Annotated in this window: 42 protein-coding genes and 1 pseudogene (2 of these 43 running past the window's edge); 16 read left to right on the top strand and 27 right to left on the bottom strand. The window is 67.3% G+C overall.

The features are described 5' to 3' along the window. The 5 genes from IB225_RS13710 to IB225_RS13690 form a co-directional block, all read right to left on the bottom strand. Positions 1 to 924 carry the 5' portion of a PAS domain-containing sensor histidine kinase gene (locus IB225_RS13710; protein ID WP_192311754.1) on the bottom strand. Its footprint begins 246 nt before the window's first position, so 924 of the gene's 1,170 nt are visible here — the first part of the coding sequence; the start codon lies at positions 922 to 924; its stop codon lies off the left edge, out of view. A gap of 150 nt (positions 925 to 1,074) precedes the next feature. Further along, positions 1,075 to 2,202, bottom strand: a complete 1,128-nt coding sequence (locus IB225_RS13705) for a PepSY-associated TM helix domain-containing protein (RefSeq protein ID WP_225583751.1) — start codon at positions 2,200 to 2,202, stop codon at positions 1,075 to 1,077. 8 nt (positions 2,203 to 2,210) lie between these two features. After that, a complete protein-coding gene (locus IB225_RS13700; protein WP_192311753.1) occupies positions 2,211 to 4,283 on the bottom strand; it encodes a TonB-dependent receptor in 2,073 nt (690 codons plus the stop codon). Positions 4,284 to 4,337: 54 nt separating this feature from the next. Further along, the gene (locus tag IB225_RS13695; RefSeq protein WP_345776618.1) at positions 4,338 to 6,494 is read right to left on the bottom strand and encodes a TonB-dependent siderophore receptor; all 2,157 of its coding nucleotides are present in this window, start codon (positions 6,492 to 6,494) and stop codon (positions 4,338 to 4,340) included. A 194-nt stretch (positions 6,495 to 6,688) separates the two neighbouring features. Further along, a complete protein-coding gene (locus IB225_RS13690) occupies positions 6,689 to 7,012 on the bottom strand; it encodes a hypothetical protein (RefSeq protein ID WP_192311752.1) in 324 nt (107 codons plus the stop codon). A 200-nt stretch (positions 7,013 to 7,212) separates the two neighbouring features. On the opposite strand from IB225_RS13690, the gene IB225_RS13685 reads away from it, so the two are divergent. Next, the gene (locus tag IB225_RS13685) at positions 7,213 to 9,444 is read left to right on the top strand and encodes a TonB-dependent receptor (RefSeq protein ID WP_192311751.1); all 2,232 of its coding nucleotides are present in this window, start codon (positions 7,213 to 7,215) and stop codon (positions 9,442 to 9,444) included. Positions 9,445 to 9,737: 293 nt separating this feature from the next. Here the strand turns inward: IB225_RS13685 and IB225_RS13680 are convergent, their stop codons facing one another. Then, positions 9,738 to 9,977 carry a hypothetical protein gene (locus tag IB225_RS13680; protein ID WP_192311750.1) on the bottom strand — a complete coding sequence of 80 codons (240 nt, stop codon included), beginning with the start codon at positions 9,975 to 9,977 and terminating at the stop codon, positions 9,738 to 9,740. A 188-nt stretch (positions 9,978 to 10,165) separates the two neighbouring features. Between IB225_RS13680 and IB225_RS13675 the strand changes: the two genes are divergently transcribed. The 4 genes from IB225_RS13675 (at position 10,166) to IB225_RS13660 (ending at position 12,732) form a co-directional block, all read left to right on the top strand. Continuing rightward, entirely contained in the window at positions 10,166 to 11,200 is a 1,035-nt protein-coding gene (locus IB225_RS13675) for a nitronate monooxygenase (protein WP_192311749.1), read from the top strand. Positions 11,201 to 11,331: 131 nt separating this feature from the next. Beyond that, complete coding sequence (locus tag IB225_RS13670) at positions 11,332 to 11,556, top strand: hypothetical protein (protein WP_192311748.1); 225 nt, start codon at positions 11,332 to 11,334, stop codon at positions 11,554 to 11,556. Next, positions 11,553 to 12,068, top strand: a complete 516-nt coding sequence (locus IB225_RS13665; protein ID WP_192311747.1) for a nuclear transport factor 2 family protein — start codon at positions 11,553 to 11,555, stop codon at positions 12,066 to 12,068. Before IB225_RS13670 ends, IB225_RS13665 begins: the two co-directional genes overlap by 4 nt. A 97-nt stretch (positions 12,069 to 12,165) precedes the next feature. Then, on the top strand, positions 12,166 to 12,732 hold the full coding sequence (locus tag IB225_RS13660; protein ID WP_192311746.1) for a hypothetical protein: 567 nt from the start codon (positions 12,166 to 12,168) through the stop codon (positions 12,730 to 12,732). Here IB225_RS13660 and IB225_RS13655 read toward each other — a convergent pair whose 3' ends face one another. The 3 genes from IB225_RS13655 to IB225_RS13645 all read right to left on the bottom strand — a co-directional run bounded on the left by IB225_RS13655 (position 12,733) and on the right by IB225_RS13645 (position 15,016). After that, positions 12,733 to 13,164 carry a nuclear transport factor 2 family protein gene (locus tag IB225_RS13655; RefSeq protein ID WP_192311745.1) on the bottom strand — a complete coding sequence of 144 codons (432 nt, stop codon included), beginning with the start codon at positions 13,162 to 13,164 and terminating at the stop codon, positions 12,733 to 12,735. It lies immediately after the preceding gene. Between the two features lie 122 nt (positions 13,165 to 13,286). Next, positions 13,287 to 13,712, bottom strand: a complete 426-nt coding sequence (locus IB225_RS13650) for a GFA family protein (RefSeq protein WP_192311744.1) — start codon at positions 13,710 to 13,712, stop codon at positions 13,287 to 13,289. A gap of 65 nt (positions 13,713 to 13,777) precedes the next feature. After that, positions 13,778 to 15,016 (bottom strand): HD-GYP domain-containing protein, encoded by a 1,239-nt coding sequence (locus IB225_RS13645; protein WP_192311743.1) that lies wholly within the window; start codon positions 15,014 to 15,016, stop codon positions 13,778 to 13,780. Between the two features lie 104 nt (positions 15,017 to 15,120). On the opposite strand from IB225_RS13645, the gene IB225_RS13640 reads away from it, so the two are divergent. From IB225_RS13640 to IB225_RS13625, 4 genes and pseudogenes are all read left to right on the top strand, one after another. Next, positions 15,121 to 15,525 carry a GFA family protein gene (locus tag IB225_RS13640; RefSeq protein WP_192311742.1) on the top strand — a complete coding sequence of 135 codons (405 nt, stop codon included), beginning with the start codon at positions 15,121 to 15,123 and terminating at the stop codon, positions 15,523 to 15,525. A 99-nt stretch (positions 15,526 to 15,624) separates the two neighbouring features. Beyond that, positions 15,625 to 16,317 (top strand): TetR/AcrR family transcriptional regulator, encoded by a 693-nt coding sequence (locus IB225_RS13635; RefSeq protein WP_192311741.1) that lies wholly within the window; start codon positions 15,625 to 15,627, stop codon positions 16,315 to 16,317. Between the two features lie 71 nt (positions 16,318 to 16,388). Further along, positions 16,389 to 17,603: an FAD-dependent oxidoreductase gene (locus tag IB225_RS13630; RefSeq protein WP_192311740.1), complete on the top strand. Its 1,215-nt coding sequence runs from the start codon at positions 16,389 to 16,391 to the stop codon at positions 17,601 to 17,603. A 70-nt stretch (positions 17,604 to 17,673) separates the two neighbouring features. Next, positions 17,674 to 17,883: pseudogene (locus IB225_RS13625) on the top strand (HupB); the annotation flags it as partial. A gap of 181 nt (positions 17,884 to 18,064) precedes the next feature. On the opposite strand, the gene IB225_RS13620 reads toward IB225_RS13625, so the two are convergent. From IB225_RS13620 to IB225_RS13590, 7 genes are all read right to left on the bottom strand, one after another. Continuing rightward, positions 18,065 to 18,505, bottom strand: coding sequence for a hypothetical protein (locus IB225_RS13620; RefSeq protein ID WP_192311738.1), 441 nt, complete (start codon positions 18,503 to 18,505; stop codon positions 18,065 to 18,067). A 3-nt stretch (positions 18,506 to 18,508) separates the two neighbouring features. Then, positions 18,509 to 18,715: a PspC domain-containing protein gene (locus tag IB225_RS13615; RefSeq protein WP_192311737.1), complete on the bottom strand. Its 207-nt coding sequence runs from the start codon at positions 18,713 to 18,715 to the stop codon at positions 18,509 to 18,511. A 42-nt stretch (positions 18,716 to 18,757) separates the two neighbouring features. Then, the gene (locus IB225_RS13610; protein WP_192311908.1) at positions 18,758 to 19,090 is read right to left on the bottom strand and encodes a DUF5329 domain-containing protein; all 333 of its coding nucleotides are present in this window, start codon (positions 19,088 to 19,090) and stop codon (positions 18,758 to 18,760) included. Between the two features lie 44 nt (positions 19,091 to 19,134). After that, complete coding sequence (locus IB225_RS13605; protein ID WP_192311736.1) at positions 19,135 to 20,205, bottom strand: class III poly(R)-hydroxyalkanoic acid synthase subunit PhaC; 1,071 nt, start codon at positions 20,203 to 20,205, stop codon at positions 19,135 to 19,137. Beyond that, the gene (gene phaE / locus IB225_RS13600) at positions 20,202 to 21,593 is read right to left on the bottom strand and encodes a class III poly(R)-hydroxyalkanoic acid synthase subunit PhaE (protein WP_192311735.1); all 1,392 of its coding nucleotides are present in this window, start codon (positions 21,591 to 21,593) and stop codon (positions 20,202 to 20,204) included. Before phaE ends, IB225_RS13605 begins: the two co-directional genes overlap by 4 nt. A gap of 68 nt (positions 21,594 to 21,661) precedes the next feature. Further along, positions 21,662 to 22,276, bottom strand: a complete 615-nt coding sequence (pssA, locus tag IB225_RS13595; RefSeq protein ID WP_192311734.1) for a CDP-diacylglycerol--serine O-phosphatidyltransferase — start codon at positions 22,274 to 22,276, stop codon at positions 21,662 to 21,664. A 196-nt stretch (positions 22,277 to 22,472) separates the two neighbouring features. Next, a complete protein-coding gene (locus tag IB225_RS13590; protein WP_225583750.1) occupies positions 22,473 to 24,308 on the bottom strand; it encodes a D-(-)-3-hydroxybutyrate oligomer hydrolase in 1,836 nt (611 codons plus the stop codon). A 134-nt stretch (positions 24,309 to 24,442) separates the two neighbouring features. Here IB225_RS13590 and IB225_RS13585 point away from each other — a divergent pair, with 134 nt between their 5' ends. The 3 genes from IB225_RS13585 to IB225_RS13575 all read left to right on the top strand — a co-directional run bounded on the left by IB225_RS13585 (position 24,443) and on the right by IB225_RS13575 (position 27,792). Next, positions 24,443 to 25,210 carry a 3-hydroxybutyrate dehydrogenase gene (locus tag IB225_RS13585; RefSeq protein ID WP_192311733.1) on the top strand — a complete coding sequence of 256 codons (768 nt, stop codon included), beginning with the start codon at positions 24,443 to 24,445 and terminating at the stop codon, positions 25,208 to 25,210. Positions 25,211 to 25,220: 10 nt separating this feature from the next. Beyond that, complete coding sequence (locus IB225_RS13580) at positions 25,221 to 25,886, top strand: response regulator transcription factor (RefSeq protein ID WP_192268965.1); 666 nt, start codon at positions 25,221 to 25,223, stop codon at positions 25,884 to 25,886. A gap of 496 nt (positions 25,887 to 26,382) precedes the next feature. After that, positions 26,383 to 27,792: a hypothetical protein gene (locus IB225_RS13575; RefSeq protein ID WP_192311732.1), complete on the top strand. Its 1,410-nt coding sequence runs from the start codon at positions 26,383 to 26,385 to the stop codon at positions 27,790 to 27,792. A 31-nt stretch (positions 27,793 to 27,823) separates the two neighbouring features. Here IB225_RS13575 and IB225_RS13570 read toward each other — a convergent pair whose 3' ends face one another. The 3 genes from IB225_RS13570 to IB225_RS13560 form a co-directional block, all read right to left on the bottom strand. Then, complete coding sequence (locus IB225_RS13570; protein ID WP_192311731.1) at positions 27,824 to 28,312, bottom strand: 8-oxo-dGTP diphosphatase; 489 nt, start codon at positions 28,310 to 28,312, stop codon at positions 27,824 to 27,826. Between the two features lie 95 nt (positions 28,313 to 28,407). Continuing rightward, the gene (locus tag IB225_RS13565; RefSeq protein WP_192311730.1) at positions 28,408 to 31,749 is read right to left on the bottom strand and encodes a PAS-domain containing protein; all 3,342 of its coding nucleotides are present in this window, start codon (positions 31,747 to 31,749) and stop codon (positions 28,408 to 28,410) included. A 111-nt stretch (positions 31,750 to 31,860) separates the two neighbouring features. Continuing rightward, positions 31,861 to 34,080, bottom strand: a complete 2,220-nt coding sequence (locus IB225_RS13560; protein WP_192311729.1) for a TonB-dependent receptor — start codon at positions 34,078 to 34,080, stop codon at positions 31,861 to 31,863. Between the two features lie 170 nt (positions 34,081 to 34,250). Between IB225_RS13560 and IB225_RS13555 the strand changes: the two genes are divergently transcribed. From IB225_RS13555 to IB225_RS13545, 3 genes are all read left to right on the top strand, one after another. Continuing rightward, positions 34,251 to 35,654: a GntP family permease gene (locus IB225_RS13555; protein ID WP_192311728.1), complete on the top strand. Its 1,404-nt coding sequence runs from the start codon at positions 34,251 to 34,253 to the stop codon at positions 35,652 to 35,654. A gap of 98 nt (positions 35,655 to 35,752) precedes the next feature. Next, on the top strand, positions 35,753 to 37,627 hold the full coding sequence (locus IB225_RS13550) for a DUF1800 domain-containing protein (protein WP_192311727.1): 1,875 nt from the start codon (positions 35,753 to 35,755) through the stop codon (positions 37,625 to 37,627). Positions 37,628 to 37,634: 7 nt separating this feature from the next. After that, entirely contained in the window at positions 37,635 to 39,122 is a 1,488-nt protein-coding gene (locus tag IB225_RS13545) for a DUF1501 domain-containing protein (protein WP_192311906.1), read from the top strand. Between the two features lie 30 nt (positions 39,123 to 39,152). On the opposite strand, the gene IB225_RS13540 is transcribed toward IB225_RS13545, so the two are convergent. Beyond that, the gene (locus IB225_RS13540; RefSeq protein ID WP_192311726.1) at positions 39,153 to 40,295 is read right to left on the bottom strand and encodes an NAD-dependent epimerase/dehydratase family protein; all 1,143 of its coding nucleotides are present in this window, start codon (positions 40,293 to 40,295) and stop codon (positions 39,153 to 39,155) included. 486 nt (positions 40,296 to 40,781) lie between these two features. Beyond that, a complete protein-coding gene (locus IB225_RS13535; RefSeq protein WP_192311725.1) occupies positions 40,782 to 41,147 on the bottom strand; it encodes a hypothetical protein in 366 nt (121 codons plus the stop codon). A 259-nt stretch (positions 41,148 to 41,406) separates the two neighbouring features. Here IB225_RS13535 and IB225_RS13530 point away from each other — a divergent pair, with 259 nt between their 5' ends. Then, on the top strand, positions 41,407 to 42,279 hold the full coding sequence (locus IB225_RS13530; protein ID WP_192311724.1) for an SGNH/GDSL hydrolase family protein: 873 nt from the start codon (positions 41,407 to 41,409) through the stop codon (positions 42,277 to 42,279). Positions 42,280 to 42,362: 83 nt separating this feature from the next. Here the strand turns inward: IB225_RS13530 and IB225_RS13525 are convergent, their stop codons facing one another. The 6 genes from IB225_RS13525 to IB225_RS13500 form a co-directional block, all read right to left on the bottom strand. Then, entirely contained in the window at positions 42,363 to 42,662 is a 300-nt protein-coding gene (locus tag IB225_RS13525) for a hydrolase (RefSeq protein ID WP_192311723.1), read from the bottom strand. A 121-nt stretch (positions 42,663 to 42,783) separates the two neighbouring features. Then, entirely contained in the window at positions 42,784 to 43,368 is a 585-nt protein-coding gene (locus IB225_RS13520; protein ID WP_192311722.1) for a hypothetical protein, read from the bottom strand. 86 nt (positions 43,369 to 43,454) lie between these two features. Then, on the bottom strand, positions 43,455 to 44,708 hold the full coding sequence (locus IB225_RS13515) for an MFS transporter (RefSeq protein ID WP_192311721.1): 1,254 nt from the start codon (positions 44,706 to 44,708) through the stop codon (positions 43,455 to 43,457). Positions 44,709 to 44,871: 163 nt separating this feature from the next. Then, positions 44,872 to 48,579, bottom strand: coding sequence for a hypothetical protein (locus tag IB225_RS13510; RefSeq protein WP_225583749.1), 3,708 nt, complete (start codon positions 48,577 to 48,579; stop codon positions 44,872 to 44,874). A 23-nt stretch (positions 48,580 to 48,602) separates the two neighbouring features. Further along, the gene (locus IB225_RS13505) at positions 48,603 to 57,047 is read right to left on the bottom strand and encodes an OmpA family protein (protein ID WP_192311720.1); all 8,445 of its coding nucleotides are present in this window, start codon (positions 57,045 to 57,047) and stop codon (positions 48,603 to 48,605) included. A gap of 152 nt (positions 57,048 to 57,199) precedes the next feature. Beyond that, on the bottom strand, positions 57,200 to 57,671 hold the 3' portion of the coding sequence (locus IB225_RS13500) for a DUF3617 family protein (protein ID WP_192311719.1). The gene runs 164 nt beyond the window's last position; the window shows 472 of its 636 coding nt (coding positions 165-636); its start codon lies beyond the right edge, outside the window — the gene reads right to left on this strand; it ends in the stop codon at positions 57,200 to 57,202.

The raw sequence follows: 57,671 nt of genomic DNA, 5'->3' as shown, positions 1-57,671 counted from the left end.
GCCCGGTGTGGAAGGATCCGCCACCCGCCGTGAACCCGTTGCGATGACGAGACGGCCGCCGCGCGGCATGGCGTCGCGACTGTTGACCACCATGTTCAGCACGGCGGCCTCCAGTTGCGTGCGATCGACGTCGATCGCCGGCAGGTCCTGCGACAAGGAGAATTCGATGGCGATGTTCTCGGGACAGCTGCGACGCATCAGCTCCGACAGGTCCAGCAGCACCCGGTTGACGTCGGTGGTCTGCGGCGTGAGGTTCTGGCCCCGGCCGAACGTCAGCAGTTGCCGCGTCAGCAGGGCGCCACGCTCGGCCGCCCTGAGCGCCGCTTCCACGTTGCGGGTAACGCGCGGATCGTCGGTCACGCGCATGGCGATCAGGTCCAGCGCGTTGATCACCACCGCGAGCAGGTTGTTGAAGTCGTGCGACAACCCGAGGGTGAGCTTGCCGATGGCTTCCATCTTCTGGGCCTGCAGCAGTGCCAGCTGGCCATCGTGGATCTGCCGTTGTGCATCGACACGCTCGGTGATGTCGCGCGTCACCTTGGCGTAGCCGATCAGTTCGCCCTCCGACCAGATGGGATCGATCACCACGCTGGCGAAGAAGCGGGTGCCGTCCTTGCGCAGTCGCCAGCCTTCCGCGGAAAAGCGCCCCTGCTCACGGGCCGTGTCCAGGCCGCGCTGCGGCGCGCCGGTGTCGATGTCCTCGGGGGTGTAGAACCGCGAGAAATGGCTGCCGACGATCTCGCTGGAGGCGTAGCCCTTGATGCGCTGGCCGCCCTCGTTCCAGGTCTTGATGTAGCCATCGCGATCCAGCATGTAGATCGCGTAGTCCGTAACGCCGTTCAACAGCAGCCGGAACTGGCGCACCTCGTCTTCGAGGGCCAGGTTCGGCGCGTCTGCATGGGGTTCGGGGGGCGGGGTCCGCATGGGCGGAGTCTAAAGCGTCGCCCCGTAAAACCGCATGTCCCTAGTGCGTCGCAACATGGACGGGTGAGGAAGAAGCTTCTTGCGGGGGCCACTCCACCACCGGCGTTGCGCCGCAGGCTGCATGTCCAGCCTCGGCCCCCATGAAAGCGCCTACCCCTGCCGTCGTGCTCTCCTCCGCCACCACAGCACGAAGCCGGTCACGCACGAGGCGATCGTCACCACGCCGCCGAGGAACACCAGCGTCTGCCCGGTCGCGCCGAACGCATGGCCGGAATGCAGCGCGTACTGCCAGGCGAAGAACGTGTCGCCCGCACTGTCGCCGACGTCGTGGCGCTCGCCAAGCAGGCGGCCGTCGTCCATCGCGACGTAGGTCCACAGGCGGCCCTGGTTGTCCACGTCGCGCGCATCGAAGGTGCGCACCGCGTACGCGTGCTTGTCGGGTAGCAGGCGCACGCTGTGCACGCGTGCGTCGCCGGCGGCCAGCACGATGGCGTGGTCCACGCTGATCCGTGCGGCAGCGGGTTCGCGATCCGGAAAGTCCTCATCCAGTCGTTCGCTGACTGGACTCACCAGCCGCACCGCATCGCGGCTCGCGTCGGGCCAGGCCAGCGTCACCCCGGTCAAGGCCAGCACCAGCGTGATCGGCAGCGCCCACATCGCCGGTGCCCGGTGCCAGTCGAAGCGTCGCCGCCCGCTGCCGGGCACACCGCCCAGCAGGAAGGCCTCGCGCCAGCGCGACAGGCGCGGCACCGCCAGCATCACCGCGAACAGGTGGTCGATCAGCCACAGCAGCGAGACGAAGCCGAGCAGCGCGGTCATCCATGCACCCAGCAGCAGGTCCACGTGCAGGCCGTACAGCACGTCCATCACGTGACGACGGTCCAGCGCGAGCTTGCCGCTCTCGCGCCAGCCCAGCACGCGGCCATCGCGTGGATCGGCGAACAGCTGCATCGACACATCGTTGGCACGGCCGAGCATCCACAGCGTGCCGCCGGCCTCCGGCAGATGCACCTGCCTTGGTTCGAAGCCCGGCAGCGCGCGCCGTGCCTGGTCCAGTGCGTGCGCCAGCGGGATCTCGCGTGCCGTCAGCACGCGGGTTTCCTCGATGCGTCGCAGGTCCGGGTTGAGCCAGGTGTCCAGCGCGTCGTAGTAGGCGATGGCGCAGCCGCTCAACGACAGCAGCACCAGCCACACCGTGGCCCCCAATCCGAACCAGCGATGCCACACGCGCAGCGCCGGGCGCCAGCGCGCCGCGCGTGTGTCGGTCGATCGCGGCAAGGGGGTGCTCAGAAGCGGTACGACGCGGTCAGGCGGACGTTGCGGCCCGGTTCGTTGAGACCGGACACGATCTCGTAGTCGGGAATGCCGCTGTAGTCGGCGACGCTGGCATGCGAGCGGTAGGTGCGGTCGAACAGGTTGTAGACGCCCGCCGCCAGTTCGAACCGCTGCGACGCGAACGGCTGCCAGTGCGCGAACACGTCGACCACCGTGTAGCCGGGCTTGTCCACGCGGCGCGTGCCGTCGATCCAGCCCAGTTCGGCTTCGCGGAACAGCACCTCGATATTGTCCAGGTCTTCCACGCGGGTCACGCTGGCCTGTACACCGAAGCGGGTGCTGGGGTCGTAACGCAGGGTGAGGTTCCAGTTGTCGCCCATCGAGTTGCCCAGTGCGATGTGCTCATAGCCTTCGATGCGATGGCCGTTGAGCTTCGAATCGTAGCGGTTGTAGTAACCGTCGATGCCGAACGCGCCACTGCGGTAGCCGGCACGCAGCTCGATGCCGTCGGAGCGGAAGCGGCCGACGTTCTCGTAGTAGGTGGCGCCCTGCGGTGCTGGCCCGCTGCCCAGCTGGTCGAGGATCACGTCGTCGATGGTCATCTGGTAGTACACCGCCGAGGCGCTGAAACCACCGCTGTCGTACTGCAGGCCGATCTCCGCGTTGTCCACGGTTTCCGGCTGCAGGCCCGGCGCCAGCGTCAGTCGGCCGGGGCGCTGTTCCAGCGTGAAGGCATCGCCGATCTCCTTGCCGCGGAAGGCCTCGGCATACGACAGGTTGAAGGTCCACGCATCGCTGATGCGGTAGCTGCCGCCGGCATTGAAGCTGACGTGGTCGCTGTCGGTGCCGCCGCCGTAGGTATCCAGGTCCAGGTCGTACGCGTCGTAGCGCGCACCGGCACTGAGCAGCAGCGCATCGGTGGCCTGCCACTGGTCCTGCACGTAGACACCCCACACCTGGCCGGACTCGACGAAACGGCCGATCGCCGGATCCCACGCCCACGGCTGCCACTGCGAGGCCGGCGCCAGATAACGGCTGACGACCTCATCGTCGCGGTGCTCGACACCGAACACCACGCGGTGCGCATCGGTGCGCCAGGTGCCGCGCAGATCGAAGCCCCAGGTGTCGATGTCCGCGCCGTACAGGCCCCAGCGGTCATAGCGGTCCTGGGTGAACTCGGTCTTCGTGGAGTACGCGGTGGCTTCCAGTTCCAGCGCATCGGACAGCACGTGGCCGTAGTTCAGCGCGCCGGTCCGGCGCTCGCCTTCCACCGGGAACAGGCGCTCACCCTCGCGGACCGGCCAGTTCGGACGCTGGCCGAACTCGCCGTCTTCGCGACGCACTTCATAGCTCGCCGTGAAGCGTTGGGTGTCGTTGATATCGCCGCCGACCTTGATGAAGCCCAGGCGCTGGCGCGCGCCGGTGCCGCGCAGCGTGTTGCCGTCGCCATCCTCGTAGTCGTCGTTGTCCACGTGCACGAACGAAGCCAGCAGGCCGATGTCGCCATGCAGGCGCGCGAAACCGGTGGTGCTGACGCGGTAGCCGTCGTTGCTGGCCCAGCCGGCCTTGATGATGGCGCCGGCGTTCTCACCCTCCTCCAGCAGGTCGGTCGCATCGCGCGTGCGGAAGCGGATCGCGCCGCCGATGGCACCGAAGCCGGACGTCGCTTCGCCGGCACCGGCCTGTACATCCACGCTTTCCAGCAACTCGGGTTCGATCGACACGCGGCCGACGTGGTGGAACAGCGTGCCTCGCTGCGGTGCGCCGTCGACGGTGACGTTGAGCATGGAGTCTTCAAGGCCGCGTACGTAGATTTTCTGCGCGATGCCGACACCGCCACCGACCGAAACCGACGGCACCGAGCGGAACAGGTCGGCGAGCGTCGCCGCCTGCGTGCGCTCGATGGCCTGGCGATCGAGTTCCATGTCCGTCATCGCGCCGACCACGACGACCTTGTCGAGTTCGGTGGCGGCGGCGGTGCTGTCCGCCTCCTGCGCCCACGCCATCGGGGTGACGAGCAGCAGGCCGACATGCAGTGCCAAGGCGGTGCGACGGGGGAACGGGGATCGGAGCGATGGGGTCATGGTGGGTTCCTGGGGAGAAATGGGATCGGGCAAGAGATGCGGTCGCCGCACGGACTACCAGTCGATACGCAGGTCGAGGGAGACGTTGCGCGCCTCACCGAGCATGTCGAGGTTCCAGTACTTGCGGTTGAACAGGTTGTTGACGTTGCCGGTGAGCGTGGCGCCGCGGCCGCCGATCGTCGTGGCGTACTGGAAGCCGGCATCGGCGACGGTGCGGCCGGGGATCAGCACCCGGTTGGCGTCTTCGTAGTACTGGTCGCCGGAGTAGCGCACGTTGCCGTGCAGGCTGAGGCCATGCAGCACGGCGGGGCGGTATTCGACGTTGGCGACGTACTGCCGGCGCGACGAACCGGCCGGCCGGTTGCCGACCAGGTCCGCACTCTCGGGCGACAGGTCTTCCAGGCTGGCATCCATCCACAACCCGCCGACGCCGACATCCAGACGGTCGGTGATGCCGATGCTGGCGATCGCCTCGAAGCCGCGATAAAGCGTCAGGCCGTCCTGGACGAGATAACGCTCTTCGCCACGCCACTGGTCGATCTGTGCAGCGCGCTCGACACGGAAGGCCGCGGCGGTGAAACCGAAGCGGCCGCTCTCGTACTTGGCGCCGATTTCGTACTGCTTGCTGGTGGTGGCATCCAGCACCTCGCCGGCATTGGCGTACGGCGGCTCGCTGTCGAAACCGACGCGGCCGGCGGATTCGAGCGACTCCACGTAGCTGCCGTAGATCGATACCGCGTCCACCGGCTTGTAGATCACCGCCACGGTCGGCGTGAGTGCCGAGGTGTGGTAACGCGAATCGACGGAGGGATCGCCGTCGCGGTCGCGCTGTTCGTAGTCCACGTAGCGCGCGCCCAGGATGGCCTGCCACTGCTCGCCGAAGTGGATCGTGTCGCTGGCGAACACCGCCTGCTGGCGCTCGTCGTAACTGAAAGGCGCCCAGCTGAAGTCCGGCACGTGGGTGGAGAGGAAATCCAGCCGCTGGTACAAGTTGCCGTTGAAATCGTTGCTCCAGTACCAGTCGTTGCCCCAGCGCTCCCACGTGCGCAGGGCCGACACGCCGAACACCACGTCGTGGCGGAGGCTGCCGGTCCAGACGTGGCCGGTAACCAGCACCTGCGCCACGCTGTTGCGCAGATCGCCGGCAAAGTTGTACACGCTGCCTTCGTAGTCGCCGGCTTCGTTGAGCAGGTTGGCGAACATCTTGTTGGAGTAGTGCTCGCGCCGGCCGGCACCGACGGTGAAGTCGACGTTCCAGCGTTCGTTGATGCGCCATTCCAGGCCGGTGGTGACCTGGCTGGTCACCGCCTTGTAGTAGGAATTGCGGACGCGGACGTTCTCGTAGTCGTAGGTCGGCGTGGGCAGGCGGTCACCGGCATACGTGTCCCAGTAGAAGTACAGCGGCTCGTGCTTGAGCTTGTTGTCTTCGCGCAGCACTTCCGCGTGCCAGAGCAGGGAGTCACCGATGGGCTGGTCGACGGCCAGCGCGATCAGCGTGCGGTCGATGCCGGCGCCGTTGTAGGCGTCGCCGCCCTCCTTCACCAGGTTCACGCGGTAGCCCAGCGAATCCGGCCCACCCAGGTGATCGCTGGCATCGACATGCAGCGAGAGCGCATTGTCGTTGCGCCAGCCGAGCGCGGTGGAGAACAGCGGTGAGGCGGTAGGCCGCTTGCTGCGGTAACTGATGATGCCGCCGGGTGCGCCGAATCCGTACATGAAGCCGCCCAGGCCCTTGAGCGCCTGCACCGACTCCACGGCTTCGAGCGGGTATTCCCCACCCCACTCCATCAGCATCGGCACGCCGTCGACGTAGTGGTTGGTCACGCCGATGCCGCGGATCTGCGTGCCCCACCAGGCCGTCGTGGCCGACGGTTCGGCAGCGTAGACCGAGGGGTCGTTGATGAAGACCTGGCCGAGCGTGGTGGCGCCGCGCCGCTCGATGTCGTCCTGCTCGACCACGGTGACCGAGAACGGCGTGTCCAGCAGCCGCTTGGTGCCAAGTGCGCCGGAACTGGCGTCGAGATTGAGGTTCAGCCCCAGCCGCTCGCCCTTGACCTGCACGGCATCGAGGGTGGCGGGATCGGTGGACGCTTCCTGCGTGGCGGCATCGGTCTGCTGGGCCAGCGCGACGGATGGCAGGGCGAACAGGACGGCGAGAGAGAGGAACAGGGGCGTGCGCGCATGACGGCGCAGAGGACGGCTCGGGAACACGGAATCAGCCTGCGATGCAGAGAAGGAGTGGCTGACTGCGTGTCGCAGCGGCTGACGGGCGCTAGTTTACCAAATGATAACGAGCCGCCATTGATCGGGGTCAATGCCCCCGAATGGCACGTCCCGGCGGCTGCATGCAACGGATGCAGCCCTGTCCGGATCGACCCGGGCCATGGGCGGGCATCGCGGGAAGGTCACCTCAATGCGTACATCACCGCGATGTCGATGGGGAAGTACACGAGAAAGGCCAGCGGCGGCGCCAGGATGACCCGCACCAGCCAGTTCGCACTGGTATAGCCACGCAGCACGACCGCAGACACTGCGGCGCCGGCGATCAACGGCAGGATGAAGTCGAGCCTGACGAGAAAATCGGGTCTCAGCCTGAACATCCCCAGCAGTATCAGACCGATGGGGATGGTCACGATGGCGGAGAGAAAAGGCGCCAGCAACGTGGAAGGCCAGCGTTCGCCCGGAGGCAGCTCTTCGGTGCTTTCCGGTGCGGAATACGGATTGGTCATCGTCGGCTCCGGCATCACGGCACCTGGTGAAGCTGCATAGTGCCATCGCCTCCGTGCGAACGCCTGCGCAAAAAAGCGCAGGTGTTCGCACACACACATCTGCACCGGAATGAGGCACAAGCATCACAGGCGTGTAACATACGCGCCGCCAGCGAGCGTAAGCCAGCGACGCCTGACACTTACCTCACTGGAGATCCCTGATGAAATGCACTGCGCTTGCCGCAGCGATTGCGCTCGCCCTGAGTTTTTCCACCCCTGCCCGCGCGCAGGACGACACCACCCCTTGCGCCGATGCGCTGGCGAAGGCACGCGAAGCGTGTCGTGCCAGCGATGATGCCGCGTGCATCACGCAACGGCTGCCGGACGATTGCCCTGCTCCTTCCACGTTCGCGGCGAACGCGCCCAGCGAACTGGAACGCATCACCGTGGTCGGTACCCGCTTCGGCATCGATGTGCAGAAGTATCCGGGCTCGGCCTCGGTGCTGGTGCCGGAAGACCTCGACGACCATGTCGACATCATTCAGGCGCTGGCGAAGGTGCCCGGCGTGGATACCGGCAATGACAACGGCCGTGCGATCGGCCAGGGATTCTCGATCCGCGGCTTCGGCCATGGTTCGGAGAGCCGCGTGATCCTGATGCAGGACGGCGTGCGCCGATCCGCCAACCTGTTCGCCAACCAGGTAGCCGGCTTCAGCATGGACAGCGACCTGCTGAAGCAGGTCGACGTGGTGCGCGGTTCGTCCGGCATCACCTATGGCGGTGGCGCAATCGGCGGCGTGGTGGGCAGCACCACCAAGGACGCGACCGACTTCATCCTGCCGGGACGCGACTGGGGCGTGGCGACGAACTACCGCTTCGATTCCAACAACCAGTACCAGGCGCATGCCGCCTTCGCCGCCGCGCCGCAGAACGGGCGCTTCGAATTTCTGGCCTTCGCCAAGTACGCCGAGCGCGGGGACCTGGAACAGGTCGGCCGCATCACCGACGCCAACGGGACCCGCGACAACGTGGCCGACAACCACGAGGAAATCGACACCACGTTCGTGAAGCTGGGCTGGAACATTGGCGAGGGCCACAAACTATCGCTGAGCCACTTCGATTACCGCATCGACGCGCGCACCGGCTGGAACAGCCTGTACCACGCCACCACCAGCCCGGCCAATGGCGACGTGCTGGGTGAGCGCATCCAGAAGGACACGGTGCTCGCCTACACGTTGAACCCGGCCGGCAACCCCTGGCTGGACCTGACCGCGCGCGCCTACCGCACCGAAGGCTTCTACGAACGCGGTTACGAGCGCGGCGTGGACCTGTACTACAAGAACCTGGACGAACGCTGGGGCCTGAGCCTGCAAAACCTGATGCAGTTCGACACGGGGACGATCGGCCACCGCCTGCTGGTCGGCGCCGACTTCGAGAACCGCGAAGAGGACGGCATCTACATCCTGGATGGCGTGCGCACCAGCTTCAACTCGATGCCCAACCGCTATCGCGACCTGGGCCTCTTCCTGCAGCATGAGTCGCGCTGGCTGGACGACCGCCTGGCCGTGCAGCTGGGCGGCCGTTACGACCGCTTCGACCGTGAAGTGCAGAACGTCTCCGAGGACTACGACAACAACCGCTTCTCGCCGCGCGTCGGCGTGAGCTATGCGGTGACGGACGGCTTCACCCTGCTGGCGAACTACTCGGAGGCGTTCCGCGCGCCGACCCCGCACGAGACCTCATCGGAAGGTCCCTTGAACATCTACTACTGGTACCAGCCCAATCCCGACCTGAAGTCGGAAACCTCGTCGGAGTACGAGGCGGGCTTCTCGTGGAGCCGGCGCGGACTGCTGACCGCCAACGACCGCTTCGACACCAAGCTGATGTACTTCACCGGCCGTATCGACGACATGATCCGGCTGGTGGTGGACTACGGTTCGGTGTCGCCGGCCGACAGCGAATACGTGCGCTACGAGAACGTGGACGGCGTGGACCGCGAAGGCTTCGAACTGGAGATGTCCTACGACCGCGACCGCTGGGGTGGCTACTTCAGTTACGAGTCGCTGGACATGACCGACGTGGTCACCGGCCGCAAGAGTCCCTCCGCGTTCGCCGACCGTGCACGGTTGGGCCTGCGCTGGCGGCCGTTCGCCGACGACTTCACCCTGTCGGCCGACGTGACCCACTGGTTCAAACCGGACCAGGATCCGGAAACGCTGGTCTCTGCGGGCACCACGTACTGGTACGTGCGCGAGTCGTTCACCCAGACCAACGTGCAGTTGCGGTGGCGGCCGACGAGCTCGCACGTGCCGTTCTTCGACGGCAGCACGCAGTTCCTGATGGGCATCAACAACGTGTTCAACCAGGAACGGCTGACCGCCTCGAGCGTGGAGACCAGCACGCGTACCGGGTTGGGGCGCAACCTCTACATCAGCCTCAGCAAGCAGTTCTGACCCGGACTGCATGTGCGCGAGACGGTTCCGCAGGCCGTGCCTGCGGACGCCGTCGCCTGCCATCGGCGCTCTCATGCCAGCGATGCATGACGACATGACGCGCCGCCACTTCGCATGCCTGGCCGGCGGCGTTACATCTGGTGCGCCCGCTCCAGCCGCCGGCGTGCTTCGATGACCGGGTGACGGGACCCGGCCAGCGTGTCGTCCACATGAAGCGTCTTACCCTTTCGACGCTCCAGGGACGATGCGAGGAGGCAAGGCTGGAGCGGGCGGTTCTGTTGCGCCGGATAGCATCACGCGGCGGACGGCGCGCCTGTTGCGGGCGCATGCGTCCTGAACACCGCATGCAGGCGCTCATACACATACTCATGGTCTTCCGGTGCTGCCAGCTTGAGCGCGGCGGCGGCGAGGTGATTCCACACTTCGGCCCGCGATGCCGCGGCGGATGCGCGGTACAGCACGTCCAGTTGCCGGTCGATCTGCTCGACCATCGCATCGAGTTCCTCGCGCGATCTGAAGACAGCGTGTGGCATGGCGGCATGCTCCGGAGTGGGCGATGGCAACGTGCCAAACGCGCTGTTACCCACGGGTTAAAAACAGGCGGGCCGCTGCAAGCGTGTGGTTATCGCGACATGCCGCGCCGTCATCACGCACCTCGCCATGTACGGGCGGATGACGCACGGATCACCGTCGCGCACCATGGCAGGCGTAAGCTGGTGCCATGGAATCACTCGCTTCCCTGCTCGGCACCCCGCTCCCGCTGATCCAGGCGCCGATGGCAGGCGTGCAGGACGAGGCCCTGGCCATCGCGGTCGCGCAAGCCGGCGGACTGGGCTCCCTGCCTTGTGCGCTGCTCGGACCTGCGCAGTTGGAAGCGGCGCTGCAGACGTTCGCCACGTTGCCGCAGCCGGTCAACCTCAACTTCTTCTGCCACACGATGGCGGAGCCCGATGCCGGCGATGAACAACGCTGGCGCGATGCACTCGCACCGTACTTCGACGAGTACGGCATCGTGCCGCCGCCGATGTCCACGGCAGGCGCCCGCCGCCCGCTCGATGCCGCGACGGTGGACCTGCTGGAGGCGTATCGGCCAAGGGTCGTGAGTTTCCACTTCGGCCTGCCCGATGCGGCATTGCTGGCGCGGATCAAGGGCTGGGGGGCGACGGTGCTGTCGTCCGCGACGACGGCTGAGGAAGGTCGCTGGCTGCAGGCGCGCGGGGTGGATGCGGTGATCGCCCAGGGCACCGACGCGGGGGGCCACCGTGGCCATTTCCTTTCCGTGGACCTGGCGTTGCAGACCGGTGCGCGTGAACTGGTCGGGATGCTGTCGAAGACGCTGACCGTGCCGGTGATCGCCGCCGGGGGCGTGGGTGATCGGGCCGATGTGCAGGCGCTGTTCGCGGCCGGCGCCAGCGCGGTGCAGGCCGGCACCGCCTACCTGCTCTGCCCAGAAGCCACGACCTCGCCCGTGCACCGGACGGCGTTGCAGCAGACGGAGCGCGCCGCCGCGATTACCAACCTCTTCAGTGGCCGGCCCGCACGCGGACTGGTCAATCGGCTGATGCGCGAGCTTGGGCCGCTCTCCGATCTGGCGCCGTCCTTTCCCTGGGCCTCGCAGGCGCTTGCGCCGTTGCGCGCGGCGGCCGAGGCGCGCGGCCGGGACGACTTCTCGCCGCTGTGGTCGGGGTCGCGACCCGGCACGCTGTCAGGACGCACCGCCGCGCAGGTGACGCGGGACCTGATGGGCGTGGACTGATTCACGCAGGCAGGCGGTCGGTTGGTCGCCGGCGACCCGGTTTCGTCGCACGCCGGTTGCCCCCGATGGACCAGGACACCAGCATCGTCCCGACCGCTGGCCGATGCCCGCCTTCCCCGAGGACCCGGAACATGAAGACCCTCATCGCCCTGCTCGCCTGGTGCGTGCTGTTCGTACTGTGCTGGCCGCTCGCGCTGCTCGCGCTGGTGGCGTGGCCGCTGGTGTGGCTGCTGTCGCTGCCGTTCCGGCTGGTCGGCATCACCTTCTCGGCGCTGTTCGCGTTCCTGCATGCGGTGCTGATGCTGCCGGCGCGCCTGCTGGGCGGGCGTCCGCGCGCCGCCCCGGTGACGGCATGAATGCCGTGCGTTCGCGACTGACGAAGACCGCACTGTCGGGCCTGCTCGGCACCGTGCTGCTGTGTGGCGCGGTGGAAGCGACCGCCTCGACCGAACGCACGCCGGAGCAGCTCACGCAGGTGGTCGATGCGTTGGATACCGCCGTGTTCGATGCCTTCAACACCTGCGCCGACCCCGCGCAGCTGGCGAAGCACGCGACCTACTTCGATGAGGCGGTGGAGTTCTACCACGACAACGGTGGCGTCACCTGGACGCGCGACGAGATGATCGAGCGCACGCGCGCCAACGTTTGCGGGAACTATCGGCGTGAACGCGTACCGGGCACGCTGGCGGTGTTTCCGATCAAGGGATTCGGCGCGATCGCGCAAGGCACGCATCGATTCTGCGCGTTGTCGGAGAAAGACTGTGCCGGCGAGGCCGACTTCGTGATGATCTGGCGCGAGCGCGACGGCCAATGGCAGGTCACCCGTGTACTGAGTTACGCGCACCGGCCGACGGCCCCCACGCCCTGAGTCCGCCGGGACTTCGCACTCACTTCACATACGCCCCGTCGCCGGCGCACGCCGGCAGCCGATCCTGCCTCCGCCACACCCCACCGGAGACACGGCCATGACACACGACACCTACCCCAACGCCGTCGCGTGGATCCGCGTGCTGCGTCCTCTTGTCTGGGCTGGCGCGGCCCTGTTGCTGCTGACGCCATGGCTGGCGATGCGCTTCACGGACGAAGTCGCCTGGACCGGCAGCGACTTCGTGGTCTTCGGCGCGATGCTGCTGGTCGCCTGCGTGGCATTCGAGACCATCACGCGGGTGGCCCGCGTCCCCAGCTACCTGCTGGCGAGCATGATCGCGATCGGCGCGGCCTTCCTGCTGCTGTGGGCGAACCTGGCGGTGGGCATCGTAGATGCGCCCGAACATCCTGCCAACCTGCTGTTCCTGGGCGTGCTGGTCGTCGGCGCGGTCGGTGCGGGACTCGTGCGCCTGCATGCTCGCGGCATGTCCTACGTGCTGGCGGCGATGGCGACGGCACAGGCCATGGCGGGCGGCATCGCGATGCGCATGGACACGCAGGAGTCGTCGACGTTCGTGCTGGCCTTCACCGGCCTGTATATCGTGGCATGGCTCTCCTCCGCCCTGCTGTTCCGCAAGGCGGCGAAGGTGCGCGTCAGCGGCTGATCACCGCGGCTTCATGTGCCACAACGCGTTGACGATGATCCAGCGCTCGCCATAGCGGCCCATGTGGAAGTGGTCGACGAACCATGGTGTTTCCAGCCGCACCGCGGCGGTCTCGGCGGTGACATCCAGGATGCGGCAGGTGCGGTTCCACTGGTCCTTCGGCGTCTTCAGCACGCCCTGCCGCGTCAGCGACACCAGTTCCTCCTTCGACATGCGGCGCAGGCCGAGGCGTTCGTCCGGCGTGTCGCCGGTGACGGCGCGCTTGGCCAGGTCGGGATGTAGCGCGCGCGCGACGCGCGCGGGATCACCCTCCAATTGGCCATCGACGTAGTCGAGGCAGGTCGCCTCGATCGCCGCCAGCGTGGCGGCATCGGCCAGCGGCGCCGGCGCGGTGGCGGCAGACGCCGCCATGACCAGGGACAACAGGGACATCAGAACTCCTTTGTATGCGCTAGCGCCGGGCGCGCAGCCTGTCTCCTGACACGGGAACGAGCCTGCCGACGGGCCATCCTCGCCCGCCCTCCGCCTGCTGGCACGTGCCGGAAGTCCGCGCCCTACAGGTAGCCGGGATGCGCGGGCGGACGGTCCCAGTCGTCGTGGCGGCCATCCTCGTACTGCACCGGGATGGCGGCGAACCGCGCGTCGTCCAGGCCATCCAGGGTGGCGACATTCACCGCATGGAACCAGCCGTTGAACGGCGCCATCTCCAGATAGCCCTTGCTGAAGCCACGCACGCCGCAATGGCGACAGAAGTAGTGGTGCACATGGCCCTGCGGCCATTCCGAATCACGCGCCCGGTAATCGGACAGCGCGTCGGCGCCCTGCAGCAGGCGGAAACTGCCTTCGCCCAGCACGAACAGCTTCCACATGCGGGTCTTCAGGCAGAAGCTGCAGTTGCAGCGCCGCGTGCCGGCGGACAGATCGACATCGCATTCGTAGCGGACGGCGCCGCAATGGCAGCTACCGGTATGGGTCTGCATGGGTCACTCCTTCGGGATCCATGCAGGCGACGAACGGGAAGGCCGGACATCGACAGCCGCCGTACTCAGGGCAACCAGACCTTTTCCAGATCGCGGAAGCCCCACTTCTCCGGCGACTCGACGCCGACGATGCGTTCCCGGTCGCCGGCCGTGGCCAGATCCAGATCGGTCATCAGCACGTGCTTGCGCTGCTTGGCCGAGTAGAACACGCGCACGCGGGGAGCCAGCAGCGTTGCGGGATTCTGTTCGACCACCACCGCCAGGCGGTCGCTGGACAGCCGCACCAGCGCCCCGATCGGATAGATGCCGACGCTACGCACGAAGGACTTCATCAATGTCTCGTCGAAGTGCCCCTGCCAGCTGGCCATGCGGCGCAGGGATTCAGCGGGATCCCAGCCGGCCTTGTAGGGACGGTTCGACGTGATGGCGTCGTAGACGTCGCAGATGGCGCTCATGCGGGTGAGCAGCGGGAGCTCGGCACCGGACAAGCGCTGGGGATAGCCGGCGCCGTTGACCTTCTCGTGGTGGTGGCGGGCGATGTGCAGCACTGCTTCCTGGGTGACGCCGCCGTCGCGCAACAGGCGTTCGCCATGCACCGGGTGCTGGCGGACGATGGCGAATTCCTCGTCGGTCAGCTTGCCCGGCTTGTTGAGCACCTCGATCGGCAGCATGGCCTTGCCCATGTCGTGTAGCAGGCCACCCAGGGCAGCCTCGCGCACCTGGTCATCAGGCAGCTTCAACTGGCGGGCCAGCATCGTCATCAACGCACTGACGGCCACGCAGTGCAGGTAGGTATAGCTGTCGGCATCCTTCAGCCGCGCCACGCTGACGAGCGCGGTGGGATGGCGGTCGATGGACCCCGTGATCTCGTCCAGCAGCGGCATCACGTGAGCGGCGTCGACCCCGCGCCCCAGGCGCACCTCGCGGAACATCGCCTCCACCGCATCGCGGCCTTCGTCGCAGATGCGCCGGGCACGGGAGAGTTCGGACGCCAGGCTGACGGTACCGTCGACCACGATCACCCGGCGACGGTCGGTGTCCGTCTCGGAAGCGCTGTCCGGCGGCGCCTCGTCTCCCGCCAGCGCGGGAAGAACGGCGTCCGGCGTGTCGGCCGGGGCAGCCTCCAGCTCGCTGCGCGAGAGGTCCACCACCACCTGCTCCACCCCGCTGTCCTGCAGTTCGGCGACGCGCTCGGCGTCCAGCAGGAACGACGTGCGCCAGAACGGATGCTGCATCCACGGGCCGAGCAGCTTGTGCACGTACATGCCGGGCCGGAGGTCGGCGACATCGACGGTCTGCAGCATGCATCGCTCCGGCGGGTGGAAGGGTCCGATAAGCTCACCCCCTGGGCCGGGAGCGGCGGGGCGACCCCGTCAGCCCCCGGATCGATATCGGCACCGGAGGGCACATGCTGAAGACCTACCAGGGGAGTTGCCATTGCGGCGCGGTCCGCTTCGAGGCGGACATCGACCTGACCCTGCCCACCTACCGGTGCAACTGCTCGGTCTGCCGGCGCAACCGGTTCTGGCCGGCCATCGTCACGCCCGACCGGTTCCGCCTGCTGGCCGGGGAAGGCGAGTTGACCGAGTACCGCTTCAACACCCTGCGCAATTCCCATCACTTCTGCCGGACCTGTGGCGTGCGCCCGTTCGGGATCGGCAATGACATGCCGGGTGAAGAGCGCGTCTACGGCATCAACCTGGGGTGCCTGGAGAACGCCACGCCCGAGGAACTGGACGCCGCTCCCGTCACTTTCGTCGACGGCGCGCACGATCGCTGGCAGGAGACTCCCGCCTTCACGCGTTACCTGTAGCCGGCGACGTCAACCGACCGTCATATCGTTGCCACAGTGATACGACCTTTTTGCTAGGCTGGGCGCAACATCATTACCCAGCCCAGTGCAGGGACTTCCGTGAGCATTCCCTCCGACTATCTGGAAAACGTTTTCAGCGATGCCTCCCACGGCAGCCTGCCCCTGCGGCAGCGCCCGCAGGTGGAACTGTGCCGTCGCGGCGAAATCCGGGCGGAGAAGTTCCTCGACGCGGCCACCGAGGTGTTCGCCGAGAAGGGCTACCAGCACGCGCGCCTCAGCGAGATCGTGGCGCGCGCCGGCGGTTCGCTGGCCACGCTGTACCGGATCTTCGGCGACAAGGAAGGCCTGGCCTGCGCCATCCTCGAGCGCCGCATGGACCTTCACATCCATGTGCTCAGCGACCTCAACCTCACGGAACTGTCGCCGGAACAGGCACTGCGTCGCGTGGCGATCCGCATGGCGCAGCTGATGGCGGGTACCGACTCGCAGGTGGTCTACCGCATCGTGATCGGCGAAGGCCAGTCCTTCCCCGCGCTGCGCGACTGGTTCTTCGACCACGTGGTGGCCTCGATCCGCCGCACGCTCGAGGACTACTTCGAGCAGCAGGTCGCAATCGGTCGTCTCCAGTTGCCCTCGCCCAAGGCCGCTGCCGGCCAGTTCTACATGAGCCTGTTCGGCGACCAGGTGCTGCGCCTGGCCGCAGGCGGCCCGCATCTGCCCGATGTCGACACGCTGGAAGCGCAAGCGCTGGCGGCCGTCGACCTGTTCCTGCAGGGCGCGCTACCGCGCTGACCCGAGGTTCTTCACCCGTCCCTGCCGGATGGCCTGCGAGCATGGCCGCCTGGTGACGAAACCGGGTGCCCATGGACCTGAAAAGCGGCTATCCCTTCTGGGCCGTCAGCAACGGCCTGATGCAGGCCTTCCCTCGTCTTGATGCCGACCTGCGCTGCGACGTCGCTGTGCTCGGGGGCGGTATCACCGGGGCGCTGATCGCCGACGAGCTCGCACGCCATGGCTTCGACGTGACCGTCCTGGAACAGCGCGATATCGGCTGGGGTAGCACGGCCGCCAGCACGGCGCTGTTGCAGTACGAGATCGACACGCATCTGGTCGACCTGGCGAAACGCCATGGCGAAGCCGATGCCGCGCTCGCCTACCGGGCCTGTGCTGACGCCATCGACGGGTTGCAGGACGTCGCGTCGGCCTGGCGCGACGTCGGCTTCGCGCGAAACCGCAGCCTGTACTACGCCAGCCGCCGGCGCGACGTGCGTGCGCTGGAGCAGGAGCACGCGGCACGCCAGCGCCACGGACTGGACGTCGAGCTGCTGTCTAGAGCGCGCGTGCGCGAGGACTATGGCTTCGACGCGCCTGCTGCCCTGCTCAGCACGCAGGCGGCGCGCGTGGACCCCTACCGCCTGACCCATCGCCTGCTGCAACGGCTGCAGAAACAGGGCGCCGCGGTCTTCGACCGCACCTGCATCGCCGACATCGAAACCACCTCGCGCGGCGTGACACTGCGCACCGACACGGGATTCAATGTGCGGGCCGCGCATCTGGTGGTCGCCGCCGGCTACGCGAGCCAACACTGGCTCAAACAGCGCGTGGCACGCAACCGCAGCAGCTATGCCGTCATCAGCGATCCGCTACCGCAAGACCAGCTTGGCTTCCTCGCCGACACGCTGCTTTGGGAAACCGCCCGCCCCTACCTGTACGCACGCAGCACATCCGACAGTCGCCTGCTGCTGGGAGGTGAAGACGATGCAATGGACATCCCTGCCAAGCGCGATGCCCGCGTAGGGAAGAAGGCCCGCACGCTACTGAAGCGCCTGCACGATCTGTTCCCTGGACTCGCCGTCACCCCGGCGTTCTCGTGGGCCGGCACGTTCGCGGAAACGGAGGACGGCCTGCCGTTCTTCGGCCCGCATCGGCAGTGGGGACCGCGCGTGCACTTCGCTATGGCGTACGGCGGCAACGGCATCACCTACAGCATGCTGGGCGCCGGACTGCTGCGCGCACTGATCGAGCGTCGCCGGCACCCGCTATGGCCGTTGTTCTCGTTCCGGCGGATGGAGCGCTGAGGATGCATTGACGGCATCCTCATGTCGGGCGCGCGAAGCTGCGCGTCCGTATCCACGGGGAGACAGCCCCATGCCACGCGGAGACAAGTCGGCCTATACCGACAAGCAGAAGCGCCAGGCTGCGCACATCGAGGAAAGCGCATTGGAGCAGGGCCGTTCGCGCGAGGCCGCCGAACGCATCGCCTGGGCCACCGTCAACAAGCAGGATGGTGGTGGCAAGAAGAGCGGTTCCGGGCGCAAGACGGCGACAAAGAAAGCCACGAAGAAGGCGGCGAAGAAGACTTCACGCAGTCAATGATCATGCCCAATGAGAAGGCCCAGTCACGTCGGGCTGTTTCCCCGGGTGGCTGGGCCCTCCTTGCCGGGTCGCATCGACGCGTATTCGGTGCGTTGTCCGGACGTGCATCAGGTTACTCCTGCCGACGTCCGCAACGAGTGAAAACACTGCAACCGTCCGTCGGTCAGCCGCCCGGCCACCACCCTTTGCCCGTCAGTGCGTAGCGATCCGCTGCGCGCTCGAACGGATTGCGCACGCTGACGCCGCCGCATAGCAGGTAGACCGGCAGGAACAGCGGCCCCAGCACCATGTACTGGTAGACGTGCGCGCGCTCGTGGTCACCCAGCCGGATGCGCGGGTGCTGCGTGTGACCGGCGCGGTGCTCGTAGGTGATGCATTCGGACTCCAGCGTGTCGCCGGTATGCAGGATGCTGTTGCCGAAGGTGATCGCGCCGCCGGGACCCCAAGGCCAACGATGGAAGACGAGTGCGAAATCACGCCGGCTCCACTCAGCGCGCGCACCGAACGCCATGCCTGCGGCGCCGGCCAGCAGGCCGATCAGCGTGTTGGGCACCGCCCAGACGACGCCGAGTACGCACGCGATCCACAGTCCTGCCGGCGCCATGGATCAATCCTGTTCGTTGGGCATCAGCAGCCAGAGGATCAGGTAGACCAGGATGCCGGGGAATGCGGCCGAGGCGATCGACACGATCACGAAGATCACCCGCAGCAGCGTGGCGCTCCAACCATAGCGGTGCGCGATGCCCCCCATCACGCCGGCGATCATGCGGTCGTTCAGTGAGCGCGAGAACGGTTTGGACGCAGTATTGTTCATCGCCTGCCACTCCCCTCGGTTGTCCGGCCCGAGTCTAGCGCGTCAGCGACCGGGCGCACCTGAACCGCGCGACGCGTCCAGCTTCGCCTTGAACCACACGGCGGCCGGCTGCGCCGGCTGGCCGGGACACCGTACCTGGTAGGCACGCCCGCTGATGCTGCTCTTGCTGGCGGCGCGCTCGATGAACTGCTCTGCGGTGTCGACGAGGTTCTTCTTCAACAGGTAGTCGTACTTGCGTTGCAGGTGCTTGCGTGCTTCTTCGCGCCCGTGCCACGTGCCGTTGCGCTGGAACTCGCACGACGACGTGGAGAGCGCCTCCATCAGGCCCTGGATCTCGCGCCGGGCCTGCGCGGATGGGGCCGCCTGCACCGACATGGACAGCAGCAGCGACAGGACGACTGCGGTGGCGATGCGCGCGATCACCGTGTGCGCTGGCCCAGCCAGTGGTGGATCGCCGTCGGCACCTCGCGCTGCGCGCGGCTGGAGACGTAGATGCCGATATGCCCGCCCTTGAAGCTCAGCTCGGTGTAGTCGGACGTTCCCACGACATCTTTCAATGCGCGCGAGGCATCCGGCGGCACCAGATGATCCTGTTCGGCGTAGATGTTCAGCACCGGCATGTCGACGAAACCCAGGTCCACGGCTTCACCGCCGATCTCTATCCCGCCCTTGATGAAGCCGTTGCGCTGGTAGAACTGGGTAATGAACTGCTTGAACGCCTCGCCCGCCAGGTCCGGCGAATCGAAGATCCACTTCTCCATGCGCAGGAAGTCCTCGATCGCACGCTTGTCGTCGAGGATGTCGACTAGCCCCACGTACTTTTGCAGGTTCAAGCGGAACGGCTTCAGCATCAGGTAGCAGGCGTTCATCATGTCGGCGGGCACGTTGCCCAGCGCATCGACGAACAGGTCCACATCGAGTTCGCGTGTCCAGTGCGACAGCATGTTGTCCGGGGTGTGGAAATCCACTGGCGTGACCATGGTGATCAGGTTCTTGACCTTCTCGGGGTGCAGCGACGAATAGCACAACGAGAACGCGCCGCCCTGGCAGATGCCCAGCACGTTGACCGCCTCACGGCCACTGCTGTCGCGCAGGTGATCCACCGCGCCGTCGATGAAACGATTGATGTAGTCGTCAAGTTCGAGGAAGCGGTCGGAGCGGTCCGGGTAACCCCAGTCGATGACATAGACGTCCTCGCCCTGCGCCAGCAGCCCCTTCACCAGCGAGCGGTCGTGCTGCAGGTCCACCATGTACGGACGGTTGACCAGCGCATAGACGATCAACAGCGGGATCTTCGCCGTTGGCGCCTTCTCGCCGATGAAGCGGTACAGCACGACCTTGCCGTCGCGCCAGACTTCCTGCTTCTGGGTGGCGCCGTAGTGGACCTCCTCGACCTCCGGCAGCGTATGCAGGCCGGCGGAGAGTTTCTGCGTCAGCGTGGAGGCTTCCTGCGCCAGGGCTTCAGCGCTGAAGTTGAGCGGTCCGTTCATTTGCCTTTACCCCGCTTCGTCTTCCTGTCGGCACCCGGTGCTTCGACGACCGCACCACGCGTGGCATTGCGCGCCACCCAGTCCTTCATCGAGACGACCGACATCGTTTTGGCGATGGGTGCAGCGGCCTTCTTCGGCGCTTTCGGGGCAGCGGCCTTGGCCGCCGTCTTGGCGGCCGGCTTCTTGACCTTGGTCGGCTTGCGCGCGGCCGGTTTGGCCGCTGCAGGCACGCGTTCCTGCTTGGTGGCAGCCGGTGCTGCGGCGGCTACCGCGCGTCGCACACGCTTCTTGGCTGCCGTCTTCTTGGCCGCAACGCGCTTCTTGGGCGCGGCCTTCGGCGCCGGTGCCGGCTTGCGACGGGCGGGCGGACGCTTCTTCGCCGCCTTCGGCTTCGCCGGTACAGGCGCTGTCGGCGGCACTTCAGCGACAACGGGTGCTTCCACCGGCGCAGCAGCGCGAGTCGCCGGCGCACGCCGGGCGGGCGCCGCCTGCGCGCGCGTCAGCTTGCGTAGCGCGCGCTCCAATTCGGCGATCTTGCGATGGGCGGAATCGACCTCCGTCCGCGTCGGCATGCCGAACTGCGAACAGACCTGCTCGACTTCGCGCTGTACACCGAGCCTCAACCGGGCCTGCGCGTTCGCCAGACCGCCATAGGCATGGCGGAAATCGCTGGACATGGCCACCTGCGCGTACGCCTCTTCCGCGGCATCGATCCACAGGTCGAACAGCGCACGTGCGTTCTGCAACTGGCGGCCCGGCTCGGCGTGTTCTTCAAGCTTGCGCTCGAACCGGGTGAAGGCGTCCTGCGCCACCTTGAGCATCAGCTGGTCGTACTCGCCGACCTGCCGCTGGTAGTCCTGATACGCCTGTCCGAGGTGCTGCCAGCGTTCCTGGTGCTCCCGCGACAGGCCGAAGGTCGGCAGGTGCATCCAGCGATCGCCATCGCGCTGCAGGTTCTCCAGCCACGGGCGTACCTGCTGGATCCAGCCGTCCAGCCCATGCGCGCCGCCCTGCATGTGGCGGAAGATGTCCGCGAACGGATTGTGGGCCGGTGTGGGATCGGCCATGCCGAGCGCGGAGCGCCAGGCGCTGCCGATGTCGGTGGCGTCATGATCGCGCCCGGTGAACTTCGCGGCGACCTGCTGCATCTGCCCGAACCACTGGCTGGCCTGGCGCTGGAAGCGGCCGACGGCCTCATCCACCTGCGGCTGCCCGCCGGGTACCAGCTTCGACCACCAGTCGACCGTCTGCTGCCAGCCCGGCGCGCTGCCTGGCATGGACATCGCGGGTGTCGCGCCGGCCTGCCGCAGGGCGTCGCCCCACAGGCTCCAGTACTGCTGGGCCACCGATTCGAAATCGCCCGGCCACGGTGGAACGGAATTTGCCATGTGTCCTCCCTTCCCGACCGATTCTAGCCGCGGCTGGCGGCGCGTGCATGACGCGCCTCGCCTCACGGTCAAGGCTTGGGAATACGCAGTGTCTTGCTGATCATCAACGTACCAGACGCGGCGTACAGCAGCACCAGCGGATGCAGCAGCCACGGCCCCAGCTTCACCGCACCCAGCCACAGCGCCGGACCCACGTGCCCCAGGTAGGCGGCGATGGCGAGCAGGATCACCAGCAACAGGCTGGTGGGAATCGGCGTGCCCTCGAAAAACTTCACCTTGTCGCCGCCCTCGGCCAGTGACTCGGCGGTGACGTTGTAGCGCGCTAGCCGGCTGACCCCGCAAGCGACGAAGTACGACAGCACCAGCCAGTCCCAGCCGCCCTGCATGCCGCAGGCATAGGCCAGCGCCGCCGGCGCCACGCCAAAGGAGATGACATCCGCCAGCGAATCGAGCTCGCGCCCCAGCACCGAGGCCTGGTTACGCCAGCGCGCCACGCGCCCGTCCAGCGCGTCGAAGATGAAGGCCAGCGGGATCAACGCCATGCCGATCATCAAGTCGCGCAGGATGCCCTCCTGCAGGAAGCGCATCGACGCGAAGATCGCGCCGGTGCCGCAGAACGCGTTGCCCAGCGTGAACCAGTCGGCCAGCTGGAAGTCGCGGATCATCGAGAAATGTCGGGACATGGCGGCACGCGTGACCAGGGACGGCCTACAGGGTAAGCCGAACCGGGTGAAACCGTCGTGGGTACCCTGTTTTTCTGGTGTGGGAGCGACGTAAGTCGCGATCGAACGAAGTCCGGATGGATGGAATCCCTCCAGATGCCTCCCGCAACACCGACGATCCGTTCGCGACTTACGTCGCTCCCACAACCACCATCCGCTACCGCGGAATCGCCAGCTGGCTCGCCTCCACGCTGCCCGTGCCGCGCGGCTGCGCACTGATCAACGCATTGGCGGGCAGCTCGCGGCTGCCATCCAGCGTGGCGTTGACCTGGTCGAGCGCGGCGTAGACATACGGCAGCAGCGGCACGTAGCGCGCGCCGTACGCCGGCAGCGCCAGGAAGCCGTCGAAGTGCTGCGCATGGCGCACCTGCCAGTAGCGCACGTCCGGATTCGCCGCACGCGCGGCCGCCACGTACGGCGCGCTGGAGAACGCCGGCGGCACCAGGCCGTCATCCAGGCCATGGATCACCACCACCGGGCGACGCGTCTTCGGGAAACGCGCCGCCGTCTGCGCGATCCCGGACTGCACGCGGCGCGCGTCGTCGCCACTGCCGGTCTGCAGGGCACGCAGGCACTGCAGCCCTGGCAGGGTGAAATCCGGCGGCGCGAGCTTCGTGTCGACGATGCCGACCCCCGCCCCCGGCGGGATGCCACTGCCTTCGGACCACCAGGCAGCACGTTCGGCCGCCGTGGCTGTGCGCGCGGAGAAGTCGGCGTTCTGCGCGGAGAACGCGAAGCCGCAGGGATGCTCACCCACGCCATAACGCCCGTACGCCGACGCATACGTCACCGCGACCGCGCGCCACAGATCGAAGCCCACGCTCAGCGCACCGGCCACCAGCGCCTCGTCCGTCCAGCCGTTGGCCTTCAGTTGCGCGTGCGCGGATGCGGCTTGTGCCTTGGCGTCCGCGCCGGTCACCAGACCCGCCGCTTTCAGCGTGGCGCAGCGCGCCGTCCACAGCGGTTCGACCTGCGCGCGCAGCGGCGGCTGCGGCAGTGACGCCGCCGGCAGGTCGAGCAGCGCGCACGGCATCAGCAGCGCGGCTTCGGTCGTGTAGTCGTACAGCGAACGCGCGCCGGGCGCATCGGCGGCATAGATGTTGGGTTCGCCGGCGACCACCGCATCCAGCCAACCGCCTTCCTCTTCGCTGGCGCGCAGCACGGCGCCACCGCCATTGGAGATGCCGACCGCGATGACACGCGTGTTGTCGAAACGGAACGGCGCCGCCTGCGGAAAGGCCTCGTCCAGCGCGGCCAGCGCGAACTCCGCCGCCTGCTTCACGTGCCGACCCCAGTCGGCCTCCGGATTGTCCTTGGAATGCGCGTGCTTGACCGCCACCCCGCTGGCGCCGACCGGGGCGTCGGGCGCGAACGCCAGCGCATCGGTCCCGAGTGCACCGACCGTGCCGTCTTCGCGCGCACCACGCTGTTCGTCCAGATCGAAGTAGTCCGTCCCCGCGCCCTTGTCGGTGTAGGCCACCGCACAGCCCTTCGGCAGCGCCCACGGTGCGGCGACGGCGATGGCGCCGTATACGCCACGCGAGCCGGACGACGCAGTGACGACGATGCAACGCTTGGTCGCATCGAAGCTGTCCGGCACCTGCACCAGTACGCGATGCGGTTGCGTGGCACCGGCCACCTTCGCCAGCGCCGAGTACTCGCGCCCCGGCACGCCGGCCACGCTGCCGTAGGCCTGGCCATAGCCACCCGTCAGCGACAGGTCGGCGATGCCGCGCCAGTTCGCCCAGATCGCGCGACGACGCAGTTCGGCCGGCGTCGGGTTCGCGGGATCGGCGAATGCGGGCGCCGCCATCGCGCGCAGGCCGTCGAGGCCCAGGCCGGCGGTGAGCAAATCGTCGTCGCCACGATGCTCGGTGACGCGCTGGGGCTGGATCATGTGGGCCACCGCTTCAGGCTTGGGCGGCGTGCTGCTGCAGGCGGCGAGTGCCGCGCCGAGCAGGAGGCCGCAGGAAATGCGCGTCGTCGCGTTCATGCGTGGAAAGCGTCCAGGGTTCCGGTCAGTGCCACGAAACTACCCTCCGGGGAAAGCGCCGTCATCGTACTTTGGTACCACGAACCGCGCGCGGCTGCCTGCTACGCTAGCGACGACACGCAGGAGTCCCCCCCATGCAACCTACCCACACCCTCCTCATCACTGGCGCGGCCAGCGGCATCGGCGCCGGCATCGCCGCGCAGTTGGCCGAAGCCGGTCGCCACGTCATCGTCAGCGACCTCAATCTCGACGCCGCCGAAGCGGTCGCCACGCAGATCCGCACCGAAGGCGGCTCCGCCGAGGCGGTCGCGCTGGACGTCACCTCGCAGGACAGCATCGACGCGGCACTGGCGACGATCTCGCGCCCCATCGACGTGCTGGTCAACAACGCCGGTCTGCAGCATGTTTCGCCGCTGGAGGATTTCCCCATCGAGAAATGGGACTTCCTGGTGCAGGTGATGCTGGTGGGCGTCGCCCGCCTGACCCGCGCGGTGCTGCCCGGCATGCGCGAACGCGGTTTCGGCCGCATCGTCAACATCGGCAGCATCCACGCATTGGTCGCCAGTCCGTACAAGAGCGCGTATGTCGCAGCCAAGCACGGTCTGGTCGGGTTCTCCAAGGTGCTGGCGCTGGAAACCGCCGACACCGACATCACCATCAACACGGTCTGCCCCAGCTACGTGAAGACGCCGCTGGTCGACAAGCAGATCGCCGACCAAGCCCGCACACGCGGCATCTCCGAGGCCGACGTGGTCACCCAGGTGATGCTGAAGCCGATGCCGAAGGGCGTGTTCATCGGCCTGGACGAACTGGCCGGCATCACCGCCTTCCTCACCTCGCCCGCCGCGCGCAACATCACCGGCCAGACGATCGTGGTGGATGGCGGCTGGACGGTGCAGTAAGCAACATCGCATGCCCAACCTCCTGATTGCCGACGACCATCCGCTGTTCCGTGCCGCGTTGCGTGGCGCGGCCGCGGACGCCGTGGCGCAGCTGTCGGTGCGCGAGGCCGAGTCGCTGGACGGCGTTATCGCCACGCTGGAAGCGCACGACGACATCGACCTGGTGCTGCTGGACCTGCACATGCCCGGCAACCACGGGCTCGCCGGCCTGGCGGCGATCCGCGCGCAGTTTCCGGCAGTCGCGGTGGTGGTGGTGTCCGCGAACGACGATCCGCGCGTGGTCCGCCGGGCACTGGACCACGGCGCGGCGGGCTATCTGCCGAAGAGCTCGGGACTGGACGAGCTGCGCGACGCGATCCGCAGCGTGCTGGCCTGCGAGCAGTGGCTTCCGGCCTCGCTGCGCGGCGCGGTCGCGCGCTCGCAGTCCTCCGAACACGACACCGAGCTCGCCGGTCGCCTGGCGAGCCTTTCGCCGCAGCAGTTCCGCGTGCTGACCCTGGTGGCGCAAGGCCTGTTGAACAAGCAGATCGCCGATCGTCTCGACGTGCAGGAACGCACCGTCAAGGCGCACCTCTCCGCGATCTTCGACCGCCTGGGCGTGCGCAACCGCACCCAGGCCGGCGTGGTGCTGCGCGAACTGGAACTGGCGGATCCGGCGCGGCAGATCGAAGGCTGAGATTCAACGATCTCTGTCGGCGATGTCGTGATGAGGTCGAATCTGGCGTGGACCTGTCATGTCGCGGCGCGGTCATTTTTTCGCCACCCCGCTTGACAGCATTGCGCCGTAAGGCATGCCGGTGCTTATCCACATGTTGATCGACAGACCATCCACACCGGGTGTGGACAACTCGTGGCCGGGGCCAATCCCACACTGGCCATTTTTTCGCCACCCACCTTGACAGCGTTGCGCTGCAAGGCGTGCCGCGGCTTATCCACATGTTGATCGACAGACCATCCACACGCCCTGTGGACAGTCGGCGGGGGCCCGCGAAACGCGGAGCAGAACACCTTGACAGACGTCCTTCAAAGCACGCGACAATGCGCCAACAGCTCCTGACGCCAAGCACGCGCGATCCGCATCGAGGCGACATCCGGTGGACCTTAGAAAACGAGCTCATCCGGTCCCGTTGACCTTCCTGCCGCACGCAGTCGCGTGCAACACGCCATAGCCGATGGACACCGGACACGACGATGCCCTCTATGCGCGGGGCTTCCTGCTCGGCCCTCCCGGACTTCTGCCGCCGAGGCCCGACTGGGTCCGCATGCAGATCGGAAGACTGGTGCTTTGGCGCGATCCCCGCCTGGAAGTACATGCGGCAGCCGGCGAGAAGGGGCAGGTCTGCATCCTTGGCCATGTCTTCGATATCCGACGACCCGCCCATGCGCCGCAAAGCCTGGTCGAGGAGGCTGCCAATCTCGATCTGGATGCAATGCTGGCTCGATCCGACGGGTGGTCCGGGCGCTTCGTCATCGTGCGTGTTGAAGTAGGAAGCATCCTGATCGCCGCCGATGCCGCGGCAACCCGATCCGTGTTCTATGCCCCCACAGCACCGGATATCGCAGCTTCCCACGCATCCCTCGTGGCGAAGGTCATCGGCGACACGCCCCGCCCCGGGGTGGAGGCGCAACTTGCGCGCCGTGGCATGTATGGCCTGCCCGGCGATGCGACGCTCTGGAAGCACGTACACATCCTGACGCCCAACCAGCTGCTCGATGTCGCGACGGGCGGCCTGACGCGCTTCTGGCCACGGGCAGGACTTCCCGTCTACTCGGTTGACGAGGCTGCCGACAAGGTAGCCGCCATGTTGAGGGCAACCGCACGCGGTCTCGCGCACGCGCGTGACGACCTGCTGTTCTCGCTTACCGCCGGACTGGACAGCCGGACGATGTTGTCCGCGTGCCGGGAGTTTCGAGATCGATTCCACTACTTCACCTACTCCAACGGCAACCACCACCTCGTGGACGTGGACTTCGGCACCGCGGCGGCAAAGCGACTCGATCTGCGCCATATCGTGCTTCCCACGCATGAAGCACTGCCGCGTCAGCTGCGCGAACTGATGTTCCTCAACGCCCCCCGCCCCCACTTCTGGCGCGGCGCCTATGCATACCTCCGGCATTTCCCACCCCGTGCCCTCCACCTGAGATCAAGCCTCGGTGAAGTGGGGCGCTGCTTCTACCGGGACCCGAATCGCTGCTTCCCGCTCCAGCGTGCAAGGGATCTGGCCAAGGGCTGGTGCGGCATGCCCGAGAATCGCGAGCACGACGAAGCGGCCTTCGCGGAATGGGCTGAGCGTGTCGGTTTCTGGCGTGTCGAAGGGATGAACCGGTTCGATCTCTTCAACTGGGAACACAGGATGGGGGCATGGCTCTCCGGGATCGCCGCGGAAAGCGACATCGCAATGGACACCCACGTGGCTTACAACTGCAGGGAGATACTGGAGGCGTTGCTCGCGGTTCCTGTGCAGGCGCGACACGACGGCTCGGTCTTCCTGGAGGTCATCAGGCTCAACTGGCCGCAACTGCTCGACATGCCTATCAACGGCAGGCACGTGCCACGCGATGCCGTGGCAGTAAGTTACTGACATCCCCTCCACACAACTGCGTATCCGATGCCTAGATGCGCGAGAAGTTCCACGACACCATGCGGCCATCGCGGTACGGCATGACGCCGTGGAAGCCGCGCGGATCGTCGTCGAACACCAGCGGCAGGAAGTGGCGGTCGCCATCCCACAGGGGCAGCTCCATGATCTTCTCCACCGGCACCCACTCCAGCGTGCCTTCGGGATTGGTCTCAAACGGCGTGCCGCTGTAGGCGGTGATGACGAAGACGAAGCCCAGCCAGTCCTCGCCGTTCTTGCCGAAGCCCGGCCAGCTGATCGTGCCGCGCAGCGTCATCGCGTCGCAGTCGATGCCGGCTTCCTCGTGGATCTCGCGGCGCATGCCGGCCACGACGTCTTCGTCGCGTTCGATCTTGCCACCCAACCCGTTGTACTTGCCCAGATGCTGGTCATCGGGGCGCGCGTTGCGGTGGATCAGCAGGACCTGCGAACGATCGGGGGACAGCACATAACCGAGCGTGGCGACGATGGGGGTGTAGGGCATGCGAGGGTTCCGGAATGCAGGCGCGCATTCTAGCCTTGGCTGTCGTGGGAGCGACGTGAGTCGCGATGGGCCACCGACAAACCCGGAATCGCGACTTACGTCGCTCCCACACCGGAGACTCTCGCAGAGAGCAATCGATCCAGCACCGACTTCAGCGCCAGCGGCCGCACCGGCTTGGCGAGCAATGGCAGGTCTGCGTCGCGAACCGCGCGGCGCACGGCCTCGGTCTGGTCGGCGGTGAGGATCAGGCAGGGACGAGGGCCATGCGATTCGCGCAGGCGTTCGGCCAGCGCGACGCCGGTGTCGCCGTCGTCCAGGTGGTAGTCGAACAGCCAGAGATCCGCGACCTGCATGCGCAACGCGGCATCCGCCGCCACGCCGTCGCCTGCCGTGGCGACACGACAACCCCAGCCTTCCAGCACCTGCCGCAACGCGGACAGCGCGACCGGATCGTTGTCCACAGCCAGTACATGCCGACCCGCGAGTCCCGGTTTGCCGAATGCCGCCGGGGCCGGCGCAGGCGTCGCCACCCGCGGCAGATCGACCGCGAACACCGCACCGCGCCCCACCCGGCTGCGCAGCGACAGTGGCGCCGCGAGCAGCACGGCGATGCGATCGGCGATCGACAGACCCAGTCCCAGCCCCTGCCCCGGTACGTCGTCGCCGCGACGGAACTCCTCGAAAATCCGGCGCTGGTCCGCGTCGGCAATGCCAGGCCCCGTATCCCACACCTCCACGCGCAGGCGATCGCCGATCCGGCGCACGCCCATCAGCACGCCCCCCCGCACCGTGTAGCGCACCGCGTTGGCGAGGAAGTTCTGCAGGATGCGTCGCAACAACTGCGGATCGGTGTGCACCCACGCGCGCGTCGGCACCATGGCGAACGACAGTCCACGCTCGTTCGCCAGCACGCGGAATTCGGACGCCAGCGGTTCCAGCACTTCCATCAACGGCAGATCGCGCGGCTCCGGCACCAGCCCGCCCGCCTCCAGGCGCGACATGTCGAGCAGCCCGGTCAACAGGTCGGTGGTGGAGTCCAGCGCGCCCCGCACCTGCAACGCGGTCTCGCGCTGGTGCGTCTCCGGCAGCTGCTGCGACAGCGCATCGGTGAAAAGTTGCGCCGCGTGCAAGGGTTGCAGCAGGTCATGGCCGATCGCGGTCAGGAACCGGCTCTTCGCATCGTTCGCGTGCTCGGCTTCGCGCTTGGCGGTTTCCAGCAGCGTGGTGCGTTCGACCACGCGCTGCTCCAGCGTCTCGTTGGCCTGCTTCAGTTCGCGCTCGGCCTGGCGCGAGGCGGTCACGTCGGTGTACGTGGCCACGAAGCCGCCGCCCGGCATCGGATTGCCGCGGATCTCGACGATGCTGCCATCGGGGAACACCCGTTCCGTCAGGTGCGGCGTACCGGCGCGCATGAAAGCGAGCCGTCGCTCCAGCGCGCGCTCGTCATCGCCACGTTGCGGCATGCGGTGCAACGCCCAGCGGGTCAGGTCGGCGATCGGCCGCCCCACCTGCAACACGTCGGCCGGGAAACCGAACATCTGCGCATAGCGCCGGTTCCACGCCACCAGCCGCTGGTCGCGGTCGATCACGCTGATACCCTGGCTCATGTTCTGCAGTGCCGCTTCCAGCACCTGCTGGTTGAAGCGCAGATCCTGCGAGACCTCGCCGACGATGGCAGCGACGGTTTCCAGATCGCCACTTTCGCGTCGCGCCGCATCCAGCAACAGGCGCGCGGACGCCGAACCCAGCACGGCCGCCAGCTCGCGTTCGAGCCGCGCTTCGATCAGTACCGGCACCGGTCCACTGCGCGGTGCGTCGACCAACAGTTCCTCCACCCGCTCACGCGGCAGGAAGCGGCGGCCCGCATCGCGCAGCGTCTTGGCATCGAAGCCGCGACTGTCGGCACGCCGCGGTGCGCTGCCGCGCCAGCCCATCACCAGCAGCGTCACCACCGTGCCGGCGAACAGGCTGACGCCCACCGCACGACCCAGGCGACTCCAGCCGGTGAGCCCGAAGAAGCCGTCAGGCGACAGACCTGCGACTCCGAACGGTCCCGCCTGCAACCAGGCCGGCGCGACGCCGCGTGCATCCATCGTCACCGGCAACAACAACAGCCAGACCCAGACCGCGAAGCCGGCGACGATGCCGGCGATCACCGCGCGCGGCGGCGTCTGCGGCCGCCAGATGGCGAAGCCCAATGCGGGCGCCAGCGTGGCCAAGGCCGAGAACGACACCGCGCCGACGTCGGCGAGCGCGTCGTTGCCGGCGACGAGCCGGCTGTACGCCCATGCCAGCAGCATCACCGCCACGATGCCGACCCGGCGCTGCGTCAGCACGGCCCCGCGCAGGTCGCCGCCGCTGCCGCGCAGCCAGCCACCGCGCAACAGGCCGGGCGCCAGCCAGTGGTTGCCGATCATCAGGCTCAGCGTCAGCGTGCTGACCACCACCATGCCGGTGGCCGCGCTCAGCCCGCCGAGGAAGGCCAGCAGCGCCAATCCCTGGTGACCCTGCGACAGCGGCAGCGCCAGCACGTAGAGATCCGACGGCACCGCGTCGCCGAACATCGCACCGCCGGCACGCGCCAGCGGCAGCAAGGGCGCGGCCATCAGCACCATGTACAGCGGAAACAGCCAGCGCGCGGTGCGCACGTGGCGCTCATCGCGGCACTCGACCACGCCCACGTGCACCTGGTGCGGCAGGGTGAACATCGCCAGCACGCCCAGCGCCACCAGCGGCAGGAAGCCATACGTGGTGGAGGCCGGCGCCTGCACGGGCGCGACCACCGGCAAGTCGGGCAGCCCGAACCAGACGAACAGCCCCAGCGCCAGCATCGCCGCCAGCTTGAACAGCGACTCGAACGCCATCGCCAGGATCAGGCCACGGTTGTGTTCCACCGCGCTCGCACGGCGCGTGCCGAACAGCATGGCGAACACCGCCATCGCCAGCGCCACGTACAGCGCACTGTCCTGCCAGGCGGGCAGCGCGTCGTTGCCGGGCGAGCGCGTCAGCAGCGCGAAACTCATCGCCACGGCTTTCAGCTGCAGCGCGATGTAGGGAATCAGGCCCAGCGCGGCGACCATCGTCACCGTCGCGGCCAGCCAGCCGTCCTTGCCGAGCCGCGTGGCGATCAGGTCGGCCAGCGACGTCGCATTCGACTCGCGCGCCATGCGCACCAGCCGCACCAGCAGGAACGCGCCGAACACGTACAGCAGGATGGTGCCCACGAAGGTCGGCGGCAGCGGCCAGCCGTAGCGCGCCGCCTGCGTCACCGTGCCGAAGAACGTCCACGACGTGCAGTACACCGCCAGCGACAGCGCATAGATGTACGGCCACTGCACCGCCAGTACGCGCGGATGCCGCTCCGCATACAGCGCGGAGCCGAACAGCACGCCCAGCCACAGCAGGCCGGCGAACACCACCATGCCGACGCTCAGCATCCCGTCAATTCCCCGGCGTGGTGCGCATGGCGTGGCATGCGGCGAGCATAACGCAGCAACGGCGGGCTTTCGCCCGCCGTTGCCGTGTCCCCGTCAAGGTCGCCGATGCGCTCAGAAATCGTAGCGCGCGGTCAGGCTGTACTGGCGCGGCGGACCGTAGAAGCCGGTCAGCACGCCGTAGGCGGCGATGTTATAGCCGGTGGTCCGGTACTCCTCGTCGGCCAGGTTGGTGCCCTGCAGCGACAGGCTCCACGCGTCGTTGACCTTCCAGATCACGCCGGCGTTGACCAGGCCATAGCCCTCCTGCTTGATCACCGGGCTCAGGTCCGTGGTCGGCCACACTTCCGACTGGTACGAATAGCCGACGCGCGCGGACAGGTTGCCGCCGTTGGCCAGGTCGGTGCGGTACTCCACATTCAACGCACCGGAGAACTCGGGCGCGTTGGTGAAGTACTGCGTGTCGGCGATGTTGACGCCGCTGCTGAAGAACTCGTCGTACTTCGCATCCAGCCAGGCCAGGTTGCCGCTGATCAGCCAGTTGGCGGTCGGCAGGAACTGGTACTCCACTTCCACGCCATTGACCGTGCCCTTGCCGGCGTTGGTGAAGTCGCCGAAGAAGCTCTGCGAACCGTTCGGCAGCGTGTACGAGGTGAACACCGACAGCTGGATGTCTTCGTACTTGTTGTGGAACGCGGACAGGTTCAGGAACATGCGCTGGTCGAGGAACGACATCTTGCTGCCGATCTCGAAGCTGTCGACCTGCTCGTCATCGAACGGCTCGCCCGAGCGCGGCACCGAGGTGGTGTTGGCGCGGATGTTGTAACCGCCGGACTTGAAGCCGCGCGAGGCCAGGCCGTAGATCATGATGTCCGGGGTGACCTGGTAATCCAGCGAGACCTTCGGCGAGACGTTCTTGAAGTTGACCGTCTTGTCGAAGTTGGCCGCCGTGCCCCACGAGGTTTCGTACTGGTTGTTGGTGTAGAACCGGTTCAACGCGACGGCGTGCTTGTCTTCGTCGGTGTAGCGCGCACCGACATCGAGCTTCAGGCGGTCGGTCAGGTCGAAGGTCCAGTCCGCGTACAGCGCGAGGCTCTTGGTGTTGACCACGCCCTGGGTGTCGCCGAACAGCGGGTTGGTCAGGCCGGTGGCCAGCAGCGGGTTCCAGAAGTAGTTCAGCACCTGGCCACCGGCGTCGCCGTTGAACCAGTACAAGCCCATCACGCCGCGCGCGCGGCCACCGCCGTCGTAGTTGGCCTGCAGTTCCTGGCTGACCTGGCTGTCGCTGTAGAACGCGCGCACATCGACCAGCGGCAGCGGGACGGTATCGAAGTCGATATTGGTCTCGGTATCCGACTCGCGCTTGGCGGCCACGTACTTGAACGCCCAGTCCTCGTTCGGCCGCCAGTTGGCGGTGATCGAAGCGCCCTTCATCTCGGTGTCGTTGATGTTCTTCATGCCGCTACGGATGTCGTAGCGGTCGTCGGTGGGCGGATAGGTCGGGGCCAGCGGATTGGCCGCCAGCATCTTCGCGCCGCGAACGCCGGACTGGTCGTCCATGTAGTCGAACGCGAACTGCACGTCGAAATCATCCTGCGAGTACGCACCCAGCTGCATGCGGACCGCGTTGATCTCCTTGTCGCTGACTTCCTGTCCGGTGTACGTGTTGGTGCCGAAGCCATCGCGATTCATGCTGGCCACCGACACACGGCCCCGCAGGCCGCTGTCCTTGCCGCCGATCGCGCCGCCCAGCGCGGCCTTCACGTCCAGCTGGTTGTAGTTGCCCACGGTGACCGAGGCGAAACCGGTGGTCTCCTGCGGCAGGCCGCGCGAGATGTACTTGATCGCGCCGCCGATGGTGTTCTTGCCGTACAGCGTGCCCTGCGGGCCGCGCAGCACTTCGATGCGCTCCACGTCGAACACGTCCAGCAACGCGCCCTGGGGGCGGGCGATGTAGACGTCGTCCAGATAAATGCCCACGCCCGGGTCCACGCCCCACAGCGGATCGGCCTGGCCCACGCCGCGGATGTAGGCCGTCACGGTGCTGGTGGAACCACGCGCGGCGTAGATGGTCAGGTTGGGCACCTGCGCGTCGAGGTCACCGATGTCCTCGATGGCCATCTTGTCCAGCGTCTCCGCGGTGAACGCAGTGACCGCCACCGGCACGTCCTGCAGGGTTTCCTCGCGCTTGCGCGCGGTCACCTTGACCGAGTCGAGCGTGGTGGCGTTGGTGGCTGGCGACGCGGTGGCCGGGGCGGCGTCCTGCGCCCATGCCAAGGGCATGGACGACAACAGGACACAGCCGATGGCCAGGCTCAGGTGCTTGCGCTTCATGGGTCTCCCCCTCCCGGGTATGACGTTGGCGGCGGACGGATGCCGCCGATTGAAGCGAACACTAGGGGGCGGGCCGCGCGGACGGCATCGTACCTTCGTACAGTGGGACGGGCGGCGCGCCGCTGCCGATACTCGCCGCACTGAAACCGGCCCAGGCCGAGGAGTGGTGGATGTCGTTCCTGATCGTGCTGGCCGCGCTGTGCTTCCTGATGTTCGTGGCCTACCGCGGCTACAGCGTCATCCTGTTCGCGCCCATCGCGGCGCTGGGCGCGGTGCTGCTGACCGATCCATCGCTGGTCGCGCCGATGTTCACCGGCCTGTTCATGGACAAGATGGTCGGCTTCCTGAAGCTGTATTTCCCCGTGTTCCTGCTGGGCGCGGTGTTCGGCAAGCTGATCGAGGTGTCCGGCTTCTCCAAGGCGATCGTCGCCGCGACCATCAAGGTGGTCGGCGCGCAGCGCGCCATGCTGTCGATCGTGCTGGTGTGCGCGCTGCTGACCTACGGCGGCGTGTCGCTGTTCGTGGTGGTGTTCGCGGTGTATCCGTTCGCGGCGGAACTGTTCCGCCAGAGCGACATCCCCAAGCGGTTGGTGCCGGGCACGATCGCGCTGGGTGCCTTCACCTTCACCATGGACGCACTGCCGGGCACGCCGCAGATCCAGAACATCATCCCCACTTCGTTCTTCGGCACCACCGGCTGGGCCGCGCCGGTGCTGGGCACGCTGGGCGGCGTGTTCATCCTGATCGTCGGCATGAGCTACCTGGAATGGCGGCGCCGCGTGGCCGCGCGCAATGGCGAGGGCTATGCCGGCACCGACGAACTGCGCAACGAGCCCGAACCCTTCAAGGGCGACAAGCTCGCCCATCCGCTGGTGGCGATCTTGCCGCTGCTGCTGGTCGGCGTGGCCAACTTCCTGTTCACCCGCTGGATTCCCGGCTTCTACGGCGAAAGCCAGTCGTTCGTGCCCGCGGTGATCGGCAATCCGGCGCCGGTGGTGCAGGAAGTCTCCAAGGTCGCGGCCATCTGGGCCGTGCAGGGCGCGCTGCTGGTCGGCATCGCCTCGGTCATCCTGTTCGCGTGGAAGCCGGTGCTCGCCAGCTTCGCCGAAGGCACCAAGAGCGCCATCGGCGGCGCACTGCTGGCCTCGATGAACACGGCCTCGGAGTATGGGTTCGGTGCCGTCATCGCCGCCCTGCCCGGCTTCCTGGTGGTCGCCAACGCGCTGCAGGCCATCCCGAATCCACTGGTGAACGAGGCCATCTCGGTCACCGCGCTGGCCGGCATCACCGGCTCGGCATCGGGCGGCATGAGCATCGCGCTGGCGGCGATGGCCGACAGTTTCATCGCCAACGCCAATGCGGCGGGCATCCCGATGGACGTGCTGCACCGCGTGGCGTCGATGGCCTCCGGCGGCATGGACACCCTGCCCCACAACGGGGCGGTGATCACCCTGCTGGCCGTGACCGGCCTCAGCCACCGGCAGTCCTACAAGGACATCTTCGCCATCACCCTGATCAAGACCACCGCGGTGTTCGTCATCATCGGTGTGTTCTACGCCACAGGTTGGGTCTGAGCCGCCCAATGGCGTGACCGGCCTGTGCGCGCGGTCGCAAACCGCGTGCTGCTCATGCCCAATACTTCCCGCATTCCGGGGAAGTCAGGGAAATCCGCATGGCGTACTACACCGTCCCGTGGCGTCGGCTTTTCGCGCGCGGCCAATGGCGGCGCAAGACCGTCGGCACGCGTGCCCGCCTCGACGCCCAGGTCCCGGCGAGACCACGGCAGGCTGCACTGCCCAATCTCGATACCCAGGTCCGCCAACGACTGAACCGCCTGTACGGCTGGAAGGGCGGCGAGCGCGCCACCCCCAAGGACACCACGCCGGCACCGCAGGCCGTCGCCGCGCAGAGCGGCGGCCGCACGATGCAGGGTCATTCGAATCCGCAACTGGTGACGATGGCGCCGCCTCCGTTCGCGGTGCGCGTCCTCAACCACCTGAGCTACGGTGCCACCACCACGACCGTCGCCGAGTTCAACGCGCTGGGCAGCACCGACGCGCAGCGACTGGCGAACTACGTGGACTGGCAGCTCGACTGGGACGCGATTGACGACAATGCCGTCACCAACCGCCTGACGACCGCCGGTTACACCACGCTGGGCAAATCGCTGACGCAGCTGTGGGCCGACCACGTGGTGGCCGATCCGGAATACAGCATCCGCATCCGCCCGGCCAACGAAGTGCAGCGTGCCGCATTCGTGCGTGCCGTGTACTCGCGCCGCCAGTTGCGCGAGGTGCTGGTCAACTTCTGGCACGACCATTTCAACGTGCTGGGCAACGACTTCAGCACCGGCCCGGTGTTCGCGCACTACGACCGCGACGTGATCCGCGCCCATGCCAAGGGCAACTTCCGCGCCATGCTGGAGGAGGTCGCCAAGAGCACGGCGATGCTCTACTACCTGGACAACATCAACAACTCGCGCTCGGGCCCGAACGAGAACTTCGCGCGCGAACTGCTGGAGTTGCACACCTTCGGCGCCGAGAACTACCTGGGCTTCATGGATCCGTTCCAGGTGCCGCCGTGCCCGGAAGACCCCAGCTATCCGATCGGCTATACCGACATCGACGTGTACGAGACCTCGGCCGCGTTCACCGGCTGGTCGGCCAAGAACGGCCACTGGCAGTTCCCCTCGGAGAACGACGGCACCTTCGTCTACCGGCAGTCGTGGCACGACGCCGGCCCGAAGTTCCTGCTCGGCATGCTGATCTACCCCGAACAGCCCGCCCTGAAGGACGGTCGTGACGTCCTGGATCGGCTGGCCAGCCATCCGCGCGTGGCCAAGTTCATCTGCAAGAAGCTGATCCGCCGCTTCATCAGCGATACGCCGAAGCAGGCGCTGATCGACAGCGCCGCGGCGATCTTCCGCGCCAACTGGCGCGCGTCGAACCAGATCGAGCTGGTGCTGCGCCACATCCTGACGTCCGATGATCTGTTCAACAGCTTCGGCCAGAAGAACCGCCGCCCGTTCGATGCCGCCGTCGCCGCGATGCGCACGCTCGGCGGCGACTGGACGATCCGCCTGGACCATGGCCGCAGCGGCGACTTCATGTGGCTGTACGGCTTCACCGGCCACACGCCGTACAACTGGCCGGCGCCGAATGGCTACCCCGACACCGGCCTGGCCTGGTCCGGCTCCAACTCGTATGCGATGACCTGGCGCCTGCTGGGCTGGCTGACCGAGAGCAAGGACAACGACGTGCCGCTGCACCCGATCGTCGACACCACGCGCGCCGGCGTGCCAACGGCGAACTGGACGGCGAGCCGGCTGGTGACCTTCTGGTGCACGCGCATCCTCGGCTACCAGCCCGAGGCGGCACGCAAGCAGGCACTGGTCGCCTTCATGGCGCAGAACGGTGATCCCGACACCTACGTCATCGCCGACAACAACGCCTGGCAGGCCGGCGACCTGAAGCGGCACTACAACCACGAGCGCCTGCGCAGCGTGGTGGCGCTGATCCTGATGACTCCCGAATTCCTGAGCCGCTGAGGCCCCGATGACCGACTTCCGACTGACCCGACGCGAATTCGTCAAAGGCTGCGGCGCGGCCGCCATCGTCGGCACCGCCGGCGGCAGCCTGATGTTCGCCGACCCCGTCGACGCTGCCGTCAACAACTACGACACCGTCGTGCACCTGTTCCTGCGCGGCGGCCTGGATGGCCTGAACCTGGTGGTGCCGGTCGACGGCGCGGACCGCGGCTTCTACGAAGAAGCGCGTCCCAGCCTGAAGATCGAGACCAGCGGCGCCTATGGCGCGCTGCCGCTGACGCTGTCCGGCGGCAGTGCCACCGGCTTCGGCCTGCATCCCTCGGCCACCGGCCTGCGCGACCTGTGGAACGACGGCAAGATGGCCATCGTGCATGCCTGCGGCATGGCGACCACGGTGACGCGCAGCCACTTCGACGCGCAGTTGTACATCGACCTGGGAACACCCGGGAAGTACGGCTCGCCGTCGGGCTGGATGACGCGCGCCTGGGAGACGCGACCCAGCGGCACCGGCACCCTGCCCGCCCTGGGCGTGGGCGGTACGCAGCCGGCCGGCCTGATGGGCGCGGTCGAGGCGATGACGATGAGCAGTCCCTCCGACTTCTCGCTCAACACCACGGCGTGGAGCTGGCAGCGCACGCGCGCCGATTCCCCCGCCGGTTTCCGCGGCGTGGCCGAAACGGTGGCCTCGCTGTGGAATGGCCAGACCGGCATGGAGAGCAGCGGCCGCAGCGCCGATGGTGCGCTGCGCCTGATCGGCCAGCAGGGCTACGCCAGCCTGCCCGCCAGCTGGCCGACGGGCAACTTCGCGCAGCAGCTGTGGACCATCGCGCAGACCATCCGCTTCAACCTGGGCCTGCGCTACGCCACGCTGGACCTGGGCGGTTGGGATACCCATGAAGGCCAGGGCACGGCCGGCAGCGGTTACCACTACTACCAGAACAAGATCAACGAACTGTCGGCCGCCCTCGCCGCGTTCTACGCCGAACTCAACGGCACCGGCGAAATGGCACGCGTGACGGTGGTGGTGCAGTCGGAGTTCGGCCGCCGCGTGCGGGCGAACGCCAATGGCGGCACCGACCATGGTTACGGCAACCCGATGCTGGTGCTCGGTGGCCCGGTGAACGGCCGCCGCTTCTACGGCAGCTGGCCCGGCCTGAATCCGGAAACGCTGTCGCCCACCTTCGGCGACGTGCCAGTGACCACCGACTACCGCCGCGTGATGTCGGAGATCCTGATCCGCCGCATGGGCAACGCCAACCTCAGCCAGGTCTTCCCCGGTTACACCGGCTATGCGCCGCTCGGCATCATGCAGGGCACCGACCTGACGCCCACGGCGTCGAGCCGGGCCACGGTCGCCGCACCGATTCCCGCACTGCTCGTGCCGGCCGGATCGTCGGCGGCCACGCCGGCCACCGTCGGGTCCGACCAACGCGTGGTGCCCGACTGGCAGCGCCGCGGTCCGGTGGACCGCATGCTGGTACGACGGGAGCGCTGACGCGCTCCCCTTACCAAGACAGAAGTGCCGTCACGCGCCGCGCGCGTGCCACGCCTTCAGCAGTTCGGTTTCCTTCTCGCGGGTGATGCCCGCATTGAGCTTGGCCTGGCGCTCGGCGGGCAGGCTGCGGAACCACGCCAGCAAATCCTGCACCGTGGTCGCCAGCGGGCGGAAGGTCAGGCCGGCGGCGATCGCACGCTGGTTGCTGACAGACCCATAGCCGGCGTACTCGCTGTCCTTGGACGGCACCCAGATCGGCAGGCCGACCTCCTGCTCTTCCAGGAATTTCGGCGTCACGTGCGTCAGCGTCATGCCGCCGCCGGTGACGGCCTGGCAGCCGTGCAGCATGGCGTCCATCGACAGCGTGTAATCCGGGCCGCAGGCGTTGAAGACGCCGGTGGTCTTCGCTTCGGCCAACCGGATCATCCACTCGCCCAGGTCGCGGCCGTCGATGATCTGGATGGGGTCGTTGCCATCGCCCGGCACCAGGATCTCGCCGCCCTGCGCCACGCGGTGCGGCCAGTAGGTGAAGCGGTCGGTCTCGTCGCGCGGGCCGACGATGTAACCCGGCCGCACGATGGTGACGTTCTTGCCGAACTGCTTGTGCGCCTCGGCTTCGCTCAGCGCCTTCAGCGGGCCATACAGGTTGCCGATGTCGGCACGCAGCGATTCCTGCGTTTCCGCCATCGCGTCCTTGCCCTTGTACTGCGCCAGCGCCGAGGTCTCGGTGATGCCGGGCTTGCTGCCGTCGGCATACACCGAAATGGTGGAGATGAAGAGGTAGTGCCCCACGTTGCCCTTCAGCACCTTGCCGGCATCGCGCACCCAGAACGGCAGGCTGGTGGGGTTGTCGATGCAGACGTCCCACTTGCGGCCCTTCAGCGCGGACAGGTCGCCGGTGTTGCGGTCGCCATGCAGCTGTTCGACATCGGCCGGCCACTCCGGCGACGGCCGCTTGCCGCGGTTGAACAGGGTGACCTTGTGGCCGCGCTTCAGCGCGTACTCGACCTGGAACGGGCCGGTGAAGCCGGTGCCGCCGAGGATCAGGATGTTCAGCGGCTTGGCCGCCTTGCCGACCGGCTTCGCTTCATTGGCGGCGGAGGCGAACGACGGCAGTGCGGCGGCGGCCGCGGCCAGCGCGCCCAGCTTGAACAGGTCACGACGGGTGGTCATGCGAGTGCTCCCCAGCATCGGTCAGGAACGTGACTAGATAGCACCGCGGGCGGCCCCCTACCCCTGCCGGAAGTCGTTGTGACTTCCGTGAACCGCCCGGATCGCGTCATGGGCCACGTCCGCGGGCCCACCGCGGGCCGGGAAATACCCTTCGGCAAGCCTCGGAATGCCGGCCTCCACCCCCGACGTCTTGCGCGCAAGCCCCGGAGAGTCGCCGGCAACACCCTGAGCCTCGCGCGCAAGGCGACGAGGCTTGTCGCGGCAAGCCCCGGCGAGTCGCGGACGAGCCTCAATGTGAGAAGCGCGAGTCTCCGGGACTTGCGGCCGACCCTCGAAGACTTGCGGCCGAGTCTTGGCGGCTCGCACCGCAACACCCAGCAGCTTGCGCGCAAGATCGAAAGACTCGCGCGCAAGGCTCGCGCATGTCGAGGCCGGGAATCGGAGTGTCGCCGGCAAATCTTTCCTGCCTGCGCGCCGGCCTGCGCTTCAGCGCTGGAAGCCGAAATGCACGATCAACTGACCCACGAAGCTCAACAGGCCGAATGCCAGGAGCGTCACCAGGAACAGGCCCGTCGCGACCAGTCCGCGCTTCGCACCACGGGAGCGGAAGAAGTAGTAGGGAAGCGCAATGATGGCGATCAGGATGACCGCGATGTTCAGCCCCTTGCTGCGGCGGTAGCCCGCCCGGGTGCTGTCGAAGTGATACCAGGAAAAGACCAGCAGCGCACCGAGCAGGGTGACCACCACGTCCACCGGACTGCTCTCTGCGGTCGGATAGAAATACTGGGCGGCCATGCCCGCCACCAGCGCCAGCACCGCACCCGCCACCAGGACGATCGACTTCCGGTCCATCCCCTCTCCCTGACACCCTGATCACGCGTCCCGGTGGACGCTCGTGCACGGAGAGTATTCCGTTCGAACGGGAACACGGTCAAACAGCACCCGCTGAACCGCGATCGGCGGGTGGAGACAGGCAACACCGACATGACACGTTTGTCCCGCATCGCAATGCCATTCTTCTCGCGGCGGCCGCCCTCGCCCATCAAGTGCGTTGATCCGATAAGGGGATCCCGACAACAGGAGTTACGCGATGCCCGCTTCGCAGTCATTGATGACCACCCGCCGCGGCGAATTCCGCACGCTGTACCGCGCCCTCGCCCGCAAGCCCGCTGCCTTCGCTTCCACGCCCATCGTGTTCTGCGAAGGCGATTCGTGGTTCTCCACGCCGCTGTCGATGAACCTGCTGGACTGGCTGGTGTTCCCGGCGCCGGAAGACGAGAGGAAAGGCGTGCCGCTGTTCGGTGCCGGCGGCCTGTTCTTCCGCACCGAGGACAGCGGCGACCTGGCGGTGGACATGTTCACCGCGCGCGGCATCCGTGATCTATCGACGTGGTATCGCGGCTTCGAGTTCGACCTGGTGCTGATCAGCGCCGGCGGCAATGATTTTGTCGACAGCTTCTTGCAGACCACGTTCCGCGGCGCCACGCCCATGAGTCCTGCCGCCGCCTTCCAGCGCGTGGTCGATACCGGACGCTACGCGGAGGTGCTGGACCGCTACCGCGCCTTCGTCACCGCGTTCCAGGCCATCCGGCCGAACACCCCGATCCTCGCGCACACCTACGACTACCCGCGCGAGCTGGGCCGGCCTGCGCAGCTGACGCTGGGCAACCTGGGCGCGGCGGCGCTGTTGAAGAAGGGCGTCGGCCCATGGATCGGCAACAAGGTGGCGCACGTGCTGCCGCGGATCGAACAGCAACGCGAATTCGCCCGCCTGCTGATCGACGGCTTCGTCGACCACGTGCTGGTGCCGCTGCGCGACGACCGCACTACCGGCAAGGTCTTCGACTTCGTCGACCTGCGTGGCGTGCTGACCAGCAGCAACCAGTGGTTCGACGAGATGCATCCGACCGGCGCTGGATTCGCGGCGCTGGCGACCAAGTTCCGTCAGCAGATGCGGGCGAAGCTGGAGATCAAGTTGGGGTGAGGTGCTACGCGGCTTCGTAGGATGGGTGGAGCGCAGCGGCTTTCATCGGCGTAGCCGGTCTACCCATAAGGTGAACCCAAGGACTAGACGTCGTCCGCGTTCGCGGGCAGCACATGCCTGCAGTAGCGCCACTCATGGACGGGCTGATCGTCCAGGTAGACATCAGGCTTTGGAAGGAACGCAATGAAACAGTCCTCGATGCCCAGCTCCAAGGCAGATGCTCGCGCGTACTCGGCCCCACCCGAGCTCCAGAGATAGAGCGAACGGCCTTGGCGATGAAGCTCACGGACTCTTTCAACAGCCGAGGGCATGGGGATGCGTTTGGAGCCTACGGAGCGGACAAGGGTGTCGTCCACGTCCACGAACACGATGCCTTCTTTCATATCAATCCTGACCGCTGGGTTGGGCGACGCAATTTGTAGGATGGGTGGAGCCGAAGGCGATACCCATCGCGTGGACTGTCCGCTGCGGCGATGATGGGTATCGCCTGCGGCTCAACCCATCCTACGGTGCTACGGAGTCATGGCGGCTGGCGGTATGGGCGTCGATCGCACTCGTGATGCTTACGGTGTCTTCGTCCGTCCCTTTGAGGAGCGAGGACAGCGCCGCACCGCGAAGAAAGCGGGCCAACGAAAGGCGGTTTCCATCCCCTGTTCTCGTCCAGAGATTCTTTTCCTTGAGAGCGCAGAAGCCGGCCACCATCTGAATGCGCTGATCGGTAATTCCCTGTGGCACGGATGCGGCGGCGTCCATGACGGACACGACTTCATCGGCACCGATGTCGTTGTATTTACCTGCCGACCTTTCCGCGTAGTCATCAACGACGAGCTCGGCGAACAACGCGTTGCGGTACCTGTCCGGATCCCGACGGTAGAGCAGTACACCCGACAGCAACCTGACAGCGCAGGCGTCGGACTCAAGCAGCGCTTCCGAAACAGGTTCGGCATCGTTGTCGATGAGCGACTGGAGGGTGAGAAGCTGTGCGACCGCCTCACCCTCAAACGACCCGAGCGCCGACGGGGACGCCATGGCGGAAGCGCTCCAGAGAATGGAGGACGCCATGCAAGCCCATACACCGATGATCTTCACTGGCGGCTCCCTGCCGAACGAGACGGAGTCGAATATTTCGCCGACATCGAAACCATGTCAACGAGGGACGGCTTGAACGACGACGGCTAGTGCCAAGTATCTTCCAGATACCGCGGCCGGCACGCCAGGTAACCACCGATCACCAGTACCACGATGCAGGCCGACAGGAAGGCCATCGGCAGCGCCCAGCCGTGCGTGTAGTCGTGCAGCAGGCCGAACGCGAGCGGACCCGCACATGAAAGCGAGTAGCCCACGCCCTGCATGAAGCCGGACAGCGATGCCGAACCTTCGGGCGTGCGCGTGCGCAGGTTGATCATCGTCAACGACAGCGGGAACGTGCTGGGGCCCAGGCCGAGCAGCGCCACCCACAGTGCGGGAGCTGCCATCGGTGCCAGCAGCAGGCCGGTGAACGCGACGGCATAGAAACCCGCGCAGATCACCACCACGATGAAGGGATTGCGCATGCGCACCGCGATCTGCGGCATCGTCAGCGAGGCGACCAGCCCCAGCGCCGAGAACAGCGCCACCATCGTGCCGCCGAGCGCGGGCGTACCGCCGGCTTCGACCAGCAGCTTCGGTAGCCAGGTGAACATCGAATACGTCACCAGCGACGTCATGCCGAACATCAGCGCCATGCCCCACGCCACCGGCGAGCGCCAGGCACGGCCGGTGGGACGCGGTGCAGTGAGTTCGGGCGCTTCGTCGTCGACGGTGACCGCCGCATCGTGCACGCGCGCCGACGGCGAACGGTGTGCGCGTTCCTGCCACAGCAGCAGGCACCACGGTACCGCCGACGCCGCGGCGAACACGGCCCACAGGCCCAGCGACAGGCGCCAGCCGGCCGCTTCCATCACTGGCACGGCCACCAGTGCGGGCAGGATGGTGCCCGCCTGCAGCACGGTGATGTACAGCGTGCTGACGGTACCCACGCGATCGGCGAAGTAGCGCTTCACCAGCGGCGGCAGCACGATGTTGCCGATGCCCATGCCGGCCAGCGCGGTCAGCGACGCCGCCATCAGCGCCGTCGTATCGCCAGCCGCACTGCGCAGCAGCAGGCCCAGCATCGCCAGCAGCATGGCCAGCAATGCCGTGCGCTCCAGGCCGATGCGATGCGCCAGCGCCGGCGTGGCCGCACCGAACAGCGCGAACGCCGCGGTCGGCAGCATGCCGAACACGCCCGTCATGGTGGCGCCGAAACCGAACGTGTCGCCCAGCGTGCCCAGCAGCGGCGTCAGCGAGGTCACCGCAGTGCGCAGGTTGAAGGCGGAAAGCACGATGCCGAGCAGCACCAGTCCGCGGCCGCTCCACAGCGAGGCTGGCGCGGTCGATCGAATCTTCATGGAATCCATGCCCGCCATTATCGGCGATGACGTGCGACAAGGCGTCGCAGCCACGGGGATGGTGTGTCCTGCCTCGTCGGATTGCCCGGTCCGCGCACAAGGAAAAAGCGGGCCGAAGCCCGCTTTTCCGTGTTGCCCTTCGATGCCGCCACCCCTCGACCGGTCAGTAGGTACCGGTCATGTTGATGAACCAGCCGCGGTGGTCGTAGTCGAAGTCGGTCAGGTCGTCGCTGAAGCGGGTGAAGTTGTAGCCCGCACCGATGCGGAAGTGCTTGTTGAGGTCGCGGTCCACGCCGGCCAGGAAGCCGTGGCGTGCACCGCCGTCCTTGACGTCCAGCCAGCGGTACTCGCCCAGCGCATGCCACTTGGCGCGAAGTTCGTAGCGCGCCTGCACCGCGGCGAACGTGGTGGCCGAGTCCAGCCACACGCCCGTGCCCCGCCCCATGCGCACTTCGCCTTCGCGACGCGCCAGCTTGCCCGCGAACTCCCAGTGCTGGTCGTGCTTGTACACGCCTTCCAGCGAGACGACCTGGGAACGCTGGTCGTACTCCGCACCGCCCAGCTGGCCCATGCTCGCCAGGTCGTACAGGTAGGTGTAACGACCGAACACGCCCCAGCGCTCGCTGTTCCAGGGACGGTAGGCGAAGCCCACGCTGCCCTCGATGAACTTCGCGCCTTCCTGCGGATTGAGCCTGTCGTCGGTATCCGCGTAGTTGAGGCGGGCGGCGATGCGCCAGCTATCGCTGAAGCGATGGGTCAGGCGCGTGGTGCTGACCCACTGCTCGCGCTGCTCGGCACCGGTGTCTTCGCGCCACTCGATCTTGCTCTGCCAATCGGTTTCCGGCGAGGTATGTCCGCCGGAAACGCTGACCGCACGACGATCCACCACGCCGCCGGACTGCGCGTTCTCCAGTTCGCCCTCGGACAGGGTGAAGCCGGTGTTCCAGCCGCGGGCCGGATAGAAGTCCATGCCGAAGGTATGCGCCAGGCCGGACTCGTTGCGTTCCTTCAGGAACTGGCTTTCGTTGAACACGTTGACCTGGCTGGAGATGCGCCAGCGCTGGCCCAGCGTCCAGCCGTTCTGCCCCTGCGGGTTGAACAGCGAGTCGTAGCCGGTGGTGTCGGTGGAATGGGTGTAGCCACCGTAGAACGTGTGCTCGGGCGTGATGCGGTACTCGGCATTGACGGTCGCCGCATTGCCGCGATCACCGTCGGTCACCTCCGCACCCACCGACGAGTTGTCGCCGAACAGGTGCTTGGCGCCCAGGGTGAAGGCGTCGTTGTCCGCGTAGCGGCCGCTGTCGTCGTCCACGGTGAGCTGGGCCACGCCATACACTTCCCAGGCGCTGCCGATGCGGTGCTGGTACTTCAGCGCCGCCAGTGTGCCGACGGCATCGAGTGCACCGCTTTCCTCATCGACGCGACGCACTTCCAGACCCAGCGTGCCGTCGTCGTTGAGGCGCCATTCCAGCGTCGCCTGCGCCTGCGTCAGCACGTCCGCACCGCGTTCGGCGCGGGTGTAGCGGCTGTACAGGCGGAGGCTCTCGTTGAACTGGCCCAGCACTTCAGCGCCGTACTCGGTGACCGGCAGGCCGTTGTCGTAGCGGGAGATGGAGTAACCGGCATCGGTGCGACGCCACCATGCGCCCGCGCTCCAGTCCTGCTCGGTCCAGCCCAGTTCCTTGAAGTTGGCGCGCGCCTCCAGCGACTTCGCCTCGCCCTCGCGGTTGAGGGCGGTGTCGTTCTGCTGGATGAAGCTCAGGCCGCCGTTGTCGGAGAAGAACGCCGGCAGACCGAAGGATTCGCTGCGTGCGTACTCGGCCTTCACGAACGTGCCCTTGCCCGCCTGCAGGGTGAGGTCGCCACCCTTCAGCGTGTAGTCCTCGCCCGCGCGGCTCTCATCGATGTAGGTCGCGCCGACACCGACGTGGTCGCCGAACCAGTGCTTGCCGCGCAGGCCGACGGTAAGTTCGTCGGCGTCGAAGCCGGACGGCACCCATTCGTAGTCCACCAGCAGGCGCTGTTCCAGGCCGTCCAGCGGGGTATCGCGGGTCAGCGTGGGGTTGTTGTCGCGACTGATCTGCGCGAGCGGACGCGTCAACAGCAGGCGGCCCTGCAGTTCGTCGATCTCGTAGTCGGTGCCCCGCTGCAGGACCACGCGGTTTTCCGTGCGGCCGGTGGTGCGGTCGCGCGTCTCCAGCGTCACCACATCCGATCCGGGCAACAGATCGGTATGGCGCAGGTAATAGAGGCTGCCGCCGGTGCCGATGAATTCGTTGTGGCCCGGCGCGCTTTCCGGCTGCGAACCGAACACGCGCAGCTCGCTGCCGGCATCGCCCCAGCGGTTGCTGGCGTTGGAGCGCCAGTTCAGCGCCGCGCCGTACAGCGAACGCTGGTACTGGGCGAACTCGGTGCCGGTGATGCCGGTGCTGTAGTTGCCCCACAGTGCCTGGTTCTTGTCCCAGTCCACGCGCAGGTAGAAGCGTCCCATCGTGTCGACATCGCGATAGGTGGTGGAATCGTCACCGTAGACCGGGTAGTACAGGTCCGGATCGAGGCGGCGGAAGATGTCCTGCGGATCGGCCTTGGTGAAGCCGTCGAACAGACGCTCCAGGTCGCGTTCGGTGGTATCGGCCTGCGCCGTCACCAGATATTTGCCGCGCCACTTGGCCTTGCCGTAGAACGCCAGCCGGCCATCGCTGATCACGTCGTCCTGATAGCGCGTGTCGTTGGCGAACGCGGCACCCGAACCACTGACCTTGTTCTGCGCGATGGTGACGTCGGCCAGGCCGACGCCGAAGAAGTAGCGACCGGTGACGTCGACGTCCAGCGTGTGGCCCGACGATGCCTGGGCGCTGTCATTGGCGCGGCCGCCCAGTGCGATGTCGAAACGGTGACGTCCCACCGGCACCAGGTATTCGGCGACGAACTTGCGCTCCAGGTCCACCGGATAATCCTGGCCGTTGATGCGCAGCGAGGCTTCGCCCGGCAGGTTGCGGCCCTGGATGCGGATGCGCGAGCCGTACAGCGGGATGTTCTGCTGGCGCAGGCCGTTCTCGGCGAACACGCTGTCGATCAGGCTCTGCGTCTGCGCCTGTTCGTTGCTCAGCGCATTGCCCAGCTGACGCTCGGTGCTGGTACGCAGCGCAGTGGCGCCGCGTTCGGCTTCCTCCGGCGACACCAGCTGCAGCGTGCGCGGCAGGGTTTCGTCGATCTGGCCATTGGCGCCGGTGGCGCGCAGCACGTAGACCAGCTCGTCGCCCTTGCGGAAACGGTACTTCGCCGGCAACGCGCCTTCCCAGTCGGCACGGCTCACCGCCGCCACGTCCACCGGCACGGTCGCCAGCGGCTCGATCAGGTCCGCATCGCTGGCGCGATACAGGCTGATCTCCATCCGCTCGATGAAGGCCGGATAGTTGCCGCGCACGTAGAACTGCACGGGCTTGAGGATGCGCGATCCGTCGAACGACGCGAACGTCGGCGCCGACACGGACAGTTCCGGCTGGCCGAGCGTGGGGTCTTCGGTCGCCCAGATCACGCCGCCACCCGGCAGGTCGATCGAGAACTTACCGGTCACCACGGCCTTGGCCGGCGACGCCGTTTCCACCGTGACGCGACGGTCGGGCTGCAGCGACGCCGACGTCGCCTGCGTGCCGCTGGTGCGGGTGACCGGCTCGTCGTAGCTGCGCGTGCGCAGGCGGAAGAACAACCCGTCCTCGCCGGTGCAGCGTTCCGCATCGCAGGTCACGGTCGTGCCCTCGCCTTCCGCCGCCGTATCGGCGGACGGCGGCGTCGCTTCCTGCGCGGCCACCATCGGTGCCGCACCGGCGAGCAGGGAGATCAACGTGTAATCCAACAGCTTCATCTTCATGCGCTTGTCCATGACCCGCCCCCTCATTTCCGTGCGCCGTTGGGCGCAACCGGGTCGTTTTCGATTTCCACCCGCAATGCGGCACGGGCCGATGCACTGAGTCGTCCGGCCAGGGCGTCGAACACCGCCTTCGCGCGTTGCATTCCCAGCACGCTGTTGTAGGCATGCGAGCCGCGCCGGTCGGCATGACCGACGATGACGACGCTGCCTCCGCCCTTGCGCTCCAGCGCGGCGGCGATCGCGTCCAGCAGCGGCGCGAACTCCGCGCGCACCGTCGCCTTGTCGGTGTCGAACAGCACCGTGCCCAGCAAGGCCGTGTCATCGCGCACGCCGGTCACCAGCGACGCCGGTGCTTCCGGGCGGGCACGCACGCTCACCGTCAGTGCCTTCGCCGTCGCACCGTCGAGCAGTGCCAGCAACGCGTCCTTGACCGCGTTGGCGCGGTCGAAGGCCAGGCCTTCGCTGTCGCCCTCGGCCTGGATCACCACCTCGCCGCCGTGGTGCTCGCGCACCTTGTCGGCCATGGCGCCGACCAGCGACTGGTAGCGCGGGGGCAGCGCAGCGCTGCCCGGCGCGAAGTGCACCTCGCCCAGTTCGAGTTCGAGCTGTTCGCGGCCACCGTCGATCACCTGTTCGGGCAGCACCACGCCCCAGTCGAAGCGCACCGGCACGCCCGGCGTGACACGACGCAGCAGCGGGTTGTCGGTCGTCATCCGGGTACCGGCAGGCAGCGTGGACGGATCCACCTTCATGACGACGTTGCGTCCGCGCTCCCAGGTGCCGCCGGACATGCCGGCCAGGTGATAGCGACCGAACTGATCGGTTTCGATCAGCAAGCCTTCCACCGTGGCGATGCGCACGCCCGGGACGCCGCGTTCCTCGATACCGGCATTGCCGATGAGGTAGTCGACGATGTAACCCCCGTCGCCCTGCGCGACCCTGCGCTCCACCGTCGGCATCGCGGCCGTGAGTCCCTTGGCGGCGTCGCCCGTGGTCTCCAGCGAGGTCACGCCGTTGCGATCCATCCGCAGCGTCACGCCCTGGTCGCTGGTCAGCACGAAGTCGTCGGTGAAGGACAGCTCACGCAGCGTCTGGCGGATCACCACCTGGCGACCACGCACCGGATCGGCGTCGGACTGGCGGCCTTCCACCATGCCCAACGCGATGCCGTGCAACAGCGGGGCGCTGGCATCGGCCTGCGACTGCGGACCGGTGCCGCGATCCAGCGTGGTCGAACCGGCGACATAGGTCTCCGGCGCGAAGCCACCCTGCACGCGGACGCCGCTCAATGTGGCGCCGTCCTGCCAGCCGTCGCCGTCGCGGTCGTTGAAGACCGTGCCGAACAGCAGGCTGTCCTCGACCATCGTGTCGGCCACCAGCATCACATCGGCCGTGGCCACGTTGGACAGCGGCTCACCGGACGAGGACACCGCCTGCGCCTGGTTGACCAGCGTGCCCGCACGCGCACCTGCACCCACGCGCATCGCATACATCAGCGTGGCGTTGCCACCGACGGGAATGTCGAGGCCCTCGAACCGCACGGGATGCTGGCCGGACACGGTGGCGGCATTGTCGCCATCGCTGACCGTCAGCGACCCTTCCACATAGCTGAAACCCGCGGGCGGCGTGTCGACGATGCTGCCGTCGACCACCGGGCCATCGCCCAGGTTCTCGACCGACACGGTGTAACGCACCAGGTCGCCGGTCCGGACATCACGCACACCTGCCGTCTTGGTCACGCGCAGCAGCGCTTCGCCGTCGACCACCACGATGGCGTCCGCCGTGTCGCAGTTGCTCGGATTCAGCACCTCGCAAAGCGTGTACGGATAGCGATACGTACCGGGCGGCGTACCGACGGCGATCGTCACCGTGCCGTCCGGGTTCATCACCAGGCCCGCGTGCGGCGAGCTGCCCGGCACCAGCGTGACCTCGCCGATCTGCGCGGGACCACCGCCCAGGGTGTCGTTGCCCAGGACGCTGGGCGACGTACCCCCCGTGCCGCTGCGGATCGGCACGAACGTGTCGTCCACGGCGTCGAGCGTCGTGGCCACCACGGTCACCGTGACCACTGCGTCATCGCAGTTGTCCGGCGTCAGCGTTTCGCAGATGCGGTAGCCGATGGTGTAGGTGCCGGCAGGCGTTCCCGCCGGCACGCTCACCACGCCCGATGCCGGATCCAGCGTCGGCACCGGTCCGCCATTGATGGCGGTGGCCGGGGTCGTCACCGTGCCGGTGATCCTGGCCGGATCGACCACCACACCGTTGATCACATCGTTGTCGTACGCGTTGCCGGCCGACGGATTGCCGCTGGCGCCGTCCACGGCTGCCAGCACATCGTCCACGGCATCGACCATCGGCAGGATGACGGTATCCACCACGCTGGGCGGGCTGCTGACATCCGGCGGCGACGTACCACCGGGCGGCGTCGGCGGCCGGCCGGTCGCTGTCGCGCTGTTGTGGACCTGGCCCGCCAGCACATCGGCGGACGTCACGGTGTAGGTCGCATTCGCCACCACCCGCTCACCGGGCTGCAGCTGGCCAGCAGTCCCCGGCCAGGCATAGGTCAGCGGACTCAGGCCGGACAGCGTGTCGATCACCGACACGTCGGTCAGGATCACGTTGCCGGTGTTCTCCACATCGAACTGGTAGGCGATCACGCTGCCGGCGCGATACGGGCCGGTCGAGGTGACCGACTTCGACAGCGTCACGGCGGGCGACTGCTCGGTAGCCGTATCCACCGTGCTCGGCGGACTGGTCACCGTCGGCGGCGTCGGGCCACCCGGCGGGGTCGGCGGCTGGCCGGTCACCGTCGCACTGTTGTGCACGTTGCCTACCGCCACTTCCGCTGCGGTCACCGTGTGCACGCCCGTGCAGGTCGTGCCGGCGCCCGGTGCCAGGGTCGTCGCCGCACACACGGCCGGCGCATCCAGCTGCGCGTCATTCACCACGACACCGGTGAGGATCACGTTGCCGGTGTTGGTCACTGCGAACTGGTAGGCGATCACGCTGCCCACGCCGTACGGACCGGTCGAGGTCACCGACTTCACCACGCTCAGCGCGGGATTCTGCGCGGTCGCCGTATCCACCTCGCTCGGCGGACTGGTCACCGTCGGCGGCGTCGGGCCACCCGGCGGGGTCGGCGGCTGGCCGGTCACCGTCGCACTGTTGTGCACGTTGCCGACGGCCACATCGGCCGCGGTCACCGTATACGTGCCCGTGCACGCCGTGCTCGCGCCCGGCGACAGCGTCGTCGACGGACACACGGCCGCTGTATCCAGCTGTGCGTCGTTCACCACGACACCGCTCAACGTCACGTCACCGGTGTTGGTCACCAGGAACTGGTAGGCGATCACGCTGCCCACGCCGTAAGGACCGGTCGAGGTCACCGACTTCACCACGCTCAGCGCGGGATTCTGCGCGGTCGCGGTATCCACCGTGCTCGGCGGACTGGTCACGGTCGGCGGCGTGGGGCCACCCGGCGGCGTCGGCGGTTGGCCGGTCACCGTGGCGCTGTTGTGCACGTGGCCCACCGCCACGTCGGCCGCGGTCACCGTGTGCACGCCCGTGCAGGTCGTGTTGGCCCCCGGCGCCAGCGTTGTTGCCACGCACGTGGCCGGCGCATCCAGCAGCGCATCGTTCACCACGACGCCACTCAAGATCACGTCGCCGGTGTTGGTCACCACGAACTGGTAGGCGATCACGCTGCCCACGCCGTAGGGACCGGTCGAGGTCACCGACTTCACCACCGTCATCGACGGCGCCTGTGCCGTCGGCGTATCCACCGTGCTCGGCGGACTGGTGATCGGCGTCGGCGGTACACCACCCGGCGGCGTCGGCGGCTGGCCGGTCGCCGTGGCGCTGTTGTGCACGTTGCCCGCGGCGACTTCCGCCGCCGTCACCGTGTGCACGCCCGTGCAAGCCGTGCTGGTACCCGGCAGCAGCGTCGTCGACGGACACACCGCCGGCGCATCCAGCTGCGCGTCGTTCACCACGACACCGCTCAAGGTCACGTTGCCGGTGTTGGTCACGATGAACTGGTAGGCGATCACGCTGCCCACGCCGTACGGACCGGTCGAGGTCACCGACTTCACCACGCTCAGCGCAGCCGCCTGTTCCGTCGCGGTGTCCACCGTGCTCGGCGGACTGGTCACGGTGGGCGGCGTCGGACCACCTGGCGGTGTCGGCGGCTGGCCGGTCACCGTCGCACTGTTGTGCACGTTGCCCACGGCCACTTCCGCCGCGGTCACCGTGTGCACGCCCGTGCAGGCCGTGCTGGCGCCCGGTGCCAACGTCGTCGACGGACACACGGCCGCTGCATCCAGCTGTGCATCGTTCACCACGATGCCGCTCAAGGTCACGTCACCGGTGTTGGTCACCAGGAACTGATAGGCAATCGCGCTGCCCACACCGTACGGGCCGGTCGAGGTCACCGACTTCACCACGCTCAGCGCGGGATTCTGTGCCGTCGCGGTATCCACCTCGCTCGGCGGGCTGGTCACGGTCGGCGGCGTCGGGCCACCCGGCGGGGTCGGCGGTTGGCCGGTCACCGTGGCGCTGTTGTGCACGTGGCCGACCGCCACGTCGGCCGCAGTCACGGTGTGCACGCCCGTGCACGTCGTGTTGGCGCCCGGCACCAGCGTCGTTGCCACACACACGGCTGGCGTATCGAGCAGCGCATCGTTCACCACGATGCCGCTCAACGTCACGTCGCCGGTGTTGGTCACCAGGAACTGGTAGGCGATCACGCTGCCCACGCCGTACGGACCGGTCGAGGTCACCGACTTGACCACCGTCATCGACGGCGCCTGTGCGGTCGCGGTATCCACTTCGCTCGGCGGACTGGTCACCGTCGGCGGCGTCGGGCCACCCGGCGGCGTCGGCGGCTGGCCGGTCACCGTCGCACTGTTGTGCACGTTGCCCGTCGCCACTTCCGCAGCGGTCACCGTGTGCGCGCCCGTGCAGGTCGTGCTGGCACCCACGGCCAGCGTCGTCGCCGCACACACGGCGGGTGCATCCAGCTGCGCGTCGTTCACCACGATGCCCGTCAGGGTCACGTTGCCGGTGTTGGTCACGATGAACTGGTAGGCGATCACGCTGCCCACGCCGTACGGACCGGTCGAGGTCACCGACTTCACCACCGTCATCGACGGTGCCTGGTCGGCGATCGTGGTCGTGACCGGCGGGGTGTCGCAACCGGACACACAGACGGGATCGCCGCCACCGGTGACCGTCGCCGTGTTGCTCGCATTGCCCGCGGCGATCGGCGTCACGTTGATCGTGATGGTGACCTCGCCTCCCCTCGGCAGGTCCGCCATTGCCACGACGCAACTCACATCCCTGCCGACAATGGTGCAATTCGGCGTGGCGCTGTTGACCACGACATTGCCCGGCACGGTGTCGGTCACCGTGGCATCCACCGAAGCATCGGCGTTGCCCATGTTCTCCACGCGGAGGGTGTAGTCGAACGGAGCGCCGACGACGGCAGCGGCCGGGCCACTCTTGTAGATGTTCAGCTGGGCCGCGTTGACCCACGTATCCACGGTCGCGCTGTCGCACCCCGACGCACAGTCGGGATCACCGCCGCCGGTCACGGTGGCCGTGTTGCTCACGGTACCGTTCACCATCGGCGTCACGGGGATCACATAGGTCACCGTGTTGGCAGGCGCCACGTTCGACAGGCCGGAGGCGATCGTGCACTCCACGGTCTGGCTGCCGGACGGATTCACCACGCAGCCTGCCGGCAGCGTGCCGATGGTCAGGCCGGTCGGGATCACGTCGGTGACCGTGGCAGCCGCCGACGTGGCCGCCGTACCGCTGTTGGTCACGGTGAGGGTGTAGTCGTACGGCACGGCAGCCGTAGCAGTAGCCGGCGCCGTCTTCGTGATCGCCAGGCTGGAGGCGGCGACCGGCGTATCCACCGTGGTGCTGACGCAGTTGCCCGCGCTTGCGCAGGTCGGATCGCCACCGCCCGTCACCGTCGCCGAGTTCGATACCGTCGTGTTGGCGACGACGCCTTGCGGCGTCACCGGAATGACGAAGCTCACCACATTGATGGGCGATACGTTCGACAGGCCGGACGCGATCGTGCAGACCACGGTCTGGCTGCCGCCCGGGTTGGTCACGCAGCCGGCGGGCAGCGAGCCGATGGTCAGACCGGTCGGCACCACGTCGGTCACCGTCGCCGTTGCCGACGTCGCGACGGTGCCGGTGTTGGTCACGGTGACGGTGTAGTCGAAGGGCACACCGACGGCGACCGAGGCCGGCGCCACGACCGATGCGGTCTTGCTGATCGTCAGGCGCGGCTGGCTGGCGAACGTCACGTGGAACGCGCAGTCCTCCGTCACCGGCGTCACCGTGTAGGTGTAGACACCTGCCGAGGGGCCGCTCAACGTGCCCGGGCAGGTATTCGCACCGCCGGGCGTGGTGATGGCGGGGATGTGCCCCGGCGTCGTCGGCGTGAGGGTGAAGCTGGTGCCCTGCCCGTCTTCCACGACCTGCGGGGACGGATTGTTCAAGGTGCCGCCGGTGATGCTGGGCGTCACGATCCAGACCTTGGCGAACTCCGCGGTGACGTTGAGGTCCTGGGTGCCCATCTGCACGTAGCACTCGTTGCCGGTGACCGTGGTGCAACCGCCGGTCCAGCCCTTGAACAGCGAACCGTTGTCGGCGATGGCGTTGAGATAGGCCTCCTGGTTCTCGCCGAGGTTGTCCGTGCTGCAGGCGGTTCTTGCGCCACCCGACGGACATGCGAACGCCGCAGGAATCGCGTTGATGCGACCCATGCCCGCACCGATGGTATGGGCGGTGAGCCGATGCTGGACCGCGGTGACCGGTGTGCTGAGGCCGTCGGTGTTGTTGGCCGAGACGCTGTCGGACATGCCGGCCGGCGTCGCGACGCTGACCACCGTCACGACCGGCGTACCCGCCGCTGCAGCGGTGATGCCGTTGACGGTGTAGACCAGCGACTGGCCCACAGGCAGGTTGGCCGTCGCGGTCGAGATCGGGCCGGAACCGCTGCTGGTCGCACCGCAACTCGCCGTGCTGCCGCCGGGCACGGCGCAACTCCAGCTCGCCGTGCCGTTCGCGCCGCTCAGCGTCTGTGAAACGGTCGCGCCGTTGGCAGCGACCGGACCGTGGTTGGTTACCGTGACCGTATAGGCCACCGCGCCACCCACCAGGTAGGACGGCACGCTGCCGTTGCTGACGGTAATACCGAGATCCACCAGCGTCGTTGTGCCCGGCGAAATGGTGGTCTTCACGAGCGGCCCGATGAACGGACTGACCGTGTTCGCCCTGACGTCGTAGTCACCGTTGTTGATGACGTTGTTGGGTCCCGTGGTGGCCGCGCCTGCGGGCACGGTGAACGTCACCGGAAAGCTGCCACCCGCGCCCGCGACCAGATCACCCACCGGGCATTCGATGTACTCGGCGCGCGGCGCGGTACCGGCATGCGGGCCGGTGCAAGTGGCCGGCCAGGAGTTCTGCACGAACGACAGGTGGAGGCCGTTCTCGGTGATCGGCGCGGCGAGGCGCACCGTCGAACCGAGCGCATAGACGCCGGAGTTGTTGACGTAGTTGTACGTGTAAGTGACCTGCTCGCCAGGCTTGGTCGTGGAGGGACCGGTGGCGGCGACGCTGAGGCCCGGCATCTTGGAGCCGAACACGTCCATGTAGATCTGGGCCGTGTGGTTGGCTGCACCCAGGGAGCAGTTGGCCACGTAGACCTTCAGCCGGATCTGGTCGCCCACGTCCAGTCGCCCGTTGCCTGGCGCGATGTCGAAGCCCTGCCAGTTGGTGAACTGGTAGTTGTTGCCGCCGGTCGAGTACTGCTGCCAGGGAATGCCCGGCTGGTTCGAGTAGTTGAACGTATTGAAGAGCTGGGTGTTGCCCTTGGTGAGGTTGATGACCTCGACGAAGAAGAACGGCTGTTCGCCCGGGTTATGGCCCGGGTTGTTCAGTACCGGCGCCATCGCGAAGCGGATGTGCACCTTGCCATCGACCGGGTCGACGTCGCTCAACGCCATGGTCGCTTCCTGCTCCATCGCGTACGCGGATCGCGCACCGCTGCCGCCCAGCAGGGCCGACGCTACGCCCGAGAATGGGTATCGGGCACCATTGTTGTTGGTGTTGGCGGCGGTGCCGGGTGTGTTCAGCACGCGCACGTTGTTGGAGAACGCGGTGTTGACCGTATTGGTGCTGGCGACGGTGGCGGTGGGCGAACCGAGCGTCAGCTGACTGCTGTTGGTTGGCGGTACCGTCGAGATCGCCGAGGTGGAGCGGGTATAGCTTTCCAGCTTCCACTCGGAAAAGTTCTGCGTTTCAAAACCGCCGTTCTTGATCTGCGCCTGTACCGTCGGCACGAACAGCATCAACAACGCCATGCCCAGCATCGCAACGATGCCCTTCCTGTCGTTCCATCGATTGGCCGTATCGGCGTTTCTTCCGTGCAATGCCGAGGCCATCTGCATGATCCATCCCGTTGCGGTTGCGAAAAGACTTGAAGGCTTCATGGGGAGTACCCGTGATTCGAATGCGGAAACTGAGGGGAATGGCGCCGTGCTCGCGCAGCGATAGGGACGGCGCTGCGCTTTACGCGCGCCGTCGGAGGCCCGGATGCCATTCAATGCACGTGCTCGCTGGCGCGGCGCGCGTCGTCGACCGTGTTCACCGTGACGCCGTTGGGCAGCACCATGTCGCCGGCGCGCTGGCCCGGCTTGCAGCGGCCCAGCCAGCGCCCTTCGAACGGCACGGAAGCGGTGTTGTTCGATGGAGAGCCTGGATGCTGGACGCGATACGTCCCGCTGTAACGGGCCTGCATGTCGCCGCGCAGCGTCAGTTGCATGTCCACGCGCTGGCCATGGGTCTGGCAGACGGTGCTGACGTCGTGACTGCCTCGCACAGCGTCCTTCTTGACCGTGATGCGTTGGCATCCTTCGCGCGCGGGAAGGAGGAACAGCGGCACCACGCGCTCCGCCTGGGCGTCGGTGCATTGCAGGAGCGTCATCGCGGGCTGCACACGACCGCCCATTCCGGCAGGCGCGTGCGCCTGGATCGTGACCTGCCACAGGCCAGCCTTGCGCACCGGCAGGTCG

This window comes from Pseudoxanthomonas sp. PXM02 (genome assembly GCF_014851805.1).
GTDB lineage: Bacteria > Pseudomonadota > Gammaproteobacteria > Xanthomonadales > Xanthomonadaceae > Pseudoxanthomonas_A.
The sequence above is the reverse complement of the archived record's forward strand: the minus strand, read 5'-3'. Positions and strand labels throughout refer to the sequence as shown.

Coding starts and splice junctions, on each gene's coding strand:
- IB225_RS13575 (WP_192311732.1), top strand. CDS start 26,383: ATGGACACCGGACACGACGATGCCCTCTATGCGCGGGGCTTCCTGCTC.
- IB225_RS13510 (WP_225583749.1), bottom strand. CDS start 48,579: ATGAAGATGAAGCTGTTGGATTACACGTTGATCTCCCTGCTCGCCGGT.
- IB225_RS13660 (WP_192311746.1), top strand. CDS start 12,166: ATGACACACGACACCTACCCCAACGCCGTCGCGTGGATCCGCGTGCTG.
- IB225_RS13680 (WP_192311750.1), bottom strand. CDS start 9,977: ATGCCACACGCTGTCTTCAGATCGCGCGAGGAACTCGATGCGATGGTC.
- IB225_RS13610 (WP_192311908.1), bottom strand. CDS start 19,090: ATGTCGGTGCAGGCGGCCCCATCCGCGCAGGCCCGGCGCGAGATCCAG.
- IB225_RS13580 (WP_192268965.1), top strand. CDS start 25,221: ATGCCCAACCTCCTGATTGCCGACGACCATCCGCTGTTCCGTGCCGCG.
- IB225_RS13540 (WP_192311726.1), bottom strand. CDS start 40,295: ATGACCACCCGTCGTGACCTGTTCAAGCTGGGCGCGCTGGCCGCGGCC.
- IB225_RS13645 (WP_192311743.1), bottom strand. CDS start 15,016: ATGCTGCAGACCGTCGATGTCGCCGACCTCCGGCCCGGCATGTACGTG.
- IB225_RS13615 (WP_192311737.1), bottom strand. CDS start 18,715: ATGAACAATACTGCGTCCAAACCGTTCTCGCGCTCACTGAACGACCGC.
- IB225_RS13505 (WP_192311720.1), bottom strand. CDS start 57,047: ATGCAGATGGCCTCGGCATTGCACGGAAGAAACGCCGATACGGCCAAT.
- IB225_RS13605 (WP_192311736.1), bottom strand. CDS start 20,205: ATGAACGGACCGCTCAACTTCAGCGCTGAAGCCCTGGCGCAGGAAGCC.
- IB225_RS13670 (WP_192311748.1), top strand. CDS start 11,332: ATGAAGACCCTCATCGCCCTGCTCGCCTGGTGCGTGCTGTTCGTACTG.
- pssA (WP_192311734.1), bottom strand. CDS start 22,276: ATGTCCCGACATTTCTCGATGATCCGCGACTTCCAGCTGGCCGACTGG.
- IB225_RS13550 (WP_192311727.1), top strand. CDS start 35,753: ATGGCGTACTACACCGTCCCGTGGCGTCGGCTTTTCGCGCGCGGCCAA.
- IB225_RS13655 (WP_192311745.1), bottom strand. CDS start 13,164: ATGTCCCTGTTGTCCCTGGTCATGGCGGCGTCTGCCGCCACCGCGCCG.
- IB225_RS13515 (WP_192311721.1), bottom strand. CDS start 44,708: ATGAAGATTCGATCGACCGCGCCAGCCTCGCTGTGGAGCGGCCGCGGA.
- IB225_RS13555 (WP_192311728.1), top strand. CDS start 34,251: ATGTCGTTCCTGATCGTGCTGGCCGCGCTGTGCTTCCTGATGTTCGTG.
- IB225_RS13565 (WP_192311730.1), bottom strand. CDS start 31,749: ATGCTGAGCGTCGGCATGGTGGTGTTCGCCGGCCTGCTGTGGCTGGGC.
- IB225_RS13585 (WP_192311733.1), top strand. CDS start 24,443: ATGCAACCTACCCACACCCTCCTCATCACTGGCGCGGCCAGCGGCATC.
- IB225_RS13650 (WP_192311744.1), bottom strand. CDS start 13,712: ATGCAGACCCATACCGGTAGCTGCCATTGCGGCGCCGTCCGCTACGAA.
- IB225_RS13620 (WP_192311738.1), bottom strand. CDS start 18,505: ATGGCGCCGGCAGGACTGTGGATCGCGTGCGTACTCGGCGTCGTCTGG.
- IB225_RS13530 (WP_192311724.1), top strand. CDS start 41,407: ATGACCACCCGCCGCGGCGAATTCCGCACGCTGTACCGCGCCCTCGCC.
- IB225_RS13665 (WP_192311747.1), top strand. CDS start 11,553: ATGAATGCCGTGCGTTCGCGACTGACGAAGACCGCACTGTCGGGCCTG.
- phaE (WP_192311735.1), bottom strand. CDS start 21,593: ATGGCAAATTCCGTTCCACCGTGGCCGGGCGATTTCGAATCGGTGGCC.
- IB225_RS13675 (WP_192311749.1), top strand. CDS start 10,166: ATGGAATCACTCGCTTCCCTGCTCGGCACCCCGCTCCCGCTGATCCAG.
- IB225_RS13630 (WP_192311740.1), top strand. CDS start 16,389: ATGGACCTGAAAAGCGGCTATCCCTTCTGGGCCGTCAGCAACGGCCTG.
- IB225_RS13535 (WP_192311725.1), bottom strand. CDS start 41,147: ATGGACCGGAAGTCGATCGTCCTGGTGGCGGGTGCGGTGCTGGCGCTG.
- IB225_RS13525 (WP_192311723.1), bottom strand. CDS start 42,662: ATGAAAGAAGGCATCGTGTTCGTGGACGTGGACGACACCCTTGTCCGC.
- IB225_RS13640 (WP_192311742.1), top strand. CDS start 15,121: ATGCTGAAGACCTACCAGGGGAGTTGCCATTGCGGCGCGGTCCGCTTC.
- IB225_RS13560 (WP_192311729.1), bottom strand. CDS start 34,080: ATGAAGCGCAAGCACCTGAGCCTGGCCATCGGCTGTGTCCTGTTGTCG.
- IB225_RS13690 (WP_192311752.1), bottom strand. CDS start 7,012: ATGACCAATCCGTATTCCGCACCGGAAAGCACCGAAGAGCTGCCTCCG.
- IB225_RS13545 (WP_192311906.1), top strand. CDS start 37,635: ATGACCGACTTCCGACTGACCCGACGCGAATTCGTCAAAGGCTGCGGC.
- IB225_RS13590 (WP_225583750.1), bottom strand. CDS start 24,308: ATGAACGCGACGACGCGCATTTCCTGCGGCCTCCTGCTCGGCGCGGCA.
- IB225_RS13685 (WP_192311751.1), top strand. CDS start 7,213: ATGAAATGCACTGCGCTTGCCGCAGCGATTGCGCTCGCCCTGAGTTTT.
- IB225_RS13570 (WP_192311731.1), bottom strand. CDS start 28,312: ATGCCCTACACCCCCATCGTCGCCACGCTCGGTTATGTGCTGTCCCCC.
- IB225_RS13700 (WP_192311753.1), bottom strand. CDS start 4,283: ATGACCCCATCGCTCCGATCCCCGTTCCCCCGTCGCACCGCCTTGGCA.